This window comes from Aestuariivirga sp. (assembly GCF_047600585.1).
Taxonomy (GTDB): domain Bacteria; phylum Pseudomonadota; class Alphaproteobacteria; order Rhizobiales; family Aestuariivirgaceae; genus Aestuariivirga.
In genome coordinates this window covers 346030-403700 of record NZ_JASGKP010000001.1, presented here as the reverse complement: position 1 = coordinate 403700, position 57671 = coordinate 346030, and the positions used below count along the sequence as shown (strand labels likewise).

Here is a 57671-nt window from a genome sequence, read left to right as displayed (position 1 = left end):
CAGATGCCGCACTGGAGGGCGGCGTGATCGATGAACTGCTGCTGCAGCGGATGCAGCTTGTCGCCATCGGCCATGCCCTCGATCGTCTCGATGGTGCTGCCGCCCACTTCCGCGCCGAGAATGAGGCACGAGCAGGTGAGGCGGCCATCGACGATGACCGAACAGGCGCCGCAGTCGCCGGTGCCGCAGCCTTCCTTGGCGCCGGTGAGGCCAAGGCGGTTGCGCAGCACATCGAGCAGCGATTCATCAGGCTGGCAGGCGTATTCGACCGCATCCCCGTTGATGGTTGTCTTGACGAGTACGGCCATGATCACTTGCCTCCTGCGCGGGCGTAAGCAATTTCGGCGGCCCGGCGCGCAAGCACGCCGGCCACTTCGGTTCTGAATTCAACTGTGCCGCGCTTGTCGTCGATGGGACGGCAGGCGGCGGATGCGGCGGCGGCGAGCTTCGCCTTGGCGGCATCATCGAGCTTGGTGCCGATGATCGCCTTGGCAGCGTCCTTCACCAGCAGCACGGTGGTGGCGACCGCGCCGAGCGAGACGCGGGCGTCGGTGATGACGCCCTTGCCGTCGATCGTGAGGTTCACCGCGCACGAGACGACGGCGATGTCCATTTCGGAGCGCGGGATGAAGCGCAGATAGGCGTCACCCGACTTCGGCTTCTTGGCCGGAAGTTCGATCGCCTCGATGATCTCGCCCTTCTTGAGGACGGTGCGGCCGACACCGGCGGGCACGTCTTCAACGGCGAGCTTGCGCTTGCCCTTGGGGCTGGCGATCACGACCTTGGCGCCAGCGGCGACGAGGGCGGGCACCGAGTCGGCCGCGGGAGAGGCGTTGCAGAGATTGCCGGCCATGGTGGAACGGCCCTGCACCTGCTTCGAGCCGATGAGCTGGGCGGCTTCCACCACGCCAGGCCAGGCCTTGAGAAGGGCAGCATTCTCGGAGAGGGCGGCGTTCGGCGTTGCCGCGCCGATGACGAAGCCGCTTGCCGACTTCTTGATGTCGCGCATGCCCTTGATGCGCTTGATGTCAACCACAAGGTCGGGCTCGACCATGCCCGCTTTCATCTTGACCAGAAGGTCGGTTCCGCCTGCCAGGACGAAGGCTGTGCCTTTTTCCTTGGCCAAAAGAGTACACGCCTCTTTGGTCGTTGCCGGAGATTCGTATCGCATCGTTCACCTGTTTGGATTGGGACTGACAGTTTGGTCCATGCGGCGGGGGTAGGTCAACCTCCTGCGACACACGGAACAATCACGGGACCAATGTGGAATTTCACCATCTAAGCCTGTACGGGCGGGCGGGCAACATGGAGCTCCACCCCACTCTTTTCGAGGGCACCAGCCAGATCGGGAAACGGCATGTCATCGGTATAGATGCGGTTGATGTCGGAAAAGTCACAGACCTTGACCAGCGCGGTTTTTCCGAACTTGGTGGAATCTGTGAGAATGACCCTGTTGTCGGCCCGCGACAGCGCCATGCGGGCGAGTTCCGCTTCCTCGAAGGCCATGTCCATGGGGCCTTCCAGCGGATGCAGTGCTGCAATCGAGATGAAGGCATGGCGCACCCGGAAACGGGCAATGAATTCCACTGCCGTCGTTCCGAAGGAGGCGCCGTTGTCGGCCTTCAGTTCTCCACCCGCCATGTAGACGCGGTTGCCGTTCACGGTCGCAAGCGTGCGGGCGATGTCGGAGGAGTTGGTGACGATGGTGAGGCCGCGCCGGTTGCGCAGCTCCTGGGCGAAAATGCTGGTGGTGGTGCCGGTGTCGATGATCAGGCTGTCGCCATCGGCGACCAACTGAAGGGCGGAACGGGCGATGGCCCGCTTGGCTTCGGCATTCTCGCGCAGGCGGCGCTCGAATGGCGCCTCGCCCACGTGGTGCGGCAGGGCGAGCGCGCCGTGCAGCTTCAGAATGTCGCCGCGCTCCTCGAGGAGCCGGGCATCGCGGCGGACGGTTTCCTCCGAAACGGCGAGCTGCCGGGCAAGCTCGATGACGGTGATGCTGCCGCGCTGGGCGATGAGTCCCATGATCTGACCCAGCCGCACCGAGATTTTGTGGTTTTTTGCCGCCATTTTGTTTGTTTTTCTGTTTCCCAGCCCCGCAAGCCCACACTCAAACGCGCAAACCGCCTCCAAATCAACAAAAAAATTCATAGTTCCAACACGTGTGTTGACGACAATTCAAACTTCGCTAGCGTCCGCTCCCATGCCCGGACTCACCCGAGCCCAGGCAGACGGGAGCCACCCCTCCAACCGGGGGCGTCTCATGCATCTGACAACGCCCCCAGTCAGATGTGCGAGAAGGGCTGGAGCGATCCAGCGGTGGCGCACCCGCCGTTCTTCCCGTGCGTCTCCCGATCCCTGCAAAAAGCCAATGGGGGCTTTTTTCTTCATGCCGTCTCCCCGTCCCCTGCCCCAGCGTCTGCCCTGATGACCGAACTCCCTTCGCACAATCCGGACGACGTGGAAGCTGCCGTGCGCGCGCTTTCCCTCTGGCAGGGAATCCGGGGCCTGACGCCGCTCAAGGGCGGGGTCAGCAATGCCGCCTTCGTCGTCGATGACGAAAGCGGCCGCTTCGTCGCCCGCGTGGGCACGGACTATCCCTTTCATCAGGTGAGCCGGGCGCGAGAGGCGCAGGCCCATCGCGCCGCCTTCGAGGCAGGTCTCTCGCCCGAACTCATCTTCGCCCGCGATGGCGTGATGGTGGTGAGGTTCATCGAGGCCCGCACCTATGGCGAACCAGAGGTGCGCGGCAACTGGCAGGCCTGCCTGGACCTCGTGATGCGCACCCACCGCGACGTGGGCCACCTGATCCGCGGACAGGGGGCCATCTTCTGGGTGTTCCAGATCCTGCGCGACTATGCCGAGACGCTGCGCATCGCCAACCACCGCAGTACGCCGCATCTGGCCAAATGGATGGCGGTGACGGACGCGATGGAGGCGGCACAGGTGCCGCTGCCGGTGATCTTCGGCCACCATGACCTGCTGCCCACCAACTTCATGGATGACGGCAAGCGCCTCTGGCTGATCGACTGGGAATACGGCGCCTTCGGCACCGCCATGTTCGATCTTGCCAACATTGCCGCCGCCAACTCCTTCACCCGCGAGATGGAAGGCGAAATGCTGCGCGCCTATTTCGGCAAGGCGCCCGACCTTGCGCTCTCACGCGCCTACTACGCCATGAAGGTGGCGGCAGCGCTGCGCGAAGCCATGTGGGGTATGATCTCCGAACTCTTCCTCGCGGCACCGGGCGTCGATTACGTCGCCTATGCCGCCGAATATGTGGGCCGCTTCGAGGCCATACACGCCGCTTACACCAAGGACTTCCCCTGACATGACCAAAGACCTTCCAACCCATGCCGACGTCATCGTGATTGGCGGCGGGATCATCGGTTGCTCGACCGCCTATCACCTTGCCCGCGACCACAAGCTGAACGTCGTGCTGCTGGAACAGAACCGTCTCACCTCCGGCTCGACCTGGCATGCGGCGGGGCTCGTGGGCCAGTTGCGATCGTCTGCCTCGATCACCCAGGTGCTGAAGTATTCGGTCGATCTCTACAAGAAGCTGGAAGCGGAAACCGGATTGCAGACCGGCTGGAAGATGACGGGCTGCCTGCGCCTTGCCACCAACCAGGACCGCTGGACGGAGTTCAAGCGCCTCGCCACCACGGCGCAAAGCTTCGGCATGGAGATGCATCTGATCTCGCCTGCCGAAGTGAAGAAGATGTGGCCGCTGATGGAGGTCGACGATCTCGTGGGCGCAAGCTGGCTGCCGACCGACGGACAGGCCTCGCCCTCCGACATCACGCAGGCGCTGGCCAAGGGCGCGCGCATGCATGGCGCCACCATCGTGGAAGGCGCGCGTGTCGAAGGCTTCGAGATGAGCGGCAACCGCATCACCGCGGTGCGCACCGTGAAGGGCACGATCAAGGCCGAGAAGATCGTCAACTGCGGCGGCATGTGGGCCCGGCAACTGGGCGCCATGGCGGGCGTGACCGTGCCGCTGCAACCGGTGAAGCACCAGTATGTGATCACGGAAAAGATCGATGGACTTTCAGCCGATGCCGCGACGATCCGCGATCCCGACAAGCTCACCTACTTCAAGGAAGAGGTGGGCGGCCTTGTCTTCGGCGGCTATGAGCCGAACCCCATCGCATGGACGGAAGGCGACGTGCCTTCGACCTTCGAGTTCCAGCTCTTCGAGGATGACTTCGAGCATTTCGAGCAGCACATGGAAGCGGCCCTCTGGCGCGTGCCAGCCCTCGCGAAGACCGGCATCAAGCAGATGATCAACGGGCCCGAAAGCTTCACGCCTGACGGCAACTTCATCCTGGGCCAGGCGCCCGAATGCGCCAACATGTTCGTGGGCGCAGGTTTCAACGCCTTCGGCATTGCCTCGGGCGGTGGTGCGGGCTGGGTGCTGGCCGACTGGGTGGCGAAGGACGAAGCGCCGATGGATTTGTGGACGGTCGATATCCGCCGCTTCTCCGGCATGCACCGCGACCGCCGCTTCGTCTCCGACCGCACGCTCGAGGCCTATGGCAAGCACTACACCATCGGCTATCCGCACGAGGAATATCAGAGCGGCCGGCCGCTGCTCGTCTCGCCGCTCTATGAGCGCCTGAAGGCGCGCGGCGCCTGCTTCGGCTCCAAGCTCGGCTGGGAGCGCCCGAACTGGTTTGCGGGCACGGGCGAAACCCCGCGCGACGTCTATTCCATGGGACGGCAGAACTGGTTTGCTGCCGCTGGCCGCGAGCACAAGGCGGTGCGAGAGACGGCGGGACTGTTCGACCAGTCGTCCTTCGCAAAGTACGAAATGAAGGGCAAGGACGCCACCGCCGCGCTGGAATGGATTGCCGCCAACCGCATCGGCAAGGCGGTGGGGAGTGTGGTCTATACCCAGATGCTGAACACGAGGGGCGGCATCGAATGCGACCTGACAGTGACGCGGCTTGCCGAGGATCATTACTATATCGTCACCGGCACGGGCTTCCGCACCCACGACTTCCATTGGATCAAGGACCATATTCCGGCGGGTTCGGCCTGCGATCTCGTTGACGTGACCGAAGCCTGGGGCACGCTGGTGCTGATGGGTCCGAAGGCGCGCGACATTCTCTCGGTTATCTGCACGGACGACATCGCGAACGCCGCCTTCCCCTTCGCGCAGATGCGGGAGCTCACGATTGCGGGTCACAGGGTGCGGGCGCTGCGCGTCACCTATGTGGGTGAACTGGGCTGGGAACTGCACATGCCGATTGCGGCAACGGGCGATGTGTTCGATGCGCTGATGGAGGCGGGCGACGGAAAGGGCCTTGCGCTCGCCGGTTACCGCGCGCTGGAATCGCTCCGCCTTGAGAAGGGCTATCGCGCCTGGGGCAGCGACATCACACCCAACGACACGCCCTTCGAAGCGGGCCTCGGCTGGGCCGTGAAGCTGAAGGGCAACACGGATTTCCAGGGCCGCGCCGCGCTGGAGAAGAAGGCTGGCGAGCCGCTCAAGAAGATGCTGACCGGTTTCACCACCACGCGCGAGGACATCGTGCTGGTGGGCCGCGAGACGATCCTGCGGAACGGCCAGTTCGCAGGTTATCTTACGAGCGGCGGCTATGGCTACAGCGTGGGCCGCCCGGTGGGTTACGGCTACATCCGCAACCCGCAAGGGGTGACGCCGGACTACATCATGTCCGGAAGCTACGAGCTTGTGGTGGCGAAGGAAACGGTGAAGGCCGTGCCGCACCTGCAACCGCTGGTCGATCCCGCCAACGCCCGCATCAAGGCCTGAGGCCTATTTCATGCAGGCCTGATAGCGCCGGTCGACGCTTTCGGCGAAGATGCGCGTGGTCATCCTGCGGTGGATCTTGGGGCTCGCAAGCCCGATCTCCGGCACGATGGCGAAGGCCGGCTGCTTCCCTGTCTTGCGGGCAAAGGCATCTCGGAGCGCCGTGAAGGTCCGTGTGCTGACGAATTTCGCCGTCTTCTCCTCGAGGAGATCGCTACGGATGTCCTTGTCCGTGAGGCCCGGCGCAAAGAGCTTCACCGCCTTCCGAACGGCGGCCTCGCTGGTGGTGACCGTGGCATTGGCCTTGCCGGACTTGGCATAGCTCAGGAGATCGCCGTCGAGCGCGAGCTTGTCGCCCGACAGTGTGGCCACCACCTGCTGGAAGGCGGCGTTGCGGCTGGCGTAGCGCCCGGCATTGTAGTCGGCGAAGCGGAAGATCTTGCGGGAATAGCCGGTCTCGTAATCAAGAAGCTGCGGCACGCCGTAATAGAGCCCGCCATGGCGGGTGTAGAGCTGGTCGCGCACGGCATAGACATCGTCCAGCATCATCGGCAGCCAGCGCCGCCGCTTCGCCATTTCGAGCGAGAATTTGACCGAGACCTGCATGGAGCCTGCGGTGTCGATCTCGTTGCGGTCCTCGATCAGCTGGTTGAGGAAACCCAACTGCACGACTTCGCCGAGGCCGGATTTCTGCCCGGCGAACTCCACCAGTGAGCGGTAGACGAGATCGAGATCGCGCTCGGTGCGGGCCGCGCGGATGCGGGAAAGGAAGCTGTTTTCGGGCGTGGGCGTGCGTTCGAGCCAGCGGAGTGCAGCTTTCCCGGCAACGGGCACCTTGGCGAGCTTGTCGCGCAGCGCCTGCTCGGAAATCTTGCCCAGCCCCGGCACGGCGGGATCGGCAACGAAGCTCGATTCCTGGTCGACCACGGCGATGACGGCGCAGACGTTCTCGCGCGTGGTGGGAAGGTTGTGAAGCTGCAACACGTCGAGGAGATCGATGGCCCAGCCCTGGGCATCGGCGACGTTCTTTTCGGCACGAAGGATGAGCCGCACCGTCTCGCGCACGTCCATCGCCGCTTGCGCGCGGGCAGTCGTGGTGAGGAGCAGGCAGGCAAGGAGGGAGAGAAGGACGCGTCCCGGTGGCATGGGCGTTAAGTATCACAGGAAATGTGGTGGAGCGATGGCTTGTGTTTCCGCCTCCGTCATTCCGGACGCGTGCGTTTCCCCATCCCCGTCATTCCGGACGCGCGCCTCGATCGAGCGCAGCGAGATGTCGCGCGCGAGCCGGAATCCAGCTTTGGCGGATCGCGTGTGATTATCAACGAAGCTGGGCCCCCGCCTTCGCGGGGGTGACGGTTAGGTTGGAAGAAATGAAAAATTTCCTCCATGCCCGGCCTTGAGCCGGGCATCCAGACTGGATGGCCGGGTCAAGCCCGGCCATGGAGAGTGTGGAGACTAAAGCAACCGCACCCCGCCCTTCGCCTCAATCGCCCTTTCAAGCGCGGGAATGGCGTCGTAGTCGGCGACGGATGTAACCGTGAACCCGCCGATCATCAGCGCGTCCCGCACCTCAGCCAGCGCCGGATCGGTGGCGCAGGCGGAGACCGCCCTCTGCCAGCGCGCCACATCAGCATCGCGCGTCACATAAGGCAGGCCGGGCACGAGCGGCGTACGCCCCACCTCGTGCAGCCCCGCGAGCAACTGTGGCTGATGCCGCCGGGCATAGGCCACGCACACAGCATCGATGGCGCAGACATCCGCCTCGCCACGCTGCAGCATCGCCAGCGAGTTCAGGTGCCCGCCGGACAACACCGCGCGCCCGAAGAACACACCGTTTTCCGCCTCATCCGCAAAGAAGCTCTTGAGGGCGAGCATGCCGGACATAGAGTTGGGTGTGTTCACCGCCGCCGTCAACCCCCGATAGGCGGCCTTCTCCCGTCGCTCACGGGCGAAGACGAAGCTGGAATACCGGAAGCCCTCGCAGCCGGGCACGGTGAAATGAGGCGTACCAACGAGCCCCAGTTTGCCACGGAATTCGTGGGTAAACGGATAGCCACAGGTCTGGCTGAAGACGAGATCATCCCGTGACCAAGCACTCATGAAATCGTCCGGCCGGGAGAGCGTCACCGCCGCCCCTGCCGCCCTGACGATGGCCGCCGCCCACGCTTCGGTTGCAGGTCGAACCTCGGGGAAATCATACATGGGCAGGGTCATCAACATGGTCCGTACAGTGACCTTTCAGCCCGGCTGCGACAACTGGTGAAATTTGTTAAATTGCGGCGCGGCGGGAACCATCGCTAAAATGCCGCAATGTCCTATGCCGAAACCCGCACCGCCCGCATCGAATGGCCGACCATCGGATTGATCGCACTCGCCTACGGGGTGATTGCCCTGCTGGTCTGGAACCACGCCGTTCTGCCCTGGTGGTTCCTGCCCATCGGCGCCTATTTCGCCGCCCTCCATGCCTCGCTGCAACACGAGGTGCTGCACGGCCACCCCACCCGCAAGCGCTGGCTCAACGAGCTGCTGATCTTCGTGACGCCCACCTTCTGGCTGCCCTATGGCCGCTATCGCGACACCCACCTGCAGCATCATCACGACATCGACCTCACCGATCCGGTGCGCGATCCGGAATCCTATTACCTGCTGCCTGATGACTGGGCCGCGGCCGGCCCCGTGAAGCGCTTCTTCTTCAGCATCAACCACACCTTGGGCGGCCGCATGCTGATCGGGCCTGCGGTGAGCATCGTGCGCTTCTGGTCGGAGGAATGGTCGCTGATCCTCAAGGGTGACCGTTACCGCCTCAAGGAATGGATCCTGTTTGCGATCTCGGTGACGATCTCGGTGACGTTGATCACAGTGGTGGCGGGCATGCCCTTCTGGAAATACTATCTGCTCATCGCCTATCCCGGCCTGTCGCTGGCGCTCGTCCGCTCGTACTGCGAGCATCAGGCAGCGTCGCAATCGGAGCATCGCACCATCATCGTCGAGGCCTCGCCTTTCTGGTCGCTGCTCTTCCTCTTCAACAACCTGCACGTCGCCCACCACAGCAAGCCCGCGCTTCCGTGGTACAAGATTCCGGACTACTATGCCGCCGACCGTGACGAGATGATCGCACGCAACAACGGTTACACCATGAACGGCTACGGCGAGATTTTCCGGCGCTACTTCTTCAAGGCCAAGGAACCGATCGCCTATCCGGACACGGGGTGGCTCCGTCCCGCCGGCGAGAAGTGATGGCCTCAGCAACACCGTCTTTCGAACTCACCTACAGCGACCTGCCGCCCCTCTTCCACCGGGCCGTGGCGGCTGATCCCGTGGCCAATCCGGCTTTCGTGCTGCGCAACGAGGCGCTGGCGCAACAACTTGGCCTCGATGTGGAATGGCTGCGCTCCAACGATGCCTTGCAGGCGCTCGCCGGAAATGCGCCGCTTCCCGGAGCAACGCCTGTTGCCATGGCCTACAGCGGCCACCAGTTCGGCGGCTTCAATCCGCTGCTGGGTGACGGACGCGCACAACTGGCCGGGGAATGGCTGGCACCCGACGGCACGCGCTACGATCTTCACCTGAAAGGCTCGGGCGCGACACTTTTTGCCCGCAACGGCGACGGCCGCGCCACGCTCTCGGCGATGCTACGCGAATACATCGTGAGCGAGGCCTTTGCCGGACTCGGCATTCCATCGACGCGCTCACTTGCCGTGGTAGCGACGGGAGAACTCGTCTATCGCCAGCGCAAGGAGCCGGGTGCGGTTCTCACGCGGGTGGCGAAGAGCCATGTGCGTGTCGGCACCTTCCAGCTTGCTGCCGTGAACCGCGACCGCGAGGCGCTGGACGCATTGATGACGCGCGAGCTTGCCCGCAACTTCCCGCCCGCTCCCGAAGGTCTCGCGCCGGCGCGGCACTTCCTGCGGAGTGTCGCCGCGCGGCAGGCGAAGCTCATCGCCCAGTGGATGGGCGTGGGCTTCATCCATGGCGTGATGAACACCGACAACATGCAGGTGGCGGGCGAGACCATCGACTTTGGCCCCTGCGCCTTCATGGACAAGTTCCACCCCGAGAAGGTGTTCTCCTCCATCGACCACATGGGCCGCTATGCCTGGGACAAGCAGCCGGGCATTGCCTTGTGGAACCTGACGCGGCTTGCCGAGAGCCTTCTGCCGCTTCTGGCCGATGAGCAGGAGAAGGCCATCGAGATTGCCAAGGAGGAACTGGCGCTCTTCATGCCCGCCTTCGAGCAGCACTTCGAGGAAATCATGCGGGCGAAGCTCGGCTGGCGCGGCGCCGACGCGGATGACGGCGAACGCATCGCCAGCATCTTCCGCCTGATGATGGAGCGCGGTGACGACTTCACCCTGTTCTTCCGCCGCCTCACGCGCATCGCCGCGGGCGAAGCGCCGGAGGACGAGGCGCTGGCGGCATGGCGTGAGCGCGCCGGTGCCACGCCCGATGTGGAGGCCATGCGGCGGGCCAACCCCATCTTCACCGCGCGCAATCACCGGGTGGAGGAAGCGCTCGCGGCGGCAAATGACGGCGACCTCGCGCCCACCCAACGGCTTCTCAAGGTGCTGGCCCAGCCCTTCCGCGAAAGCCCTGATGATACCGACCTCGAAAGCCCGCCAGCGCCCGAGGAGGAAGTGCTGCAGACATTCTGCGGCACCTGAGCCCCCGCAACTGAGCAAGGATTAGGCACGTGCATCAGAACCGCCCTTTGTTCAAAGAGGGCGGTTTTTGCTTGCTCCGTGGGCGATGCAACCCTAAACGGTGCAGCCGGTTTTGAGGAGCGCACACAATATGAAATCCGTGGTCATGAACGTCCATTCCGAAAAGGCCCGGTCAGAGATTCTCGCCAAGCTGACCTATGCCATCGGCAAGGACCCGGTGGTGGCGAAGCGCCATGACTGGCTGCATGCCACCATCCTCGCCCTCCGTGACCGCATCATCGACCGCTGGATGGACTCGACCCGTCGCGCCTATCAGGCGGGCGCCAAGCGCGTTTATTATCTCTCGCTCGAATTCCTCATCGGCCGCCTGCTCCGCGATGCCCTGTCCAATCTCGAACTGACCGAGCCCTTCGATGCGGCGTTGAAGTCGCTTGATGTCGATCTCTCGCTCGTCGAAGAAATGGAGCCCGATGCGGCCCTCGGCAACGGCGGCCTCGGCCGTCTCGCCGCCTGCTTCATGGAAAGCCTCGCGAGCCTCGACATTCCCGCTTACGGCTATGGCATCCGGTATTCCCACGGCCTGTTCCGCCAGATCATCTCGGATGGCTGGCAGACCGAGCGCCCGGAAGACTGGCTGGAAGGCGGCAACCCCTGGGAATTCCCGCGCCGAGAGGCGGCTTATCGCGTCGCCTTCTATGGTCACGTGGCGGGCGAGGCGCTCGCTGACGTGCGCCAGCGCCATTTCTGGCATCACGGCGAAGCGCTCCTCGCCACCGCCTACGACACGCCCATGGTGGGCTGGCGTGGCAAGCGCGTGAACACGCTCCGCCTCTGGTCGGCGCGGCCGCTCGATCCCATCCATCTCGAAGCCTTCAACGTCGGCGACTATGCGGGCGCCCTTGCCGATCACAACCGCGCCGAGATCATCACCCGCGTGCTCTATCCGGCGGATTCAACGCCGCAGGGCCAGGAACTGCGCCTCCGCCAGGAATACTTCTTCACCTCGGCCTCGCTGCAGGACATCCTGCGCCGCCACCTGCAGAGCAACCCCAATCTCAAGAACCTGCCCGACAAGGTGGCGATCCAGCTCAACGACACGCATCCCGCGATTGCGGTCGCCGAAATGATGCGGCTCCTCGTCGACATGCACGGCATTCCCTGGGCGGAAGCCTGGAAGATCACCCAGGCCGTGACAGCCTATACCAACCATACCCTGCTGCCGGAGGCGCTGGAAAGCTGGCCGGTGAACCTGATGGAGCGGATGCTGCCCCGCCACATGCAGATCATCTACGCCATCAACGAGGACCTCCTGAAGATGGTGCGGGCACGCCCCGGTGTGACGGCGGAGTTCATCTCCTCCGTGTCGCTCATCGACGAACATGCCGGCCGCCGCGTGCGCATGGGCCAGCTCGCCTTCGTGGGCTCGCACAGCATCAACGGCGTCTCTGCACTGCACACGGGGCTGATGAAGGAAACCGTGTTCGCCAACCTGCACACGCTCTTCCCAGACCGCATCAACAACAAGACCAACGGCATCACGCCACGGCGCTGGCTGAAGGGCGCCAACCACGGCCTCACGGACCTGCTGAAGTCTGCCATCGGCGACGGCTTCCTGAGCGATGCCGATGAATTGCAGAAGGCCGAGCCTCTCGCCAAGGACAAGGCCTTCCGTCAGGCTTTCGCGGCGGTGAAGCGCGAGAACAAGGCGGAACTCTCCAACCTGATTGCGGCGCGGATGAGCATCGCCACCGATCCCACCGCCCTCTTCGACGTGCAGATCAAGCGCATCCACGAGTACAAGCGCCAGCTTCTCAACATCCTCGAGACGATCGCCCTCTACGAGGCGATGCGCGACGAGCCGTCGAAGAACTGGGTGCCGCGGGTGAAGATCTTCGCAGGCAAGGCGGCGGCGAGCTATGCCCAGGCCAAGCTCATCATCAAGCTCATCAACGATGTCGCCCATGTGGTGAACAACGACCACAGCCTGAAGGGCCGGCTGAAGGTCGCCTTCATCCCCAACTACAACGTGAGCCTGGCAGAGGCGATCGTTCCCGCGACCGATCTTTCCGAACAGATCTCCACCGCCGGCATGGAAGCCTCCGGCACCGGCAACATGAAGTTCGCTCTGAACGGCGCCCTCACCATCGGCACGCTGGATGGCGCCAACGTCGAAATCCGCGAGCATGTGGGGGCGGAGAACTTCTTCCTCTTCGGGCTCGAAGCCCATGAGGTGGAAGCCCGCCGCAAGGCCGGCATCGACGGCCGGGCGCTGCTCGAGAAGAGCCCTGCCCTCAAGCAGGTCTGCGAAGGACTTCTCGCCGGGCACTACTCCGACGGCGACACCATGCGCTTCCGCCCCATCGTCGACAGCATCCTGAACGGGGACTGGTTCCTCGTCGGCTCCGATTTCGACGCCTATGCGGCGGCGCAGGCCGATGTCGCTTCCCTCTGGACAAAGCCGGATGAATGGACGCAGTCTGCCATTCTGAACACGGTGCGCATGGGCTGGTTCTCGTCCGACAGGACGATCAGGGACTACGCCCGCGACATCTGGAATGTGCCCGTCAAATAAGGGCCGGAAATGGGGGAGTGAATGGCCGAACCGAAATGGAGGTTGTCCGCCGAGGAAATCGAGGCAATCGTCCAGGGGCGCCATTCCAACCCGTTTGAAGTTCTGGGCCTGCACCACTCCGGCAAGACATGGATTGCCCGCTGCTTCGTGCCGGGCGCATTGGGCGTGGAAGTGCTCGGCCTCGACGGCAGCAAGCTCGGTACGCTGGAACAGCGCCATTCCTATGGCTATTTCGAAGGGCCGGTGAAGGTCACGGGCCGCCAGCCGCTCCGCTACCAGTGCTCGAACGAGGGTGGCGTGTGGACCGTCACCGATGCCTACAGCTTCGGCCCGGTGCTGGGCCCGATGGACGACTACTACATCGGCGAGGGCAACCACCTCCGGCTCTACGACAAGCTGGGCGCGCATCCGCTGCACCACGAAGGCGCGGACGGCGTGCACTTCGCCGTCTGGGCGCCCAATGCCAGCCGCGTCTCGGTGATCGGCGACTTCAACAACTGGGACGGCCGCCTGCACGTGATGCGGAAACGCCTCGACACCGGCGTCTGGGAAACCTTCGTGCCCGGCGCCTTCGAAGGTCAGGGCTACAAGTATGAACTGCTCGATGCCACGGGCAATCTGCTGCCGCTGAAGGCCGACCCCTTCGGCTTCGCCGCCGAGCTGCGCCCCAACACCGCTTCGAAGGTCGCCCGCCTCGACTTCACCTGGAGCGACGGCGCCTACCTGCAGGCGCGCCAGACGGACCAGCGCCGCACGCCCATGTCGATCTACGAGGTCCATGCCGGCTCATGGCGGCGCGGGCCCGACAACCGCTTCCTTACCTACGACGAACTGGCCGACCAGCTCATCTCCTACGTGAAGGACATGGGCTTCACACACATCGAGTTGCTGCCAGTCTCGGAGCACCCTTTCGATCCCTCATGGGGCTATCAGCCGACGGGACTCTTCGCGCCCACCTCGCGCTTCGGCAGCCCGGATGGCTTTGCCCGCTTCGTCAACCGCGCCCATGAACAGGGGATCGGCATCATCCTCGACTGGGTGCCGGCGCATTTCCCGACCGATGAATTCGGCCTCGCCCGCTTCGACGGCACGGCGCTCTATGAGCACGCCGACCCGCGCCAGGGTTATCATCCCGACTGGAACACCGCGATCTACAACTTCGGCCGCCGCGAGGTGCTGAGCTTCCTCATCAACAACGCGCTGTTCTGGTGCGGCAAGTATCACATCGACGGCCTGCGCGTGGATGCGGTCGCCTCGATGCTCTACCTCGACTACTCCCGCAAGGAGGGCGAGTGGATCCCGAACAAGCACGGCGGGCGCGAGAACCTCGAAGCCATTTCCTTCCTGCAGCGGATGAACCACGAGGTCTACGGCCAGAACGCGGGCGTCGTCACCATCGCCGAGGAATCGACCGCCTTCCCCGGCGTCTCGAAGCCCACCAACACGGGCGGCCTCGGCTTCGGCTTCAAGTGGAACATGGGCTTCATGCACGACACCCTCGCCTACATGAAGCGCGAGGCGGTGCACCGCAAGTTCCACCACAACGACCTTACCTTCGGGCTGCTCTACGCCTTCTCGGAAAACTTCGTGCTGCCCCTCTCCCATGACGAGGTGGTGCATGGAAAGGGCTCGCTCCTCGCCAAGATGTCCGGTGACGACTGGCAGAAGTTCGCGACCTTGCGCGCCTACTACGCCTTCATGTGGGCCTACCCCGGCAAGAAGCTGCTTTTCATGGGTCAGGAATGGGCGCCTTGGCTGGAGTGGAGCGAGGCCCGCGGTCTCGACTGGCACCTCCTCAGCGGCGCACCCCACCAGGGGATGCAGTCCCTGGTCCGCGATCTTAACCATGCCTACACGTCCATGCCCGCCCTCCATGCCCGCGACTGCGAGCCCGAAGGCTTCGAATGGCTGATCACGGATGACCACGAAAACTCCGTGTTTGCTTGGGCCCGGCACGCCGGCGCGGCCCATACCCCCATCGTGGTTTGCGTGAGCAATTTCACGCCCGTAGCCCGCGACGGCTACACTCTGCCCTTGCCAAAAGCGGGGAACTGGCGTGAAGTCCTGAACACAGATGCCGAAGCCTACTGGGGCACCGGGCGCGGCAACCTCGGGGGAGTCGTGGCGGCTCACACGCCCTCCCACGGGAAGCCCGCCTCGGCGAAGGTCACCCTTCCGCCGCTCGCCACGGTCTACTTCGTCTCTGAACACTAAATAAGAATAACGTTCGTGGGGAGAGATCCGTGGCAATGAAGCAGACCGCACCACTTGCACGTGACGCGATGGCCTATGTCCTGGCCGGAGGGCGCGGCAGCCGCCTGATGGAACTCACCGACAAACGCGCCAAGCCGGCCGTGCCCTTCGGCGGCAAGTCGCGCATCATCGACTTCGCGCTGTCGAATGCGGTGAACTCCGGCATCCGCCGCATCGGTGTCGCCACGCAATACAAGGCGCACAGCCTGATCCGCCACCTGCAGCGCGGCTGGAACTTCCTCCGCCCCGAACGCAACGAAGGCTTCGACATCCTGCCCGCCTCGCAACGCGTGTCCGAAGACCAGTGGTATGCGGGCACGGCGGACGCCGTGTACCAGAACCTCGACATCATCCTCTCCTACCGGCCGAAGTACATCGTCATCCTCGCGGGCGACCACATCTACAAGATGGACTACGAGCTGATGCTGCAGCAGCACGTGGACACCAAGGCCGACGTGACCATCGGCTGCCTCGAAGTGCCGCGCGAGGAAGCGACCGGCTTCGGCGTCATGCATGTCGACACCAAGGACCGCATCACCGCCTTCATTGAAAAGCCGAAGGACCCGCCGGGCATTCCCGACAATCCGGACATGGCGCTTGCCTCCATGGGCATCTATGTCTTCGAGACGGACTTCCTTGCAGGCCTCCTCCGCCGCGATGCCGCCGACAAGAAATCGAGCCGCGACTTCGGCAAGGACATCATCCCCTACGTGGTGAAGAACGGGAAGGCCGTGGCCCACCGCTTCGCCAAGTCCTGCGTGCGCTCCGACCTCGAGGCCGGCGCCTACTGGCGCGACGTGGGAACCGTCGACGCCTATTGGGAAGCGAACGTCGACCTCACCGACACAGTGCCGGCACTCGACCTCTACGACCACAACTGGCCGATCTGGACCTACAGCGAAGTGACGCCGCCCGCCAAGTTCGTGCACGATCTCGATGGCCGCCGCGGCCTTGCCGTGGCCTCGCTCGTGTCGGGTGGCTGCGTGGTCTCGGGTGCCGGCATCCGCCGTTCCCTTCTTTTCACAAATGTCCGCGTCAACTCCTTCACGACATTGGAGGAAGCCGTGGTGCTGCCGCGTGCCGTGATCGGCCGCAATGCCCTTCTGAAGAAGGTGGTGATCGACAGCGACGTGGTGATCCCCGAGGGCCTCGTGGTGGGTGAAGACCCCGAGCTTGACGCCAAGCGCTTCCGCCGCACCGACAACGGCGTCTGCCTCATCACCAAGCCGATGATCGACCGTCTCGGCTGAGCACGATCACCGAACCGGAAAAGGCTGAGCCATCGATGAACGTCCTGTCTGTTGCCTCGGAAGTATTTCCGCTGATCAAGACCGGCGGCCTCGCCGACGTGGTGGGTGCGCTTCCATCCGCATTGAAGCAGCATGGTGTTGCCATGCGCGTGCTGGTGCCGGGCTATCCTGCCGTGATGAAGTGGCTGGCAACGGGAAAGACGCTGCACAATTATGCCGATCTCTTCGGCGGTCCGGCGCGGGTGATGTTCGCCGAGGTGGCGGGAATGGAACTGATGGCCGTCGATGCGCCCCACCTCTACGAGAGGCCGGGCAATCCCTATGTCGGCGCCGACGGCAAGGACTGGCCCGACAATGCGCTCCGCTTCGCCGCGCTGTCGACCGTGGCCGCCGACATCGGCCGCGGCGCGCTCAAGACGTGGACGCCGGATGTGCTGCATCTCCACGACTGGCAGGCGGCGCTTGCCGCCGTCGACGTGCGCCACAGGGGCGGACCCCGCACCGTCGTTACCGTGCACAACATCGCCTTCCAGGGACAGTTCCCCGCCTCCGTCTTCCCGCGCCTCGGGCTTCCCGCCGCGGCCTATGCGATGGAGGGCCTCGAGTATTACGGCAATGTCGGCTTCCTCAAGGGCGGGCTTGCGACAGCAGACATGATCACCACCGTCTCGCCCACCTACGCCCGCGAAATCTGCACGCCGGAATTCGGCATGGGACTGGACGGCCTGCTGCGCGCCCGCCGCCAGAACACCATCGGCATCGTCAACGGCATCGACACCGAGGTGTGGAACCCGGCGACCGACAAGGCGCTGGCCGCGCCCTACGGTGCAAAGACGATGGCCAAACGCAAGGACAACAAGCGCGAACTGGAGAAACGCTTCGGCCTCGAACCGGGCGACGGCATTCTCCACGGCGTCGTGAGCCGCCTCACCTGGCAGAAGGGTCTCGACATTCTCGCCAACCTGCTGGACTGGCTCGTCGCCAATGGCGGCCGTCTTGCCGTGGTGGGCACGGGCGAGCCGGGCATCGAGAATGCCTTCGCCGCCGCCGCCCAGCGCCACCCGGGCCGCATTGCCATCGTCGCCAAGTATGACGAAGCGCTGTCGCATCTTGTGCAGGGTGGCGCCGACACCATGCTGGTGCCCTCACGCTTCGAGCCCTGCGGCCTCACCCAGCTTTATGGCCTCCGCTATGGCTGCGTGCCCGTGGTGGCGCGCACCGGCGGCCTCGCCGACACGGTGATCGACGCCAACGAGGCGGCACTCTCGGCTGGTGTTGCCACCGGCTTCCAGTTCTCGCCGGTCGACGAGCCCTCGTTGCAGAATGCCCTGCAGCGCGCAGGCACGATGTTCACCACGGCGCCCGCCGAATGGACGAGGCTGCAAACGAACGGCATGGCGGCGGATGTCTCGTGGGAGCGGAGTGCCGCCCACTACGCCGATCTCTACAAGCAGATGAAGGGCTGAGCGAATGAGCGTGACGATTGCGACCAAGGCCTTTGCGGACCAGAAGCCCGGCACTTCGGGCCTGCGCAAGAAGGTGAAGGTCTACCAGCAGCCGCACTACGCCGAGAACTACATCCAGTCGATCTTCGACAGCCTCGAGGGCTTTGCCGGCGCGACCCTCGTGGTGGGCGGCGACGGCCGCTACTACAACAAGGAGGTCATTCAAACGGCCCTCCGCATGGCGGCGGCGAATGGCTTCGGCCGCGTCATCGTCGGCCAGAACGGCCTGCTCTCGACGCCCGCCGCCTCGCATCTCATCCGCCACAACAAGGCCTATGGCGGGCTGGTGCTCTCGGCCAGCCACAATCCAGGCGGACCCGACGGTGACTTCGGCATCAAGTACAACATCGGTAATGGCGGGCCTGCGCCCGAGAAGATCACCGATGCCGTCTTCGCCCGCAGCAAGGTGATCACGCACTACAAGACCACTGAGACGCCCGACATCGATCTCGGCAAGACCGGGCGCAGCATGATCGAGGGCATGACGGTGGAGGTGGTCGATCCCGTGGCCGACTACGCCAGCCTCATGCAGTCGCTCTTCGACTTCGATGCTATCCGCGCCCTCTTCAAGTCGGGCTTCCGCATGAAGTTCGACGGAATGGGCGCCATCACCGGCCCCTATGCCAAGACCATTCTCGAAGGCATGCTGGGTGCGGCCCAGGGCACCGTGATCAACGGCACGCCGCTCCCGGATTTTGGCGGGCACCATCCTGATCCCAATCTCGTCCATGCCAAGGAACTCGTCGACGACGTGATGATGGGACTGGCGTTCGATTTCGGCGCGGCCTCCGATGGTGACGGCGACCGCAACCTGATCGTGGGCCGCGGCATCTACGTGACGCCGTCCGATTCACTCGCGATCATCGCTGCCAACGCCACCCATGCACCGGGCTATGCCGGTGGCATTGCCGGCATCGCCCGCTCCATGCCGACAAGCTGCGCGCCTGATTGCGTGGCGGCGAAGAAGGGCATCCCGTGTTTTGAAACGCCCACGGGCTGGAAGTTCTTCGGCAACCTGCTCGATGCCGGCCTTGCAACCGTCTGCGGTGAAGAGAGTTTCGGCACCGGATCGAACCACGTCCGTGAGAAGGATGGTCTCTGGGCCGTGCTCATGTGGCTCAACATCCTTGCTGCCACGCGCCGCAGCGTCTCCGAGATCGTGACCTCGCACTGGGATCTCTATGGGCGCAATTTCTACTCGCGCCACGACTACGAGGAAGTGGATGCCGAGGCCGCCAACAAGCTGATGGATGGCTTGCGTGCCCGTCTCCCCGCCATCAAGGCGGAACATGGCCTCACCACCGCCGATGATTTCGCCTACGACGATCCGGTGGACAAGTCGCACACCGCAAAGCAGGGCATCCGCCTCATCTTCCCGGACGGCGCGCGCATCATCTACCGTCTGTCCGGCACCGGAACAGCGGGCGCCACGCTCCGTGTCTACATCGAGCGCTACGTCGCCGACCGCAGTCAGCACGGCACCGAAACGCAGGAGATGCTGAAGGACCTGATCGCGCTGTCGCGGTCGATCCCGGACATTCCGGGCATCACCGGGCGCAGCGCACCGACGGTGATCACCTGACACCGGTCCGGCTCGAACCCAAGGGCAGGCCAGCGCCGCTGGGCGTGACGCTGGTACAGGGCGGCGTCAACGTCGCCGTGCATGCGCCACAGGCCAGTGCGGTGTTCTTCTGCCTGTTCGATGCCAAGGGAAAGAAGAAGCTCGCCAAGCTCGAACTGCCGCAGCGGCAGAACGGCGTTCACTATGGGTTCGTGGCGGGGGTGAAGGAAAACGCCCGCTATGGGCTTCGCGCCGAGGGCCCATGGCAGCCGCAGGATGGCCTGCGCTTTGATGCTGCCAAGCTGCTGGTCGATCCCTTCGCCACGGCGCTGGACCGCCCCTACGCCTTCCATCCCGGCCTCTCCGAGAAAGACCGCGACACCGCCGACCTCGTGCCCAAGGGGATCGTGACGCGCCCGCTGCCGCAGGTGAAGCGCGCCCCGCCCCGCATGCCTGCGTGGGTCTACGAGGTGCCGGTGAAGGCCTTCTCCATGCGCCACCCCGGCATTGCAGCGCCCAAGCGCGGCACGGTGGCGGCCCTCGCCGAGCCTGCCGCGCTCGAACACTTCCGCCATCTCGGCGTCGACACCATCGAACTCATGCCGCTGATGGCGTGGATCGACGAGCGGCATCTTCATGCGCTCGGGCTTGCCAATGCCTGGGGTTACAACCCCGTGACCTTCTTCGCGCCCGATCCGCGCCTTGCGCCCGGTGGCTTTGCCGAGATCGCCCACACCATCTCCGTATTGCACGACCACGGCTTCCAGGTGCTGCTCGACGTGGTGCTGAACCACACGGGCGAAAGCGATGCGGCGGGCCCGACGCTCTCCTTCCGCGGCCTCGACAACACGCTCTGGTACCGCCACGTGAACGGCGCGCCCGTGAACGACACGGGTTGCGGCAACACGGTGGCACTCGATCAGCCCGCCGTTGCCGACTATGCGCTGGCCGCACTTCGCCACTGGGTGGATGTGACGGGCCTCGACGGTTTCCGCTTCGACCTCGCCACCGTGATGGGTCGCGGGCCGGACGGCTTCCACGCCGATTCACCGCTGATCCGCGCCATCAACGCCGATCCTGTCCTCTCGCATTCGATCCTCATTGCGGAGCCGTGGGATGTGGGGCCGGGCGGCTATCAGCTCGGCCAGTTTCCGCCGCGCTGGCTGGAATGGAACGACCGCTACCGCGACGACGTGCGCCGCTTCTGGCGGGGCGACAGCTTCTCCGCCAATGCCTTTGCCACGCGCCTTGCCGGATCTTCTGACGTGTTCCGCGGCAAGCACCCCTCTAACAGCGTCAACTTCATCTCGGCCCATGACGGCTTCACCCTCGCCGACGTCACCCGCTATGCCCAGAAGGACAACATGGCGAATGGCGAGGGCAACCGCGACGGCAAGTCCGACGAGGTGACCTGGCCCGGCGGGCAGGTGCGGGCACTGCTCGCCAGCCTCTTCCTCTCCCGCGGCACGCCCATGCTGACGGCGGGCGACGAGATGGGCCGCAGCCAGCACGGCAACAACAATGCCTATGCCCAGGACAATGCGCTCACTTGGCTGGACTGGGCCGGGGCCGACCGCACCCTCATCGACTTCACCCGCCGCCTGATCGACATCCGCAAGCGCCATCCCCTGCTGGCCGAAGACCGCTTCCTCACCGGCGAGGGCGATGCCGAGTGGTTCGGCAGCGACGGCCGGGCCCCGGACTGGTCCTCCCCCGCCATCCGCTTCTTGGGCCTCATCCTGCACGGCAGGCACGAAACTCTGGCAATCGCGGTCAACGGCACCGGCGAGGCCCTCGACCTGCCGCTTCCCGATGCCGCCAACCGCTGGCGGCGCCTCTTTTCCTCCGGCACGGGCGCGGGCTGCCCCGCATTTTCGCTTTCCCTGTTCAGCGCGATTTCCACATGACGGAAACCACCGGATTGGCTTAAATCCCCGGCGGGAGGAACAAGAACTATGTTTCAGACAAGCTATTACAACGAGCCGGAAGGAACCGGCTTCGAACACCTGGACAAGCGCTTCGGCAAGCTGCTGATCGGCCACGCCCGCGTCGAGCGCCTGTGGACCGGCGCCCGCTGGGCCGAGGGCCCCGCCTGGTTCGCGGCCGGCCGCTACCTCGTCTTCTCCGACATTCCCAACAACCGCATGATGCGCTTCGACGAGACCGACAGCAGCATGTCGGTGTTCCGCCACCCCTCCAACAATTCCAACGGCAACACCACCGACCGCGAGGGACGCCTCGTGACCTGCGAGCATCTCGGCCGCCGCGTCAGCCGCACCGAGCATGACGGCTCGATCACCGTGCTCGCCGACCGCTACAAGGGCAAGCGCTTCAACTCGCCCAACGACGTGATCGTGAAGTCGGACGGCTCGATCTGGTTCACCGACCCCACCTATGGCATCGACGCCGACTACGAGGGCGCGCGCGCCGAAAGCGAGATCGGCGCCAGCAATGTCTACCGCATCGATCCCTCGGGCGAGATCACCATCGTCGCCGACGACTTCGTCAAGCCGAACGGTCTTGCCTTCTCCCCCGACGAGAAGACGCTCTATGTCGCCGACACCGGCTGCACCCACGTGGAGAACGGCCCCAAGCACATCCGCGCGCTTGCGGTGAAGCCCGATGGCAAGTCGCTCGGCGCTTCCAAGATGTTCGCCGATTGCAACGCCGGCTTGTTCGACGGCTTCCGCGTCGACAAGGACGGCCGCATCTGGACCAGCGCCGGCGACGGCGTGCACTGCTTCCTGCCGAACGGCGACCTGATCGGCAAGATCCGCATTCCGGAACTCGTCGCCAACGTCTGCTTCGGCGGCGCGCAGCGGAACCGCCTGTTCATCTGCGGCTGCACCTCGCTCTACTCGGCCTATCTCGCCATCAACGGGTGACGCATGGTTGCAATGCCCTTGCCGGATGAAGGTGTGATGGCCAGGCGGTCCGAGATCGCCAGCGCCCTCCGCCGCATCCTGCCGGCGGCAAGCGTGATCGATGCGGCCCCCGCACTCCGCGCCTACGAAAGCGACGGGCTGGCGGCCTACCGCCAGCCGCCGCTGGTCGTCGCACTGCCGGAGACCACGGCCCAGGTCTCGGAGATCCTGACTTACGCCCACGCCAACGGCATCAAGGTAGTGCCGCGCGGTGCGGGCACCTCGCTTTCGGGCGGGGCGCTGCCTCTGGCCGACGGCATTCTCCTCGGCATGGCGAAGTTCAACCGCGTGCTGGAGGTGGACTATGCCAACCGCTGCGCCGTGGTGCAGCCCGGCGTCACCAACCTCGCCATCACTAAGGCGGTGGAGCACAAGGGCTTCTATTATGCGCCCGACCCCTCCTCGCAGATCGCCTGTACCATCGGCGGCAACGTGGCGGAGAACTCGGGCGGCGTGCACTGCCTCAAGTACGGCCTGACCACCAACAATATCCTCGGCCTCGAGATGGTGCTGGTGACGGGCGAGGTGATCCGCCTGGGCGGCAAGCATCTCGACAGCGAGGGCTATGATCTGCTCGGCCTGATGACAGGCTCGGAAGGCCTACTCGGCGTTGTCACGGAAGTGACGGTGCGCATCCTGCAGAAGCCGGAGACGGCGCGCGCCCTGCTCGTCGGCTTCGCCAGCAACGAGGATGGAGGACAATGCGTCGCCGACGTGATTGCCGCGGGCATCATTCCGGGCGGCATGGAAATGATGGACCGCCCCGCCATTCACGCCGCCGAGGACTTTGCCCGCTGCGGCTATCCCCGTGACGTGGAGGCGCTGCTCATCATCGAGCTCGATGGCCCGCAGGTGGAAGTGGATCACCTGATCGAGCGGGTGAAGGTGATCGCCGAGAAGAACAACGCCCGCACCCTCAAGGTCTCGACCAGCGAGGCCGAGCGGCTCGCTTTCTGGGCCGGCCGCAAGTCGGCCTTCCCTGCCGTGGGCCGCATCTCGCCCGACTACATCTGCATGGATGGCACGATCCCGCGCAAGGCGCTGCCGCAGGTGCTGCGCGGCATGGAGGAGTTGTCGCAGAAGCACGGGCTCCGCGTCGCCAATGTCTTCCATGCGGGCGACGGCAACCTGCATCCGCTCATCCTCTTCGATGCCAATGAGGACAACCAGTTCGACCGCGCCGAAGCCTTTGGCGCCGACATCCTCCGCCTCTGCGTCAAGGTGGGCGGCGTGCTCACCGGCGAGCATGGTGTGGGGATCGAGAAGCGCGACCTGATGCCCGAAATGTTCTCGGAAGACGACCTTGCCCAGCAGCAGCGGGTGAAGTGCGCCTTCGACGAGAAGGGCCTGCTCAACCCCGGCAAGGTTTTCCCCGTGCTGCACCGCTGCGCCGAACTGGGGCGCGTGCACGTCAGCAAGAACAACCTGCCTCATCCCGACCTGCCGCGCTTCTGATGACACGGATCCCAGCACCAAAGGACGAGGCAGAGCTTGCTGCCGTGGTGCGCGACAGCAGCGAACCGTTCCGTCTCGAAGGCCTCGGCACCAAGGGGGCGCTCGGCAATCCGGTGGCTGCATCGCAGGTGCTGTCGCTTCGGAATTTTGCGGGCGTCGTGGTCTATGAGCCGGATGAACTGATCCTTGAAGCTGGCAGCGCAACCCCATTGAAGCAGCTCGAGAAAACCCTGTCGCAAAAGGGCCAGATGCTGGCCTTCGAGCCACCGGATTTTTCGAGCCTGCTGGGTGCATCCACTTCGGGCAGCCTCGGCGGAATCGTCGCCTGCGGCCTCTCCGGACCGCGCCGCGTGCGCGCCGGTGCGGCCCGCGATCACGTGCTCGGCTTCTCCGGCGTGACGGGCGAAGGTGTCGCCATTCGCGCCGGCGCGCGCGTGGTCAAGAACGTGACCGGATACGATCTCGCCAAGCTTGCGACCGGCTCCTACGGCACGCTGGTGGCGATGACCTCCATCATCGTGAAGGTGCTGCCGAAGCCGGAGACGGAGGAGACGGTGTTCCTCCGCGGTGTGGATGATGCGACCGCCATGCGTCTCATGTCGGAGGCAATGCAGTCGCCGGCCGACGTCTCCGCGGCCGCGCACCTGCCGGGTGACGGAACCTACCTCCGCCTCGATGGCATTGCGCCCTCCGTTGCCGCACGTCGCGACCGGCTGGTGAAACTCATGAAGCGCGATGCGGGCGTGCTCGGCGAAAAGGAGTCGGCGAAACTCTGGACCGGCATCCGTGATGTAAAGCCCTTCTGGAGCCTCACCACCAGCAGCATCTGGCGGCTCTCGGTGGCGCCGACGGAAGGTGCAAGCATCGCCGCCGCCATCATGCAGAAACTCGATGCAGCACATTTCTATGACTGGGCCGGCGGTTTGATCTGGCTTGCGGTTGCCAACAGCGAAGATGGGGGCGAGTCCGTCATCCGCTCGTCGTTCACGTCGGGACACGCGACACTGGTGCGGGCCCCCGAGGCGATCCGCGCCAGGGTGAGCGCCTTCACGCCACAGCCGGCTGCACTCGCCGCCCTCGCCGCGCGGGTGAAGCACTCCTTCGATGCGCGCAACCGCTTCAACCCCGGCATCATGGTGAGGGGCTGAGATGCAGACACACTTCTCGCTTGAGCAATTGCAGGACCCGGTGCTGGCCGATGCCAACGGCATTCTCCGGGCCTGCGTCCATTGCGGCTTCTGCACCGCCACCTGCCCGACCTATGTGCTGCTCGGCGACGAACTCGACAGCCCACGCGGCCGCATCTACCTCATCAAGCAGATGCTGGAGGAAAACCGCCCGGCCACCGAGAGCGACGCCAAGCACATCGACCGCTGCCTCTCCTGCCTCTCCTGCATGACCACCTGCCCGTCCGGCGTGAACTACATGCACCTGATCGACACGGCGCGGGTTCACGTGGAAGAGACCTTCGACCGCCCCGGCCCTGAGCGGATGCTGCGCAACCTGCTCGCCGCCGTGATGCCGCGCCCCGGCCTCTTCCGCCATCTCATGTCGGCCGCCGGCCTCGCAAAGCCCTTCGCGCCGCTGTTCGAACGCCTCGGCCTCAAACGCATCGCCGCCGCCCTTGCGCTCACGCCGCTGTCACTGCCGCGCGAGATGACCGGCCGCCCCGGCCACTATCCGGCAGAAGGCGTTGAGAAGGGCAAGGCGGTGCTGCTGCGCGGCTGCGTGCAGTCGGTGCTCGATCCCGGCATCAATGCCGCCACCATCCGGCTCCTCAACCGCTTCGGCTGGAGCGTCACGGTCACGGAAGGCGAAAGCTGCTGCGGCTCGCTGCCCCACCACATGGGGAAGGAAGATGCCGCCCTTGCCTATGCCCGCCGCACCATCGACCAGTGGACAGCGGAAAACCCCGACGTGATCGTCATCACCTCGTCCGGCTGCGGCACCACCATCAAGGACTACGGCCACATGTTCCGCCTCGATCCCGTCTATGCGGAGAAGGCAAAGGCGGTGGCGGCAAAGGCCCGCGACATCAGCGAACTTTTGGCCATGCTGGACTTGCCCGAGGGCAAGGGCGGTTTGCGCGTCACCTATCATTCCGCCTGCTCGCTGCAGCACGGACAGCAACTGAAGACGGGGCCGCAGGCGCTGCTCCGCCGCGCCGGATTCGAGGTGACGGATGTGCCCGAAGCCCAAATCTGCTGCGGTTCGGCCGGCACCTACAACATCCTGCAACCGGACATTTCACAACGCCTGCGCGACCGGAAGCTCGCCAACATCGCCAGCACCGATCCGCAGGTGATCGCCGCCGGGAACCTTGGCTGCATGACGCAACTCGCGCAAAAGAGCGGCGTTCCCGTTGTCCACACCGTTGAACTTCTCGACTGGGCCTATGGAGGCCCGCCGCCCCCACAGCTTGATCAGGCAAAGACAAATGCACATTGACCGCCACGGATTGAAGGTTGACCAGCTCCTCGAGCGCTTCATCGAGAACGAGGTGCTGCCCGGCACCGGCCTTGCGCCCGACCACTTCTGGAAGGGCTTCTCGGCGCTTGTTCATGATCTCGCACCCAGGAACCGCGCCTTGCTGCAGAAGCGCGATGCCCTGCAGGCGAAGATCGATGCCTGGCACCGCGCCCACCCCGGCGCGGGCATTGCCGCGCAGAAGGATTTCCTCGAGGAGATCGGCTATCTGCTGCCGGAAGGGCCGGACTTCACCATCGACACCACAAACGTGGATCCCGAAATCGCCAGCGTGGCGGGCCCGCAGCTTGTGGTGCCCGTCACCAATGCGCGCTACGCCCTCAACGCCGCCAATGCCCGCTGGGGTTCGCTCTACGACTGCCTCTACGGCACCGATGCCATGGGCAGCCTGCCGCCCGCAGGCGGCTATGAGCGGGGCCGCGGTGCGCGCGTCGTGGCGCGGGTGCGCGTCTTTCTCGATGACGTCTTCCCGGTGCAGGGCACCAGCCATGCGGATGCGCGGCGCTATCACGTGAAGGATGGCGCGCTGCTGGTGGACGACATGCCGCTCATCCATCCCGAGAAGTTCGCGGGCTACCGCGGCAATCCCAAGGCGCCCGACTCCGTTCTCCTCCGCAACAACGGACTTCACGTAGAACTGGTCTTTGACCGGGCCCATTTCATCGGCAGCAAGGACCAGGCGCTGCTGGCCGACGTGGTGATCGAAAGCGCGCTCTCCGCCATCATGGACTGCGAGGACTCGGTCGCCTGCGTCGATGCCGAGGACAAGGTGCTCGCCTATTCCAACTGGCTGGGCCTGATGAAGGGCGACCTTGAAGCCAAACTCGAAAAGGGCGGCAAGACCTTCATGCGCCGCCTGAACCCCGACCGCGAGTTCACTGCGCCGGACGGCAAGCCCCTGCTGCTGAAGGGCCAGGCGCTGCTCTGGGTGCGCAATGTCGGCCACCTCATGACCACACCCGCCATCCTCGACAAGGGCGGGGCCGAAATTCCCGAAGGCCTGATGGATGCGGTGATCACCACAACCATCGCGCTCCACGACCTCAGGAAGACTCAGGGCCCGCGCAATTCGCATCTCGGCTCCGTCTATGTGGTGAAGCCCAAGATGCACGGGCCGGAGGAAGTGGCCTTCACCGACGAGATATTCACTTCCGTCGAAAAGCTGCTGGGACTGCCGCAGTACACCGTGAAGATCGGCATCATGGACGAGGAGCGCCGCACCACGGTCAACCTCAAGGAATGCATCCGCGCCGCGCGCCACCGCGTGGCCTTCATCAATACGGGCTTCCTTGACCGCACCGGCGACGAGATCCACACCTCGATGGAGGCTGGCCCCTTCAGCCGCAAGGACTTCATCAAGCGCAAGGGCTGGATCACGGCCTACGAAAACCTCAATGTCGACATCGGCCTCGAATGCGGGCTCTCGGGCAAGGCGCAGATCGGCAAGGGCATGTGGGCCGCGCCAGACATGATGGCGGCGATGCTGGAGCAGAAGGTCGATCATCCCAAGGCGGGCGCAAACTGCGCCTGGGTGCCCTCGCCCACAGCGGCGACGCTGCATGCCCTCCACTATCATCGCATCGACGTCTTCGCCGTGCAGAAGCGGCTGGCGAAGGGTGGGCGCCGCGCCCATGTGGAAGCCCTTCTCGATATTCCGGTTGCCGCCTTCCGCATGTGGAGCGAAGACCAGATCCTCCGCGAGATCGAGAACAATGCGCAGGGCATCCTCGGCTACGTGGTCCGCTGGATCGACCAGGGCATCGGCTGTTCCAAGGTGCCGGACATCAACAACGTCGGCCTGATGGAAGACCGCGCCACGCTGCGCATCTCCTCCCAGCACATCGCCAACTGGCTGCACCACAAGGTGTGCAGCAAGGAACAGGTGACGGAGGTGATGAAGCGCATGGCGGCAGTGGTGGACAAGCAGAATGCCGGCGACACCGCCTACAAGCCCATGGCGCCGGACTTCGAGCTGTCAACCGCCTTCCAGACGGCCTGCGATCTGGTGTTCAAGGGCCGGGAACAGCCGAACGGCTACACCGAGCCCCTGCTCCATGCGGCACGCCTCAAGGTGAAGGCGCGGAACTAGCGCAACAGGATTGAGGCGATCAGGCCGCTTCGCCGCGTTCGGCGAGGCGGGCGTTTTCCTTCATGCGCTCGGCGGCGGCGTCCTCGCGGCGCTTCAGCACCTCGTAGATGAGCGCGCCCAGCAGCGAGAGCCCGATGATGATCACCGCCAGCGCCGAGAGCACCGGCGTTGTGCCCTGCCGCGCTTCGCCCGCCAGCACCGTCACCAGCGTCTTGTCGGCGAGGATGGCGAAGGTGGTGGTGTTGAAGTTCTCGAATGACGAGAGGAAGGCGATGACCGAGGCCGAGAGAAGCGCCGGCTTCAGGAAGGGCAGCAGCACGTGCCAGAACACCTGCGGATAGGAGGCGCCGAGATCGAGGGCCGCTTCCTCCTGCGCGCGGTCGAAGCGGGTGAGACGCGCCATGATGATGAGCAGGCAATAGGCAGCGACGAAGCTCGACTGGCCGAGGATCGACAGCACGATGCCCTTGTAGAAGGTGGCCTTGGTGAAGTCGGTGAGGCCGAGCGCGTCCTTCCAGAAGATCACCGTGGAAATGCCGATGATGACGCCCGGCGTGAGCAGCGGCGACACCGTGACCAGATAGAAGAGGCCGCGGGCGCGGTGATAGATCTGGTTCATGATGATCGAGGCGGCAAGGCCGATGGGCACCGAAATCACCACCACGCCGATGCCGATGATGATGGAGTTCTGCAGGCCTTCCATCATCAGGCGGTGCTCCCACAGCTTGCCGAACCACTCGAGGGTGAAGCCCTCGAAGGGAAGCGCCTGGGGATAGTTGGGCGTGTTGAAGGCGGTGATGCTCATCACCATCAGCGGCCCGAAGAGATAGAGAAGGAAAAGCGCGATGTAGAAGCCCAGCATCGCGCGCGCGACTTTGCTCGAGCTCATCGGATGGCCTCCCCGAGCTTCACCTTGAAGAGGCGGAGCATGACCATGACGAAGGTGATGCAGGCGGCCAGCAGGATGAAGGCGTAGGCCGAGCCGCGCGGCCAGTTGAAGGCTTGGAAGAAGAAGTCATAGACCGTCATGGTGAACCAGCGCTGCTGCGGGCCCGAAAGGAAGAGCGGTGCAGCAAGCGAGCCTGCCGCCAGCATGAACACCATGGTGCAGCCCGAGGCGATGCCGGGCTTGGCATAGGGGATCACCACGTCGCGGTGGATCTTCCACCACGGGGCGCCAAGATCGCGCGCCGCCTCGATCTGGTTCTTGTCGAGGCTTTCGATGGCATTGTAGAGCGGGAAGATCATGATCAGCAGGTTGGCGTAGCTGAGGCCGATCCACATGCCGGTGTTGGCGCTGAGGAAATCGATGGGGCCGTCAGTGAGGCCGATACCCATCAGGCCCTGGTTGATCAGGCCCTTGGAGGCGAGCAGCAGGCGGACCGCGAAGGCGCGCAGGATTTCATTGATCCAGTAGGGCACGATCAGCGCCAGCATGAGCAGGCGCACCTTCTGCGCCGTGCCGGCCTGGGCCATGTAGTAGGCCAGCGGATAGCAGATGCAGAGGTTGAAGAAGGCGATGATGGCCGAGACGATGATCGAATAGACGAAATTCGACATGTGCAGCCAGTTCCACTCGTTGTCGGTGGGCGACACGAAGAAGGACTTGTACTGCGCCAGCGTCAGGAAGTCGTTGGGTCCGCCGCGCTGGGTGGGCGGCAGCTTGGGATGGAAGCTTTCCACCACCATGTAGAGATAGGGCAGCGTGACGAGGAACAGCGTCCAGAAGGCGACGAGGCCGACGAAGGTCAGGCCCAGCACCATGCCGTTCCGCTCCCAGTAGCTCTTGTGGGTGGGATCGTGGCCGAGCTTCGATTCATAGCGTGACAGCAGCCAGAAGCCGACGATCACCAGAAACGGAATGAGGAGGACGAAGCTGCGGCTAGTCACGGGCCATCTTCCCTTCCGGGAGGACAAGGCCGTAGGCCTCGTCGTAATGCACCGTGGCCTTCTCGCCCTGGGCCGGAATCTTTGCACCGCCATGGCGGCCCACCGTGACGGTGATGTCCTTCTTGCCCGCCCCCTTGAGGAAGACGTGGGTCATGTTGCCTTCGAAGGCGACGCTCTCCACCGTGGAGGAGAAGCTGGTCGCGGCATCGCCCTTGCCGATCTTCAGGGACTCGGGCCGGACGAAGAGAATGGCCTTGTCGCCGGCCTTCAGGCCCTTGGGATTCTTGCCCGCAAGCGCGCCGAAGGGCGTGTCGACGACGGCCGCGCCATCGGCCACCTTGCTCACGGTGCCGGAGAAGGCGTTGTTCTCGCCCACGAAGGAGGCGACGAAGGGCGTCTGCGGCAGGTCATAGACCTGCTTGCCGTCGGCCACCTGCTCGATCACGCCGTCGCTCATTACGGCGATGCGGTCGGACATGGTGAGGGCTTCGCCCTGGTCGTGGGTGATGTAGATGAAGGTGATGCCGACCCGCTGCTGGATGGCGCGGAGCTCGGTGCGCATGTGCTGGCGGAGCTTGAGGTCGAGGGCCGAGAGCGGCTCGTCGAGCAGCAGCACCTTGGGTTCGACGGCAAGCGCGCGGGCAATCGCCACGCGCTGCTTCTGGCCGCCGGAGAGTTCGCTCACCAGCTTGTCGCCCTGGCCCTTGAGGGCGATGAGGTCGAGAAGCTCGTCCGCCTTCTTGCGGCGGGTGGTCCTGTCGATGCCGCGCACACGGAGGCCGTAGGCGATGTTCTCCGCCACGGTCATCAGCGGGAAGAGCGCGAGGTTCTGGAAGATGAGCGCGGTGGGGCGCTTGTTGGGGCCGATCCCCTGCATGTCCTGCCCGCCGATCTTCACGTGGCCGGCAGTGGGATCAAGAAAGCCCGAGACGGTGCGGAGGATGGTGGTCTTGCCGCAGCCCGAGGGACCGAGGAATGAGAAAAATTCACCGCCCTTGATGTCGAGCGTGGCATCACTCACGGCCGTGAAGTTTCCGAATTTCACCGTGACGTGGTCAAGCTCGACGCCCGCACTCATGTAGTCTTCCCCTGCGTGATCTTCTTGTGATTTGGCCGACTCATTCCACAGAACGCCATGCCAGATCAAGTGATACCAATGTGACCAGTTCTCAATCGACGTCTCAGAAAAGCAGAAGAGCCAGCCCCCGCGGGGACTGGCTCCAATTGTGCGGCACGATGCCGAAACACCGGGCGCGGTCTGCCTGAAATCAGGCGGCCTTGAACTTCTCGGTGTACTGGTTGCGGATTTCCGCATACCACGACGGTTCCGCCGGCCAGGGCCAGAGGTTCTTGAGGGAGTCGCCCGGATAGGCGTCCTGGAAGTTCTTCTTGAAGGCATCCGAAGTGAGCGCGTCGGCGCCCTGGACAACCGGGTTGTAGTTCGAGCCGTCGGCCACCTTCGCCGAGACTTCCGGCGTGTGCAGGTAGTTGAGGAACTCGTACACCTGGTCGAGGTTCTTGGCGGCCTTCACCAGCGTGATGCCGTCGATCCAGACGATGGCGCCTTCCTTCGGAGCCTGGTAGCTCACGGGCTTGCCTTCCTTCTTCAGGGTGAGCGGCGGGCCGTCCCAGGTCTGGCCGATCCACACGTCGTTCTCCATCAGGCCCGACTTGGTGTTGTCGGCGGAATCCCAGAACTGCTTCACCCAGCTCTTGTGCTCGATGGCGAAGGCAAGGATCGGGTCCCAGACCTTCTTGAAGCTGTCTTCGTCCTTGTAGCCGTCAAGCATGCGGTTCGAGGCCTGCTTGCCTTCGGCATCCCACCACAGACCGATGGCGAGGAGGAAGGAGTGGCCGCGGCCCTGCGTGTGGCCCTTGACGTCATCCTGCCAGAGCGAGCCGTAGGAGAGCTTCGCGAGGTCGCCCTTGTAGAGGTCGGTGCGGAAGGAGATGGCTTCCGAGCCCCAGCAATGCGGCAGGTGGTGGAGACCGTCGTCCCACTTCCACAGGTCTTCCGAAGCCTTCACCATCGACGGCAGGAGCTGGCCGACGTTCTTGAGCTTGTTCATGTCGAACGGAGCGGTGACGTCGATGTCCTTGAACTGCGGCGCGCGGTTCACGGTGGGCTGGCAGAGGTCGAAGCCTTCACCGCCGGTGGCCTGCAGCTTGTTGATCTGTTCTTCGTTCTGCGAGAACGGCGTCTGGTTCACCTTGATGCCGGTGGCCTTTTCGAAGTTCGGAATCACGTCGCCGGGGAATTCGTCCGACCACATGAGAAGGTTGAGCTCGCCCGAGGACGACAGCGCGTTGCGCGTCACGAGCGGGGCCGACAGACCGACTGCGCCAACTGCAGCGGCCGCCTTCATCACGGTGCGGCGAGACAGCTTGGCAGCGTTCAGCAGCTCCTTCGTTGACTGGATCTTGTTCATACTATTCCTCCAATGAAAGGTGGCCCTATGCCACCCGAAACTCCCATATGCCCGGTTTGCCCGGTTTCTGGCTGAGTTATTGTCACACTGTGACACTGATGTGGCGATACAGCAATGGGGGTATGCGACCTGGTCCAAGCCCGCCAGCCGGGCTGGCACTGACGCACTTTCAGCTTCGCCTGCTCATTTCCACATAAAGAAGCCCATAAAGACTGGCGGCAATCACCAGCATGGCCACCACCTGATAGGCAGCGACCGACTGGCCGAGCAACAGCACCGCAGCCAGCATGGTGAGAGCGGGCGCCGGAACGGTGATCGAGCTGGCCAGCGACACCGGAATGTGGCGCATCGCCAGAAACCAGAACAGCAGCTCGAGATAGTAGACGGCGCCGAACACCGCCGCTGGAACCTGAACGTTCAACTGCTTGAACTCGCCAAGAAATTGTTGCCCCTCCCCGCTTGCCACCACGGCTGCTGCGAGGAACACGCCCGAGATGACGAGGCGGGAAAGTGTCACCTGGTTGGCGGTCATGCGGGCCTTCACCAGCAGGCGGCGCAGCATCATGTGGGCTGCGCTCCACAACACCGGGATGGCCAGCACCATCAGCGACCAGAGGGAGATGTTGCCGAGGCTGAAGGTGCCGCCACTCACCAGGTAGGTAATGGCAAGGATCATGACCACGGTCAGCCCCAACTCGGCCCGGCCCCGCCTGTGCCCCAGAACGACGAATTCCATGAGTGCGGCGATAAGCGGGTAGGATTGCAGCAGGATAATAAAATTCACCGGCCCGACCTTGGCGGCCCCCAGCACATAGGCCCAGGTCGACAGGCCGAACATGGCGCCTGTCAGCAGCGCCACGCCCCACTCCCGGGCCGAGAGCGCCGCCGAGGACAGCAGGCGGAGCTCACCGCGCCGCCATTCCAGCAAGGTCAGCGGCAGAGCGGCCGCCACCTGCCAGATCGTGATGATGAGGGTGAACGTCAGGGCCGGGACATCAGCAGGCCGCGCGACGGCCAGAAGCGGCATGGCCCCGAGCAACAGCAGGCAGACGAGCGCGTGTCCGGCCCCGGTCTTCTTGGACATGCGGAACTCCGGAGCGAGCCACATCATGACCGGGTGCAGGATCACCGGACAGGGCCAGTCCGGCCTTAAATCAGGGCTCCACGTAAAGCGGGATCAGGACTTGTTCTTGAAATAGACGTCGAGGAACACGGCGAGCATCAGCACCACGCCCTTGATGACCTGCTGCCAGTCGATGCCGATGCCGAGGATGCCCATGCCGTTGTTCATGACGCCCATGATGAAGGCACCGATGACCACTCCGGTGATCTTGCCGACGCCGCCCGTGACGGCGGCCCCGCCGATGAAGCAGGCGGCAATCACGTCCAGTTCAAGGCCGGCGCCCGCCTTGGGCTGGGCCGAATTGAGGCGCGCCGCATAGACGAGACCCGCAAGTGCAGCGAGCGCCCCCATGATCGCGAAGATCATGATGGTGATGCGCTCGGTGTTGAGGCCGGAGAGGCGCGCCGCCTTTTCGTTGCCGCCCATGGCGTAGACGCGGCGGCCGAAGGTGGTGCGGGTGGTGATGAACATGAAGAGTGCGACCAACGCGAACATGGTGATCAGCACGTTGGGCAGGCCGCGGTGGTTGGCCATCGTCCACGAGAAGGCGAGGAAGGCGAGCGCGATGAGGACATTGCGGCCATAGAAGAGCTCGATCGGCTCTTCCGCCATGCCGTGGGCCTGTTCGAGCTGGCGGGCCCGCCAGTTCGACCAGATGATGAGGAAGGTGACGACGGCGCCGACCACGAGGGCGAACATGTTGATGCCGGCAGGCGCCATGAAAGAGAGGATGTCCGGCACGTAGCCGTTCGACAGGGCCTGGAAGCTTTCCGGGAACGGCCCGAGGTTGCGGCCCGAGAGCATGGCGATCATCAGGCCGCGATAGACGAGCATGCCGGCAAGGGTCACGATGAAGGCCGGGATGCGGAAGCGCGCCACGAACCAGCCCTGGAAGGCGCCGATCGCCGTTCCCACCGCAAGGCAGATGATGACGGCAGGCACCGTGCCCATCTTGAGATCGGACGGCCAAAGCGGATTGGTGACCATGAGCACGCCGGCGATGGCACCGATGAAGCCGGACAGGAAGCCCACCGACAGGTCGATGTGGCCCGCCACGATGATCAGCAGCATGCCCAGCGCCATGATGACGATATAGCTGTTCTGCAGGATGATGTTGGTCATGTTCAGGGGCGTGAACAGGATGCCCTTGGTGGTGATCTGGAAGAACACCATGATGGCGGCGAGCGAGAGCAGGAGCGCGTAGTCGCGGATGTTCGCCTTGACGAACGTCATGATGGAGGGGCGGTCTGCCTTTGCGGCGATGTCGGTCATGTCAGGTTCCCCATGATTTCATGATGGCGCGCATGATCTTTTCCTGCGTCGCCTCCTTGGCCGGCATTTCGGCCACGAATTTTCCTTCGTTCATCACGTAGATGCGGTCGGAGATGCCGAGGAGTTCGGGCATTTCCGACGAGATCACGATCACCGCTTTGCCTTCCGCGGCCAGCTGGTTGATGATGCCGTAGATTTCATACTTCGCGCCGACGTCGATGCCGCGCGTGGGCTCGTCGAGGATCAGCACCTCGGGTCCGGAGAAGAGCCACTTCGAGAGCACCACCTTCTGCTGGTTGCCACCCGAGAGGTTCACCGTCGTCTGGTAGATGCTGGAGGAGCGGATGCCGAGGTCCTTGCGATACTTCGAGGCAACGCCGATTTCCTTGATGTCGTTCACCACGCCGCGGTCGGACACGCCATTGAGGTTGGCGAGCGTCACGTTGTGCTTGATGTGGTCGATGAGCACGAGGCCGAAGGTCTTGCGGTCCTCCGTGACATAGGCAAGCCCGGCCTCCTTGGCCTTCGGGATGGTCGAGACGTCGACCGGCTTGCCGTGCATCAGCACCTCGCCCGAAATCTTCGTGCCATAGGCGCGGCCGAAGAGCGACATGGCGAATTCGGTGCGCCCTGCCCCCATGAGGCCGGCGATGCCCACAACTTCGCCCGCCCTGACGGTGAGGTTGAGGCCCTTGATCACCTGCCGCTCGGAATGCTGCGGGTGGTAGACGCTCCAGTTCTTCACCTCGAGCAGCGTGTCGCCGATCTGCGGGATGCGCGGCGGAAAGCGCTCGGAGAGATCGCGGCCCACCATGGCCTTGATGATGCGGTCCTCGTTCACTTCGCCGGAATGCACGTCCATGGTGTCGATGGTCTTGCCGTCGCGGATCACGGTGATGCGGTCTGCAACCTTCATCACCTCGTTCAGCTTGTGGGTGATGAGGATCGAGGTGATGCCCTGCGCCTTGAAACCCTTGAGCAGTTCGAGAAGCGCGTTCGAATCCTTTTCGTTGAGCGACGAGGTGGGCTCATCGAGGATGAGCAGCTTCACCTTCTTGTTGAGCGCCTTGGCGATCTCGACAAGCTGCTGCTTGCCGGTGCCGATGTTGGTGATGAGGGTGTTGGGGTGCTCGTCCAGTCCCACCTTCTTCAACAGCGCGCGGGTGCGGGTGAAGGCCTCGAACCAGTTGATGATGCCGTTCTTAGCCGTCTCGTGGCCGAGGAAGATGTTCTCGGCGATCGACAGGAGCGGCACCAGCGCCAGCTCCTGGTGGATGATGATGATGCCGATGTCCTCGGAATCGGAAATCTTGCGGAACTGCCGCTCCTGCCCCTCGAAGTTGATGGCGCCGTCATAGGTGCCGGCGGGATAGACGCCGGAGAGCACTTTCATGAGTGTCGACTTGCCGGCGCCGTTCTCACCCACGACGGCGTGGATCTCGGCCGGCATCACCGTCAGGTTCACGTCCGTCAGCGCCTTCACGCCGGGAAATGTCTTGGTAATGCCCCGCATGTCGAGAATGGGCTGCACGTGCTGCTGCATCGCCGTCTGGTTCGCTCCCATGTGGATTATCCGGCGGTTTTTCCGCTCTTCATCTTGTCTGTCATGATGTCCTGAAAAGAAAGGCCCCGCAAGTCTCCCTGCGGGGCCTCCAGATCACGAAGGCCTTACTGGAGGTCTTCGGCCTTGATGTAGCCGGAGTCGACCAGCAGCTTCTGGATGTCGTCCTTGCCGACCGAGTGCGGCACGAGGAGGTTCGAGGGAACCACCTTCTTGCCGTTGTCGTAGGTCTTGGTGTCGTTCACTTCGGGTTCCTTGCCCTGCATGACGGCGTCCACCATGGTGGCGGTCGTCTTGGCGAGGTCACGGGTGTCCTTGAACACGGTCGAGTACTGTTCGCCGGCGATCATGGCCTTGACCGAAGCGACTTCGGCGTCCTGGCCGGTGACGATCGGCATTTCAGGTCCCGGCGCATAGCCCACGCCCTTCAGCGAGGAGATGATGCCGCGCGACAGGCCGTCGTAGGGCGACAGCACGCCGTGCACCTTCTTGTCGGTGTAGTTGGCGGAGAGCAGGTTGTCCATGCGGGCCTGCGCAACGGCGCCGTCCCAACGGAGCGTACCCACCTTGTCCATGCCCATCTGGCCGGAGACAACAGCGATCTCGCCCTTGTCGATCATCGGCTGCAGCACGCTCATGGCGCCGTCGTAGAAGAAGAAGGCGTTGTTGTCGTCGGGCGAGCCGCCGAAGAGTTCGACGTTCCACGGCTTCACGGAGCCGAAGCGCTCCTTGAGGCCGGCGACGAGCGATTCAGCCTGCAGCACGCCCACCTTAAAGTTGTCGAAGGTGGTGTAATAGTCGACGTTCTCCGAGCCGCGGATGAGGCGGTCATAGGCGAACACCTTGGCGCCTGCGTCATGGGCCTTCTGCAGCACGTCGGTGAGCGTGGTGCCGTCGATCGAGGCGATGATGAGCACCTTGGCGCCCTTCGTCAGCATGTTCTCGATCTGCGAGAGCTGGGTCGGAATGTCGTCTTCGGCGAACTGGAGATCGACGTCGTAGCCGAGGCCGGTGAATTCCTTGGCCATCGATTCACCGTCGGAGATCCAGCGGGTCGACGACTTGTTCGGCATGGCGAGACCGACGAGGCCCTTGCCTTCGGCATGTGCGACGCCAGCGGTGGCAGCAGCAGCGGCGGCAACAACCGACGCCAGGAAAAGTCTGCGGTTAATCACTTGGTATCCTCCCTGATAAGCAGACTGCGCCGCCGGCACCATGCCGGTCTTGCGCTGTCATGGCCGCGGACCATAATGTGCGCGCCGAAAGCGATCAAGATTTTTGTATGACAAATAAGCCGTTCCTTGTATGACAAAAGCCCGGAGAAAATTGCGGCAGCGCAACATGGCGAGAACGGCTTTTGGCAGAAGCGAACGGATGTCGCCGTCCCGCAACCTGCACGACAAGATCGAGCGGGCGATCGGCGAACGCATCCTCAGCGGGGAATTCATGCCCGGCACGGTTCTTCCCAACGAGGCCGAATGGGGCAAGGTTTACGGCGCCAGCCGCACCGCCATCCGGGAAGCGATCAAGAGCCTGACCGCCAAGGGGCTGATCCAGTCCCGCCCCAAGGTCGGCACCCGAGTGGAACCGCGCAGCCGCTGGAACATGCTGGACCGCAACGTGCTGGAATGGCACCGCTCCGCCATGGACCGGAAGGCCTTCCTCACCTCCACCCAGGAGGCCCGCCGCCTGGTCGAACCGGGGATCGCCGAACTCGCCGCCCGCAAGCATTCCCCGCAGCAGGTCGAACGCCTCGTCGCGGCCTATCATGCCATGGCGGAAGCCACCGAGCCCACCAGCATGGTGGCGACCGACGTGGAATTCCACGAGGCCCTGCTCGCCTGCGCCAACAACGAACTGCTGGTGCCCTTTTCCATCATCATCGAGCAGGCGCTGACCAACCTCTTCGACTACACCACCAACAAGAATCCCCACTATTCCCGGGCCTTGAAGCTGCACCAGAACATCGTCCGGGCGGTGGTGGCGGCCGACGGGCCGGGCGCCCGGGAGGCCATGCTGCAGCTCCTCGCCGACACCGACAACGTCATCAGCGCCTCGCCGGCCATGCGGAAGAAGCGTTAACCCGCCCCCTTTCCGAGGGGTGACGGGAGCGGGGGCTTCTGCTATCCCGCACCTGCGAAAAAGCGGGATTAACCATGCGTACAGCCACCATCAACCGCAAGACCACCGAAACCGCGATCACCTGCACGGTGAACCTGGACGGCAACGGCACCTTCTCCATCAGGACCGGGGTCGGTTTCTTCGACCACATGATGGAGCTGTTCTCGCGCCATTCCCTGATCGACATCGACCTCAAGGCCGAGGGCGACCTGCACATCGATTTCCACCACACGGTCGAGGACTGCGGCATTGCGCTCGGACAGGCCGTGAGCCAGGCACTGGGCGACCGCCGCGGCATCCGCCGCTATGCCTCCTGCGACCTGCCCATGGACGAGACCCTGACCCGCGTTGCGATCGACGTCTCGGGCCGTCCCTTTCTCGTCTTCAACTGCGACTACCCGCGCGACAAGATCGGTGACTTCGACACCGAGCTGGTGCGCGAATGGTTCCAGGCCTTCGCCATGAACTCCGGCATTACGCTGCATCTCGAAAACACGATTGGCGGCAACGCCCACCACATCGCGGAGTCGAGCTTCAAGGCGCTGGCCCGTTCCTTGCGTGACGCGCTCGAGATCGATCCGCGCCAGAAGGACCGCATTCCCTCCACCAAGGGCTCGCTCAAGGGATGATGAAGACCGTCATCATCGACTACGGTTCGGGCAATCTCCACTCCGCCCACAAGGCCTTCGAGCGTGCCGCCGCAGACCACGGCATCAAGACGAAGATCAGCGTGACGGGAAAGGCCGACGAAGTTGCCAAGGCCGACTACATCGTGCTGCCCGGCGTCGGCGCCTTCAAGGATTGCCGCGACGGTCTCAACGCCGTGCCGGGCATGCGCGAGGCGCTGCAGCAGCAGGTGATCGCCCATGGCCGCCCCTTCCTCGGCATCTGCGTCGGCATGCAGTTGATGGCGACGCGCGGCCGCGAGCACCAGACCACGCAAGGGCTGGGCTGGGTGGCAGGCGACGTGGTCAAGATCACGCCCACCGATCCTGCCCTCAAGATTCCGCACATGGGCTGGAACACCCTCAAGGTGCATTCCAGCCACGCCGTGCTGCAGGACATTGAGACCGGCGAACAGGGCCTGCACGCCTATTTCGTCCACTCCTATCATCTTGAACCGACGCTGCCTGAAGACCTCATCGCCACCACCGATTACGGCGGCGCGGTCACGGCCATCGTCGGCTATGAAAATCTGGTGGGCACGCAGTTCCACCCGGAGAAGAGCCAGGAGCTTGGCCTTCGCCTCATCGCCAACTTCCTGAGGTGGCGGCCGTGATCCTCTTTCCCGCCATCGACCTGAAGGATGGCCGCTGCGTGCGCCTCAAGCTTGGCGACATGGCGCAAGCCACCGTCTACAACGAGGACCCGGCAGCACAGGCCCGCGACTTCGAACGTCAGGGCTTCCGCTGGCTGCACGTGGTTGACCTCAACGGCGCCTTTGCAGGCGCGTCCGTGAACGGTGCGGCCGTCGAGGCCATTCTGAAAGCCACGAAGAACCCGGTGCAGCTGGGCGGCGGCATCCGCAGCCTTGATCACATCGAACACTGGCTATCGAAGGGCCTTGCCCGCGTCATCCTCGGCACCATTGCGGTGCGTGACCCTGCCCTCGTGAAGGAAGCCTGCAGGCGCTTCCCCGGCAAGATCGCAGTGGGCATCGATGCCAAGGGCGGCAAGGTGGCAGTCGAAGGCTGGGCCGAAGCCTCGTCGCTTGGCGTCATCGAACTGGCGAAGAAGTTCGAAGGGGCCGGCGTCTCCGCCATCATCTACACCGACATCGACCGCGACGGCATTCTCGCAGGCATCAACTGGGAGAGCACGATTGCGCTCTCCAATGCCGTGTCGATCCCCGTCATCGCCTCAGGCGGCCTCGCCTCCCTCGCCGACATCCGCCGCATGCTGCAGCCGGATGCGCAGAAGCTGGAAGGCGCGATCACGGGCCGCGCACTTTATGATGGCCGCATCGACGCGGCCGAAGCCCTCAAACTGATCGCGGAGGCCGCATGACAACAAGCAAGACAGGCAAGGTCATGCTGATCACCGGCGGCAGCCGGGGCATCGGTGCGTCGACCGCACGGCTTGCCGCACAGCGCGGTTATCGCGTCGTCGTGAATTATGTATCCGACCGTGCTGCAGCGGAGGTGCTCTGCGAAGACATCCGCATCGACGGCGGCATGGCGCTCGCCTTTCAGGGCGACATGGGCAAGCTCGAGGACATCGAGCGCCTGTTCAAGCAGACGATCCTGAGCTTCGGCACCATCGATGTTGTCGTGAACAATGCCGGCGTCACCGGCAAGTCGAGCCGCCTCGATCAGGCCGACCCGCAGGTGATAGCCGATGTGATCGCCATCAACACCACGGGCGCCATCTACGTGGCGCGCGAGGCGGTGAAGCACATGTCGACGAAGAACGGCGGCAAGGGCGGCGTCATCGTCAACATCTCCTCTGCCGCGGCACTGCTCGGCAGCCCAGGAGAATATGTGTGGTATGCCGCCAGCAAGGGCGCCATCGACTCGCTGACCACCGGGCTTGCCAAGGAAGTGGCGATGGAAGGCGTGCGCGTCGTCTCGGTGACGCCGGGCATGACCGAAACAGAGATCCACGAGAAATCCACGGGCGACGTGGCCCGCGTCGAGCGCATCCGGCCGACGATCCCAATGCAGCGGATCGGCAAGCCGGAGGAGATCGCCGAAGCCGTGCTCTTCCTCGCCAGCGATGCGGCCAGCTACATCACCGGCACCACCATCCGCGTGGCGGGAGGCCGCTGATGCTGAAGATGCGCGTCATTCCCTGCCTCGACGTCAAGGACGGCCGCGTGGTGAAGGGCGTCAATTTCGTCAACCTCGTGGATGCCGGTGATCCGGTCGAAGCCGCCAAGGCCTATGACGCGGCGGGCGCGGACGAACTCTGCTTCCTCGACATCACCGCCACCCACGAGAACCGCGGCATCATGCGCGACGTGGTGCAGCGCACGGCGGAAGCCTGCTTCATGCCCCTGACCGTGGGCGGCGGCGTGCGCACGCTTGATGACATCCGCGCCCTGCTGCTTGCCGGCGCCGACAAGGTCTCGATCAATTCCGCTGCGGTTGCCAACCGCCAGTTCGTGAAGGAGGCGGCCGAGAAATTCGGCAGCCAGTGCATCGTCGTCGCCATCGACGCCAAGGAAGTCTCGCCCGGCAAATACGAGATCTTCACCCATGGTGGGCGCGAGGAGACGGGGATCGACGCCGTCCAGTTCGCCCGCGAGGTGGAAACGCTGGGTGCTGGCGAAATCCTGCTCACCTCCATGGACCGTGACGGCACCGGCAAGGGCTTCAACATCCCCTTGACCCGCGCCATCGCGGATGCGGTCTCGATCCCGGTCATCGCCTCGGGCGGCGTGGGCACGCTCGAGCATTTGGTCGAAGGTATTAGGGACGGGCACGCCACGGCGGTTCTTGCCGCCTCGATTTTCCATTTCGGAACCTTTACGATCGGCCAGGCAAAGGATGCCATGGCGAAGGCGGGAATACTCGTGCGCCCGGCGCCTGCCTCAGGGGGAGCGTGATGGCCGATTTCAGCCAGCTCGAAAAACTTGTCCGCGAGATCGACGCCAAGGCTTCGGCTGCGCCGGAGTCATCCTACACCGCCAAGCTTCTCGCCAAGGGCGTGGAGAAATGCGCCAAGAAGCTGGGCGAGGAAGCGGTCGAACTGGCGCTCGCCGCGGTGCAGAACAACCGCACCGAGACGGCCAAGGAGGCTGCCGACGTTCTCTATCACCTGCTCGTTCTCCTCAAGGCCGCCGGCGTTTCGCCGGATGAGGTGATGGCGGAACTGAAACGGCGCGAGGGCACCTCGGGCCTGGCGGAGAAGGCGAGCCGCAAAGATGATTGATCTGGCCGAAGACTTCGCCCGCGAAGTCTCTCCCTTCCGGCGCTTCGCCAAGCAGGAATGGGCAGACTTGAGGGCCGATACGCCCATGACGCTGACCAGCGCCGACCTCGAGGAAGTGCGCTCGCTCAACGACCGCATCGACCTTGCGGAAGTGGAGGCGGTGTATCTCCCCATGTCGCGCCTGCTCAATCTCTATGTGCAGGCAAGCCAGAAGCTGTTCCACGCCTCGAACCAGTTCCTGCACATCACCGACCTGAAGGTGCCTTACGTGATCGGCATCGCCGGCAGCGTGGCAAGCGGCAAGAGCACCACGGCGCGCATCCTGCGCCGCCTGCTGTCGCGCTGGCCGTCGCATCCGAAGGTCGACCTCGTCACCACCGACGGCTTCCTCCTGCCCAACGCCGTGCTGGAGCGCGAAGGGCTGATGCAGCGCAAGGGTTTCCCGGAATCCTACGACCTGCCGCGCATCCTGCGCTTCATGTCCGACATCAAGTCGGGCGAGCGTGACGTCGAAGCGCCGCTTTATTCACACCTGACTTACGACGTGCTGAAGGACGAGACGCAGGTCGTTGACCAGCCGGACATCCTGATCGTCGAGGGCATCAACGTGCTGCAGACGGGCCGCCCGCCCCGCGACGGGCGCGGCATTCCCAACACCTCCGACTTCTTCGACTTCTCGATCTTCATCGATGCCGACGAGCACGATCTCCGCACCTGGTACATCGAGCGCTTCTTCTCGCTCCGGAACGGCGCCTTCAAGGACCCCAAGTCCTACTTCCACCGCTATGCCAGCCTCTCGGACAAGGAGGCGGAAGCCACCGCCACCCGCATCTGGAACAGCATCAACCTGGTGAACCTGAAGGAAAACATCCTGCCCACCCGGCCGCGCGCCGACCTCGTGCTGCGCAAGGGCTCCGACCACCGGGTGCGCAGCGTCTTCCTGCGGCGGCTGTGAGATGATCCGCCGCCACATCCGCCGTTGATTGTGCCATCACGCGCTTTGCAATCCCCGCCAGCGCCGTGCTAGTTTATGAAAAAGGGGCTCAAACAGAACATGCCAATCGGACAACCTTCCTACACCTACGAAGAACTTCTGCAGTGCGGCCGGGGTGAACTCTTCGGCCCGGGCAATGCGCAATTGCCGCTGCCGCCCATGCTGATGTTCGACCGCATCAGCCACATCAGCAAGGATGGCGGTAGTGCCGGTCTGGGCAAGGTTGTGGCCGAGTTCGACATCAAGCCCGACCTCTGGTTCTTCCCCTGCCACTTCCACGGCGACCCGGTGATGCCGGGCTGTCTCGGCCTCGATGCGCTGTGGCAGCTGACGGGCTTCTTCCTCGGCTGGCTGGGCGAGCCCGGAAAGGGCCGCGCGCTCGGCGTGGGCGAAGTGAAGTTCACCGGCATGGTGACGCCCAAGACCAAGCTCGTGACCTATGAGGTCGATGTCACCCGCCTCATCCTCCGCAAGCTCAAGCTCGCGGTGGCCAACGGCGTGATGAAGGCGGACGGCGAAACCGTCTACCAGATCACCGACATGAAGGTCGGCCTGTTCGAGCCTGAAAAGGCCTGATATTCCGGAAATTCAGGGTTGTGCACGAGGGCTGTCTAACTCGTAGCCCTGCCCCCGCCATCCTGCTAGAACCGGGCCCAGGGAACTATCGCTCCAAGGAGTTTGAAGAGAATGCGGCGTGTGGTCGTCACAGGCATGGGGATCGTCTCCTCGATCGGCAACAATGTGCAGGAGGTGACCGCCTCCCTGCGCGAGGCAAAGTCGGGCATCGTCGCGGCGGAGAAGTACAAGGAACTGGGCTTCCGTTGCCAGGTGCACGGTGCGCCCAATTATGACCTCGACACGGTGGACCGCCGGGTGCGCCGCTTCATGGGCGATGGCGCGGCGTGGAACTTTGTCGCCATGCAGCAGGCGATCGCCGACTCCGGCCTTGAAGAGAAGGACGTGAAGAACGACCGCAGCGGCATCATCATGGGCTCGGGCGGACCTTCGACCCGCACCCTCGTCGCCGCCGCCGACACCACCCGCGAGAAGGGTCCGAAGCGCGTCGGCCCCTTCGCCGTGCCGGCCACCATGTCGTCGACCAATTCGGCAACGCTCGCCACGCCCTTCGGCATCCGTGGCGTCAACTATTCCATCTCGTCGGCCTGCGCCACCTCGGCCCACTGCATCGGCAACGGCGCCGAACTCATCCAGTGGGGCAAGCAGGACATCGTCTTTGCAGGCGGCGGCGAGGAACTGGACTGGACCCTCTCGGTGCTCTTCGACGCCATGGGCGCCATGTCGTCCAAGTACAACGACCGCCCGGCCACCGCGTCGCGGGCCTATGACAAGAACCGCGACGGCTTCGTGATCGCGGGTGGCGCCGGTGTCGTCGTCCTCGAGGAACTCGAACACGCCAAGGCCCGCGGCGCCAAGATCTATGGCGAGCTCGTCGGCTATGGCGCCACCTCTGACGGCTACGACATGGTCGCGCCCTCCGGCGAGGGTGCGATGCGCTGCATGCGCATGGCGATGAAGAACGTGAAGGGCGAGATCGACTACATCAACCCGCACGGCACCTCGACGCCGGTGGGCGATGCCAAGGAGATCGAGGCGATCCGCGCGGTCTTCGGCGACAAGATCCCGCCCATCTCCTCCACCAAGTCCCTGACCGGTCACTCGCTTGGCGCCACCGGCGTGCAGGAAGCCATCTACTCGCTTCTCATGATGAAGAACGGCTTCCTCTGCGAAAGCGCCAACATCGAAGAACTCGATCCCGCCTTTGAGGGTGTTCCGATCCTGCGCCAGCGGGTGGACAACGCCAAGGTCGACACCGTGATGTCGAACTCCTTCGGCTTTGGCGGCACCAACGCCACCCTCGTGTTCCAACGCTACAACGGATAAGCAGCAGATGACCGAAGGACTGATGAGGGGCCGCCGCGGCCTCGTGATGGGTGTGGCGAACGACCACTCCATCGCCTGGGGCATCGCCCAGAACCTGGCGAAGCATGGGGCGGAGCTTGCCTTCACCTATCAGGGCGAGGCCTTCGGCAAGCGCCTTGCGCCGCTCGCCGCCAGCGTCGGCTCCAAGATCCTCATCAACTGCGATGTAGAAGACCTTTCCAGCGTCGATGCCACCTTCGATGAACTGAAGAAGCAGTGGGGCACGATCGATTTCCTCGTCCACTCCATCGGCTTCTCCGACAAGAACGAGCTGAAGGGCAAGTATGCCGACACCACGCGGGCGAATTTCTCGCGCACCATGGTGATCTCCTGCTTCTCCTTCACCGAGATCACCAAGCGCGCCGCGGCCCTCATGCCCAATGGCGGCTCGATCATCACCCTCACCTACGGCGGCTCGCAGCGGGTGATGCCGAACTACAACGTCATGGGTGTCGCCAAGGCCGCACTGGAGGCCAGCGTGCGTTACCTCGCCGCCGACTATGGCCCCAACGCGATCCGCGTGAATGCGATTTCCGCAGGCCCCATGCGCACGCTCGCCGGCGCCGGCGTGGGCGATGCCCGCGCCATGTTCAACTATCAGCAGGCGCATGCACCGCTCCGCCGCACGGTGACGCTGGATGAGGTGGGTGGTGCCGCCGTCTACCTGCTCTCACCGCTCTCGGGCGGTGTCACGGGCGAAATCCACTACGTGGACTCGGGCTACAACATCATCTCGATGCCGCGGCCCGAAGACCTCTCGAAAACCTAAGTCAGAATCCTTCCAGCGCCAGCTTGCCGAGCATGCGCCCCTCCTCCAGCAGGCGGTGCGCCTCGAGGAGATTGGCCGCATTGATCGTGCCGAGCCGGCGCGTCAGCGTGGTGTGCAGTTTGCCTGCATCGATGAGTCGTGACGTTTCGTTGAGCAGCTTCGCCTGTTCCGAAATGTCCGGCGTTCCCTCCACGGGCCGCGTGAACATGAACTCCCAATGGATGGAGACGCTCTTGTTCTTGAGGGGCGCAATGTCGGCCGTATCCGCAATGAGGCCGAGGCGGCCCTGTGGCGCGATGAGCGCGCCGATATCGGCCATGTAAGGCCCGGCATTGCTGGTACAGAAGACGAAGCCCGGCTGACCCAGTCTCAGCGCCTCGATCTGCGGGGCGAGCGGCTTGGCATGATCGACGACATGATGCGCGCCCATGGCCCGGCACCAGGCCTCACTTTCGGGCCGCGAGGCGGTGGCGATCACCGTGAGCGGTGTCAACTGGCGGGCGAGCTGGATGGCGATCGAGCCCACACCGCCGGCCCCGCCGATGATCAGCACGGCAGGCGCTGCACCGGGCACGGGCTTCGCCACGTCGAGGCGGTCGAAGAGCATTTCCCAGGCGGTAATGGTGGTGAGCGGCAGCACCGCAGCCTCGGCCCAGTCGAGCGAGGCGGGCTTCTTCCCGACGATCCGGGCATCGACGGCCTGACGTTCGGCATTGGAGCCCTGCCGGTTGATGGCCCCGGCGTAATAGACCTCGTCACCGGGCCGGAACAGGCCTGCCGCCTCCCTCCCCACTGAACGCACCACGCCCGCCGCGTCGAAGCCGATCACCTTGGGGCCCTGCCCCTGCGGCGCGCTCCGCATCCTGACCTTGTAATCGACCGGATTGACCGACACCGCCTTCACATCGACGATGATGTCGAAGGGCCCGCCCGCAGGCTCCGGCACGTTCACATCCTGCAGGGCCCCGGGCTCGCTCAGGGGGCCGTTCTTGAAATAGCCGACGGCACGCATGGTAACGACCTCTCAATCAAAGCTTTCCCTAATCTTTGCAGCCCATTGCGCCGGGCTGCAACAGCGGCGATAACGGACGGGCAAATCCGACCCCTCAATAAGTCCTGATCATGAGCCAGAACCACGACCACCTTCTCGACAAATATGCCGAACTGATCATCCGCGCCGGCCTCAACATCCGCAAGGGCCAGCAGCTCGTCATGACGGCGCCACTCGAGGCAGTGGAGCTTGTCCGCCGCGTCACCCATCATGCCTACCGGGCCGGCGCCTCGCTGGTGACCACGCTCTACAGCGACGAGCAGACCTCGCTGATGCGCTTCCGCGACGGCCACCCCGATGTCTTCGAGACGGCCCCCGCCTGGCTCTTTGCCGGCATGGCGGAGGTCTTCAAGGACGGCTCTGCCGCGCGCCTTGCCATCATCGGCGAGAACCCGGCGCTTCTTGCCCAGGAAAATCCCGATCACGTGGCCCGCGCCAACCGTGCCCGCAGCCGCGCCTACAAGCCGGTGATCGAGCAGATCACCGCCTTCAACACCAACTGGTGCGTGGTCTCGGCGGCAACGCCGTCGCACGCGCGCAATGTCTTCTCCGATCTTCCCGAGGAACAGGCGCTCGCCGCCCTGTGGCACGCCATCTTCAAGTGCACGCGCGCCGACCTGCCCGATCCCGTAGCGGCCTGGGCCGAGCACAACGCAGCACTCCACGCCCGGGTGAAGATGCTGAACGCGAAGCGCTACGCCGCCCTCAAGTACAAGGGACCGGGCACCGACTTCACCCTCGGCCTCGTCGACAACCATGTCTGGGCGGGTGGCGCCTCGATGGCGCGGAACGGTATCCTCTGCAATCCGAACATCCCGTCCGAGGAAGTCTTCACCATGCCGCACCGCGAGCGCGTGGACGGCATCGTGCGCTCGACCAAGCCGCTCTCCTATCAGGGCTCGCTGATCGACGGCATCTCCTGCCGCTTCGAGGCAGGCCGCATCACCGAGGGCTGGTCGGAAAAGGGCAACGACGTCTTCCGCAAGATGATCGAGACCGATGAAGGTGCGGCACGCCTCGGCGAGGTGGCGCTGGTGCCCCATTCCTCGCCGATCTCGGCCTCGGGCATCGTCTTCAACGAGACGCTCTATGACGAGAACGCCGCCTCGCACATCGCCGTGGGCCAAGCCTACTCCCAGAACATGGAGAATACGGCCACCATGTCCGCCGAGGAAAAGCTCGCCGCCGGCATGAACACCTCGCTCATCCACGTGGACTGGATGATCGGTTCGGGCGAACTCGACGTGGACGGCATCGGCCGCGACGGCAAGGCCGAAGCGCTGATGCGCCAGGGCGAGTGGGTGGCCTGAGCGGCCCAATAGAGGATTTCCGGATGTCGATGCTGTTTTCACCCTTCCGCCAGCGTGAGGTGACGCTGCGCAACCGCACCGTCGTGGCGCCCATGTGCCAGTACAGCGCCCGCCACGGCGTGGTGAATGACTGGCACTTCGTCCATCTCGGGCGCTTTGCGCTGGGCGGCTTCGGTCTCGTGATGGTGGAGGCCACCGGCGTCTCGCCCGAGGGCCGCATCTCCTATGCCGATGTGGGCCTGTGGAACGCCGAACAGGAACAGGCCCTCGCCCGCATCGCCAAGTTCCTGAAGGAGCATGGCGCGGTGCCGGCGATCCAGATTGCCCATGCGGGCCGCAAGGCGTCATCGCCGGTGGGCTGGCGGCGCGGCTTCGACGAACGCGAGGACGAGAAGGCAAGTGTGGCCTTCGAACACTGGACGCCGGTTGCGCCCTCCGCCGTTCCGCACACCGATGCACCCGAATACCAGACGCCGATCGCGCTTGATGCGGCAGGCCTCCGCAAGGTGGTCGATGATTTCGGCGCCGCCTTTGCCCGCGCCCACCGCGCCGGCTTCGAGGTGGCGGAGGTGCACGCCGCACACGGCTATCTGCTCAACCAGTTCCTCTCGGAGTATTCGAACAAGCGCGGCGATGCCTATGGCGGCAGCCGCCAGAACCGCATGCGCCTGCTCCTCGAAGTGACGGAAGCCGCCCGCGCCAACTGGCCGGCGGAGAAGCCGCTCTGGGTGCGCATCTCGGTCGTCGACGGCAAGGGCGGCTGGACGGTGGAAGACAGCGTGGCGCTGGTGCCCGAACTGAAGGCGCGCGGCGTCGACGTGATCGATTGCACCACGGGCGGCTTCGACGGCACCTCGGTGAAGCCCGGCCCGCAGTATCAGGTGCCGATGGCGGCCGCACTCCGCAAGGCGGGGATCGCGACGTCGGCAGTGGGCCTCATCACCGATCCGCATGCGGCAGAGGCGGTGTTGCAGGCGGGAGACGCCGATCTCATTGCGCTGGCCCGCGGTGCGCTCGATGATCCGAACTGGCCGCTTCACGCGCAGCACGTGCTCGATGACGGCGATGCCGCCTACGCCCTCTGGCCCATCCAGGCCGCCGCCCGCATCCGCGACAAGGACCGTGTGCTGGGCGAGCGGGGATTCCGGAAGGGGTGAGGTCATATATCTTTGATCGTCACCCCCGCGAAGGCGGGGGCCCAGCTTCCTTCGTTCACGAGCGCGCTCACCCAAAGCTGGATTCCGGCTCGCGCGCGACATCTCGCTCCGCTCGATCAAGGCGCGCGTCCGGAATGACGGTGTTGGGGAATGGGCCTTAATTTTCGCCTTCTCCCGCTGGCGGGAGAAGGTGCCCGAAGGGCGGATGAGGGTGGCCCGAATAGCTGAGCGAGGATCAACCCGCCGACTTCACCTTCTCCACGTGCAGCGTGGTGCCCGTGACCCGCGTCACGATGACGGCGGTGCCCTGCGGCAGGTCCTCTCCCGTTGCATCCCACACCGTGTCGTCGATCTTCACCTTGCCTGCACCATTGCTGATCGCCTGCAGCAGCGAGGTGCGGCGGCCGACATAGCCCGTCTGGCGCTGGTTGAGATCGGGCTGGTCGCTCACCGGACGGTGTTGCCCGCGCACGAAGCGCCACGAGGCAATGACCAGCGCCACCGCGAGGATCGCGAAGACGGCAAGCTCGCCCTGCCAGTCCAGCGGGAAGAAGGCATTGGCAATGCCGGTGAGTGCCGCCGCAAAGGCGAGCCAGAGCAGGAAGATGCCGGGCGCAAGCAGTTCGCCGATGAGCAGCACCACGCCGACGATGAACCAGAACCAGACATCACCGATGAAGGGGAATATCTCTCCCATGGCGTCCTCTCAGATCAGGGCGTGCTGCGGGGCGGGCGGCGCGGCGCTTCGGGCGCAGAGCTGCCGCCGAAGGCTTCCTTGGCGATTTCGGCAATGCCGCCGATCGAGCCCAGCACCGAACTCGTGTCGAGCGGCATCATCAGCACCTTCTGGTTGGGTGAGCGCGCCAGCGACTCCAGCGCCTTCACGTAGTTGTTGGCGACGAAGTAGTTGATCGCCTGGACATTGCCCTTGGCGATGGCCTCGCTCACCATCGTGGTGGCCTTGGCTTCGGCTTCGGCAGCGCGTTCGCGCGCTTCGGCTTCGCGGAAGGCGGCCTCGCGGCGGCCTTCGGCTTCCAGCACCACCGACTGCTTCTCGCCTTCGGCCTTGAGAATGGCGGCGTTGCGCAGGCCCTCTGCTTCGAGGATGGCGGCCCGCTTGTCACGCTCGGCCTTCATCTGGCGGGCCATGGAGTCCACAAGGTCGCGTGGTGGATTGATGTCCTTAATCTCGATGCGGGTCATCTTCACACCCCAGGGCTGGGTCGCCTGATCGACGACACCGAGGAGCGCGTGGTTGATCTGGTCACGCTGCGACAGCAGGCTGTCCAGTTCCATCGAGCCCATCACGGTGCGGATGTTGGTCATCACCATGTTGACGATGGCATTCTCCACGTCGTGCACTTCGTAAGCGGCGCGCGCCGCGTTCAGCACCTGGAAGAAGGCGACACCATCCACCGTCACCATGGCGTTGTCGCGGGTGATCACCTCCTGCGACGGCACGGGCATCACCCGCTCCATCATGTTCACCTTGTGGCCGATGCGGTCAATGAAGGGAACGATGAGGCCGAGGCCCGGCTCCAGCGTGTGGACGTATTTGCCGAAACGCTCGACGGTGTAGTGGAAGCCCTGCGGCACCATGCGGATGGCCCGCAAGAGATAGAACACCACCACCGCAAGCAGGATGATGACGAAAATGCCTGCACCTTCTGGCATGGAAAACTCCCCTGTGGCACCGGTTTGAGGCCCGGGCCTTCAACCGCCCTATATGGGGGCCGCCTTGAGTCGGCGCAAGGAAGGGGCCAGGGAGTTACACCCAGCCGGCCAGTTCTTCCTCGGCGATGGTTTTCAGCATGTGAATGGAACGGGGAGAATCGTTCAGGCAGGAGACAACGGAAAATTCCTCTCCGCCCTTCTCGGTGAAGGTTTCCTTGAGGCCGATCGCCAGCTCTTCCAGCGTTTCCACGCAGTCGGAGGCAAAGCCCGGCGAGACGATGAGCAGCTTCTTCACGCCCTGCGAGGGCAACTCTTCCACCGTGTCCTGGGCATAGGGCTTCAGCCACTCCGCCTTGCCGAAGCGCGACTGGAAGACGACCTGCAGCTTGTCCTCGGAAAGACCAAGCTTGCTGCGCAGCAGGCGCGCAGACTTCTGGCACTGGCAGTGGTAGGGATCGCCCTTGTCGAGATATTCCCGCGGCAGGCCGTGGAAGGCGACAAGGATGCGGTCCGGCGTCCAGCTCAGGCCCTGCATGTGCTCGTTGATGCTTTCGGCCACGGCAGCGATATAGGCGGGGTGTTCGTAGTAGGGTGGCACCACGCGGATCATCGGCTGCCAGCGCATGGTGAGCAGTTTCTCGTAGGCCTTGTCGAGGGCGGTTGCCGTGGTGGCGGCGGAATACTGCGGATAGAGCGGGAAGAGCACGACGCGGTCACAGCCCTGGTCCTTCAGTGCCTGCAGGCGCTCGGCCACGGGCGGCAGGCCATAGCGCATGGCCCAGTCGACGATCAGCTTGCCGCCGCGGGCGAGAGCCGCCGTGAGCTTCTCGGCCTGGCCGCGGGTGTAGGTCTTGAGGGGCGATTCGTTCTTCTCGCGATTCCAGATCTGCTCGTAGGCATGGCCCGAGCGGAAGGGGCGCGTGGTGAGGATGATGCCGTTCAGGATGAACCACCAGAGCACGCGGTTCGCCTCGATCACGCGCGGGTCGGAGAGGAATTCCTTCAGGTAGGTGCGCATCGACCAGTAGTCGGTTGCCTCGGGAGTGCCGAGGTTCAGCAGGAGCAGGCCCGTCTTGCGGGAGGGAATGGGCGGATGACCCGGCGGCAGGTGGGGATAACTGTCAGACATGCTCACTTGAACGGCCCGGTCGATGGGCCGGATTGCCCCTCCCATAGTCCACAGCCGCGGTGGAGGGAAACGCTTTCGGAGGGGCCTTTTGCCCGCCTCTGCCTGAAGTTTGCGCAAGGGCCGCACCAGCCCCGGCGATCAGGCTATGATCAGGTGATTCGCGCCTGTCTCCGGACGGGCGCAGGGACGGGGCAACATGCTGAACGGCACACTCGCGAAAGCGGTGAGAACCGAGGCAGAACGGGGCAAGTGGCGGCAATGGCTTGCGGCCACCCTGCTGCTCATGAGCGGGCTTGTCTTCGCGGCCGTGGCCTGGACCCTCAACACCCATCTGCCGGACTGGATGTGGCTGTCGCTTGTGGCGGTGGCGAGCCTCGCTCTCGCCGCCCATGCCAGCGAGGAGCAGGCCCCCGCCGCGAAGGCCAGCTTGCCTGAGGTGAAAGACGAGACGCCTGCCGCCGCCCCCGGGCCGCAGCAGACGCAGGTCATCCTCGCCGCAGCGGCGCATGAATTCCGCACGCCACTCACCGCCATCATCGGTTTTGCCGAACTTCTCGCCGATCCGGAGTCGAAGGAGCCCAGCAAGGCCGAGCGCATCGAATTCGCCACCACCATCCGCGAGAATGCCCAGCAGCTGCAGCAGCGCCTCAACGACGTGGTTGATGCCAACCGCCTGGCACAGAACGCCATGACGCTCTCGGAACAGCCCTGTGACGTCGCCGAGATCATCGAAGCCGTGTGCCGCGAGCACCAGGGCCGCGCCACCCAGAAGGGCGTCACCATCGTCGCCCGCATCGCCGGTGGCATCACCTGCACCGCCGACCTGCGGCGCATGCGCCAGGCCATTGCCTGCGTCATCGACAACGCCATTGCCTTCTCACCCGCCGACGGCATCATCAACGTCAACATGATGCGGGGTGCCGCAGGCGGCCTCGTGGTCAGCATCACCGATGGCGGTCCGGGCCTGCCGCCTGAGGAGATCGCGCGCGCCTTCGAACCCTTCCGCCAGATCGAGGAGGGTCTGAACCGCCCGCACAACGGACTGGGTCTGGGTCTCTACCTTGCCCGCGGCATACTGCGGTTGCACGGCGGCGAGGTGAAGCTGGTGAGCCTTGCGGGTGCCGGCACCGAGGCCAGGCTCATTCTTCCCGCCGAGCGCGTGAACTGGAAGGCGCCCTTCGCGCCGCATGATTTCACCCATGTGCAGAACGTTGCCTGACAGGTGATTCTGCGGCACACTTTGCCCATGGCAAAGAAACCTCCCGCGAAAAAGAACCCGGCGAAAAAGTCACCTTCCAGGAAAGCCGCGCGCAGTGCGAACGCCATCGCGGCGGTGCGGCGTGGGCCCGCCATGATGGGCACCGCCTTCGCCAAGTCGCCGGAGGGCGCGCAAGTGGCCTTCTTCGGTGCGCCCCACGGCACGCCCTACAAGACCATCGACAACCGCCCGCATGCCGGATCGAACGATGCCATCCGCGAAGCGCTGAAGGGCGACGCGCTGTGGATCGATCACTGGGATTTCGATTTCGGCAGCCGCGTGCTGCCCGACGAAGGCTTCACCGCCGTCGATCTCGGCAATCTTCAGACGAGTCCGAAGGACGGCAAGGGCAACCGCCGCAAGATCGAGAGCTGCACCAAGGCGATCCTCGATGCAGGAGCCGTGCCGATCATGATCGGCGGCGATGACAGCGTGCCCATTCCCTTCCTCGCCGGATTTGCCGGCGGCCCGCCCATCACCATCGTGCAGATCGATGCCCACATCGACTGGCGCGAGGAGCGCGAAGGCGAGCCCATGGGCTTTTCCTCCACCATGAGGCGCGCCTCCGAAATGTCCCACGTCTGGCGCATCGTGCAGGCGGGTGCGCGCGGCATCGGCAGCGCAAGGCAGGGTGAAGTCGATACGGCAATCGGCTGGGGTGCGCGCATCGTGCCGGGCACGGTCTTCCACCGCGAAGGGATCGACAGCGTGCTCCGCCACATCGAACCGGAATCGACCTGCGTCATCAGCCTCGATCTCGACGTGCTCGATTCCTCCGTGATGCCGGCGGTGGCCTACCCCTCGCCCGGCGGCATGACCTTCCTGCAATTGACGAGCCTGATCGCCGGCATTGCCGCCAAGGCGCGCATCGGCGGTTTCGCCATGGTGGAATTCGTGGCCAAGAAGGACCTCACCGGAACCGCAGCACTCACTGCGGGCCGCGTGGCCATGCACGTGCTCCACCACGTCGCCCGCCAGACGAAAAAGTGAAAGAGCTTTTCGCAGTCTTCTTGCGGATCGGACTTCTCTCCTTCGGCGGACCCGCCGGACAGATCGCGCTTCTCCACAAGGAACTGGTGGAAGAGCGGCAGTGGCTGTCCGAAAAGGAATTTCTCGCCGCCCTCAATTTCTGCATGCTGCTGCCGGGCCCGGAGGCGATGCAGCTTGCCACCTATTCCGGCTGGAAACGGGGCGGCGTTGCGGGCGGTCTGATCGCAGGCCTGCTCTTTGTGCTCCCGGGCGCGGCAGTAATCCTCGCGCTCTCGGTGCTCTATCATCTCCTCGGCAACGTGCCGGTCATCACCGCCATGTTCTGGGGCCTGAAGGCCGCGGTGCTGGCGATCGTACTGGAGGCGCTGGTGAAGGTGGCACGCCGCGCGCTGCACAGCACTGCCGATTGGCTGACGGCGGCGATTGCCTTTCTGGCGCTCTTCGTCTTCGCCCTACCCTTTCCCCTGGTCATTGCCGTGGCGGCGATCGTGGGCTACCTGCAGGGTGGCGCGGCCAGCGGCAGCGCAGACAATGTTACCCGCCCGTCGCTTGCAGCAACGCTGCGCACCATCGGTGTGTGGCTCGCGATCTGGCTCGTGCCGCTGGCGCTGCTCCATCTGGCATGCGGCCCCGACGACATTCTCTCGCAGCTGGGCCGGATGTTCTCGCTCCTTGCCGTCGTCACCTTCGGCGGCGCCTATGCGGTGCTGACCTCGCTTGGCCAGACCGTGGTGGAACAGATGCACTGGCTCACCACGCGCGAGATGATGGATGCCCTGGCGCTGGCCGAGACCACGCCGGGTCCGCTCATTCTGGTGGGGCAGTTCGTGGGCTTCACGGCGGCAGCCAAATCCGACGGGATGCTGATGGGCGGGGTGGCGAGCCTCGTTTTCCTCTGGACCACCTTTGCCCCCTGTTTCCTCTGGATCTTCGCCGGTGCCCCCTGGATCAGCTACCTGCAGTCGCGCCCGCGGCTGGCCACGGCCCTGCACCGCATATCCGCCGCCGTGGTGGGGGTGATCCTGAACCTCAGCCTGTGGTTCGGTTTCCACGTCATCTTTGCCGAGGCGAGCCGCCTACCCGGCCCCATCCCGGTGTGGTGGCCCAAGCTTTCCACCTTCGATGCGGCGGCGCTGATCCTGGCCGCGGCAGCCGCCGCTGCCCTGCTCTGGCTGAAGCTGGGTATTCCCAAAACGCTGGCCTTGGCCGCGGCAGCGGGGCTATTATGGCGCCTCGTGTTCGCGTGAACGGACTGAACCCCAACAGCTCTTGTGGAGATCATGGTCAAATCCCGCCCGCTCGTCGGCCTTCCCGCCGACACCTATGAAAAAGACGGTTTCCTCTTCCATTCGCTCGGCGACAAATATGTCCGTGCACTGACGGATGTGGCCGATGTCGATGCCGTGATGATCCCGTCGCAACTCGATCACGCCAACTTGGACGGCATGCTCGCCCATTTCGACGGGCTGCTGATGACGGGGGCCGTCTCCAACGTGCATCCGCCGCACTATGGCGAAGACCCGACCGCCGACCACGAGCCCTATGACCACCGTCGCGATGCCACGACGCTGCAGCTGATCCGCGCCGTGATCGCGCGCGGCATGCCGCTCTTCTGCATCTGCCGCGGCTTCCAGGAGCTGAACGTCGCCATGGGCGGCTCGCTCGAAACGGAACTGCAGCGCGGCGAAGGCCGCCTCGACCATCGCGCGCCGAAGTCGGATGACGTGGACGTGCGCTATGCGCCCCGCCATTCCGTTGCCATCACGCCCAACGGCTTCCTGCACCGCGTGCTTGGCAAGAGCGAGACGATGGTCAACACCATCCACCGCCAAGGCATCAAGCGCCTGGGCGAGGGCTTGACGGTGGAAGCAACTGCGCCCGACGGCATCATCGAGGCCGTCTCGGTGAAGGGCGCCAAGGCCTTCGCCTTCGGCACGCAATGGCACCCTGAGTTCAAGGCGGCGCAGAACCCGGATTCGGTTAAGTTGTTTTCGGCCTTCGGCGATGCCGTCCGCGCCCACGCCCGCTCCCGCGGCGAAACGCACTACGTCGGCCGCGTGGCGTAGGAACCAAGGCGGAATTTTCCAATGGCGTCACCCCCTCTGAGGCGGGGGCCCAGCTTCTTCTTTTGGGAATGTGATCGTCCAAAGCTGGATTCCGGCTCGCGCGCGACATCTCGCTATCGCTCGATCAAGGCGCGCGTCCGGAATGACGGGGATTGGGGGACGTGGCTCTTTTTATGCCGTCACCCCCGCGAAGGCGGGGGCCCAGCTTCTTCTAGGAATGTGATCGTCCAAAGCTGGATTCCGGCTCGCGCGCGACATCTCGCTGTCGCTCGATCAAGGCGCGCGTCCGGAATGACGGTCATAGAAAGACCTGCGCGTGCCCCCTCAATGAAAATCCCGGCTTTTCGGCAGCACGCGGATGTTGCGGGGGTGGCGGGTGGAGCTTTGCTGGTACATGGCAGGATCGGGGCCGGGGCGCTTCACCTCGTCGGCGCGGGCGAGCGTGCCCCGCATGGTGAGGCCGTCTTCCGCCAGCGTCGAGAGCCAGAAGGTCTTGTCCTCGATGCGGCTGGCGACCACGTGGATGATGT

Annotated in this window: 50 protein-coding genes (2 of these 50 only partly in view); 32 read left to right on the top strand and 18 right to left on the bottom strand. The window is 64.5% G+C overall.

Features of this window, described 5'->3' with window-relative positions; genetic code table 11:
* From QM801_RS01765 to QM801_RS01755, 3 genes are all read right to left on the bottom strand, one after another.
* A protein-coding gene (locus QM801_RS01765) for a (2Fe-2S)-binding protein (RefSeq protein WP_415017493.1) crosses the window boundary here: on the bottom strand, nucleotides 1-308 show its 5' portion. It extends 166 nt beyond the left edge of the window; the window shows 308 of its 474 coding nt (coding positions 1-308); the start codon lies at nucleotides 306-308; its stop codon lies off the left edge, out of view.
* A 2-nt stretch (nucleotides 309-310) separates the two neighbouring features.
* On the bottom strand, nucleotides 311-1171 hold the full coding sequence (locus QM801_RS01760; RefSeq protein ID WP_415017492.1) for an FAD binding domain-containing protein: 861 nt from the start codon (nucleotides 1169-1171) through the stop codon (nucleotides 311-313).
* A 107-nt stretch (nucleotides 1172-1278) separates the two neighbouring features.
* On the bottom strand, nucleotides 1279-2070 hold the full coding sequence (locus tag QM801_RS01755) for a DeoR/GlpR family DNA-binding transcription regulator (protein ID WP_415017491.1): 792 nt from the start codon (nucleotides 2068-2070) through the stop codon (nucleotides 1279-1281).
* 357 nt (nucleotides 2071-2427) lie between these two features.
* On the opposite strand from QM801_RS01755, the gene QM801_RS01750 reads away from it, so the two are divergent.
* Nucleotides 2428-3330, top strand: coding sequence for a phosphotransferase (locus tag QM801_RS01750; RefSeq protein WP_415017490.1), 903 nt, complete (start codon nucleotides 2428-2430; stop codon nucleotides 3328-3330).
* A 1-nt stretch (nucleotide 3331) separates the two neighbouring features.
* On the top strand, nucleotides 3332-5779 hold the full coding sequence (locus tag QM801_RS01745; RefSeq protein WP_415017489.1) for a GcvT family protein: 2448 nt from the start codon (nucleotides 3332-3334) through the stop codon (nucleotides 5777-5779).
* 3 nt (nucleotides 5780-5782) lie between these two features.
* On the opposite strand, the gene QM801_RS01740 is transcribed toward QM801_RS01745, so the two are convergent.
* Both QM801_RS01740 and QM801_RS01735 read right to left on the bottom strand, forming a co-directional pair.
* Nucleotides 5783-6922, bottom strand: coding sequence for a DUF1615 family protein (locus tag QM801_RS01740; protein WP_415017488.1), 1140 nt, complete (start codon nucleotides 6920-6922; stop codon nucleotides 5783-5785).
* Nucleotides 6923-7231: 309 nt separating this feature from the next.
* Nucleotides 7232-7990 carry a phosphate/phosphite/phosphonate ABC transporter substrate-binding protein gene (locus QM801_RS01735; RefSeq protein WP_415017487.1) on the bottom strand — a complete coding sequence of 253 codons (759 nt, stop codon included), beginning with the start codon at nucleotides 7988-7990 and terminating at the stop codon, nucleotides 7232-7234.
* A gap of 96 nt (nucleotides 7991-8086) precedes the next feature.
* Between QM801_RS01735 and QM801_RS01730 the strand changes: the two genes are divergently transcribed.
* From QM801_RS01730 to QM801_RS01670, 13 genes are all read left to right on the top strand, one after another.
* Nucleotides 8087-9013, top strand: a complete 927-nt coding sequence (locus tag QM801_RS01730) for a fatty acid desaturase (RefSeq protein ID WP_415017486.1) — start codon at nucleotides 8087-8089, stop codon at nucleotides 9011-9013.
* Nucleotides 9013-10437: a protein adenylyltransferase SelO gene (locus QM801_RS01725; RefSeq protein WP_415017485.1), complete on the top strand. Its 1425-nt coding sequence runs from the start codon at nucleotides 9013-9015 to the stop codon at nucleotides 10435-10437. The genes QM801_RS01730 and QM801_RS01725 overlap by 1 nt, the downstream gene beginning before the upstream one ends.
* Nucleotides 10438-10567: 130 nt before the next feature.
* The gene (locus tag QM801_RS01720; RefSeq protein WP_415017484.1) at nucleotides 10568-13009 is read left to right on the top strand and encodes a glycogen/starch/alpha-glucan phosphorylase; all 2442 of its coding nucleotides are present in this window, start codon (nucleotides 10568-10570) and stop codon (nucleotides 13007-13009) included.
* Between the two features lie 21 nt (nucleotides 13010-13030).
* Nucleotides 13031-15223 (top strand): 1,4-alpha-glucan branching protein GlgB, encoded by a 2193-nt coding sequence (gene glgB / locus QM801_RS01715; RefSeq protein ID WP_415017483.1) that lies wholly within the window; start codon nucleotides 13031-13033, stop codon nucleotides 15221-15223.
* Between the two features lie 35 nt (nucleotides 15224-15258).
* Nucleotides 15259-16512 carry a glucose-1-phosphate adenylyltransferase gene (gene glgC, locus QM801_RS01710; RefSeq protein ID WP_415020878.1) on the top strand — a complete coding sequence of 418 codons (1254 nt, stop codon included), beginning with the start codon at nucleotides 15259-15261 and terminating at the stop codon, nucleotides 16510-16512.
* Nucleotides 16513-16547: 35 nt separating this feature from the next.
* The gene (glgA, locus tag QM801_RS01705; protein WP_415017482.1) at nucleotides 16548-17978 is read left to right on the top strand and encodes a glycogen synthase GlgA; all 1431 of its coding nucleotides are present in this window, start codon (nucleotides 16548-16550) and stop codon (nucleotides 17976-17978) included.
* Nucleotides 17979-17982: 4 nt separating this feature from the next.
* A complete protein-coding gene (locus QM801_RS01700) occupies nucleotides 17983-19599 on the top strand; it encodes an alpha-D-glucose phosphate-specific phosphoglucomutase (protein WP_415017481.1) in 1617 nt (538 codons plus the stop codon).
* Nucleotides 19596-21485, top strand: a complete 1890-nt coding sequence (gene glgX / locus QM801_RS01695; protein ID WP_415020877.1) for a glycogen debranching protein GlgX — start codon at nucleotides 19596-19598, stop codon at nucleotides 21483-21485. The genes QM801_RS01700 and glgX overlap by 4 nt, the downstream gene beginning before the upstream one ends.
* 48 nt (nucleotides 21486-21533) lie before the next feature.
* The gene (locus QM801_RS01690) at nucleotides 21534-22463 is read left to right on the top strand and encodes an SMP-30/gluconolactonase/LRE family protein (RefSeq protein WP_415017480.1); all 930 of its coding nucleotides are present in this window, start codon (nucleotides 21534-21536) and stop codon (nucleotides 22461-22463) included.
* A gap of 3 nt (nucleotides 22464-22466) precedes the next feature.
* Entirely contained in the window at nucleotides 22467-23957 is a 1491-nt protein-coding gene (locus QM801_RS01685; protein ID WP_415017479.1) for an FAD-linked oxidase C-terminal domain-containing protein, read from the top strand.
* Entirely contained in the window at nucleotides 23957-25105 is a 1149-nt protein-coding gene (locus tag QM801_RS01680) for an FAD-binding protein (RefSeq protein WP_415017478.1), read from the top strand. Before QM801_RS01685 ends, QM801_RS01680 begins: the two co-directional genes overlap by 1 nt.
* Before the next feature lies 1 nt (nucleotide 25106).
* The gene (gene glcF, locus QM801_RS01675) at nucleotides 25107-26405 is read left to right on the top strand and encodes a glycolate oxidase subunit GlcF (protein WP_415017477.1); all 1299 of its coding nucleotides are present in this window, start codon (nucleotides 25107-25109) and stop codon (nucleotides 26403-26405) included.
* Nucleotides 26395-28533, top strand: a complete 2139-nt coding sequence (locus tag QM801_RS01670; RefSeq protein ID WP_415017476.1) for a malate synthase G — start codon at nucleotides 26395-26397, stop codon at nucleotides 28531-28533. The genes glcF and QM801_RS01670 overlap by 11 nt, the downstream gene beginning before the upstream one ends.
* A gap of 19 nt (nucleotides 28534-28552) precedes the next feature.
* On the opposite strand, the gene QM801_RS01665 is transcribed toward QM801_RS01670, so the two are convergent.
* From QM801_RS01665 to chvE, 8 genes are all read right to left on the bottom strand, one after another.
* On the bottom strand, nucleotides 28553-29422 hold the full coding sequence (locus QM801_RS01665; RefSeq protein WP_415017475.1) for an ABC transporter permease: 870 nt from the start codon (nucleotides 29420-29422) through the stop codon (nucleotides 28553-28555).
* Nucleotides 29419-30423: an ABC transporter permease gene (locus QM801_RS01660; protein WP_415017474.1), complete on the bottom strand. Its 1005-nt coding sequence runs from the start codon at nucleotides 30421-30423 to the stop codon at nucleotides 29419-29421. The genes QM801_RS01665 and QM801_RS01660 overlap by 4 nt, the downstream gene beginning before the upstream one ends.
* Nucleotides 30416-31501: an ABC transporter ATP-binding protein gene (locus QM801_RS01655; protein WP_415017473.1), complete on the bottom strand. Its 1086-nt coding sequence runs from the start codon at nucleotides 31499-31501 to the stop codon at nucleotides 30416-30418. The genes QM801_RS01660 and QM801_RS01655 overlap by 8 nt, the downstream gene beginning before the upstream one ends.
* 190 nt (nucleotides 31502-31691) lie before the next feature.
* Nucleotides 31692-32852, bottom strand: a complete 1161-nt coding sequence (locus QM801_RS01650; RefSeq protein WP_415017472.1) for an extracellular solute-binding protein — start codon at nucleotides 32850-32852, stop codon at nucleotides 31692-31694.
* 169 nt (nucleotides 32853-33021) lie between these two features.
* Complete coding sequence (locus tag QM801_RS01645; protein ID WP_415017471.1) at nucleotides 33022-33936, bottom strand: EamA family transporter; 915 nt, start codon at nucleotides 33934-33936, stop codon at nucleotides 33022-33024.
* Nucleotides 33937-34029: 93 nt separating this feature from the next.
* On the bottom strand, nucleotides 34030-35247 hold the full coding sequence (mmsB, locus tag QM801_RS01640) for a multiple monosaccharide ABC transporter permease (protein ID WP_415017470.1): 1218 nt from the start codon (nucleotides 35245-35247) through the stop codon (nucleotides 34030-34032).
* Between the two features lies 1 nt (nucleotide 35248).
* Nucleotides 35249-36811 carry a multiple monosaccharide ABC transporter ATP-binding protein gene (mmsA, locus tag QM801_RS01635; protein WP_415017469.1) on the bottom strand — a complete coding sequence of 521 codons (1563 nt, stop codon included), beginning with the start codon at nucleotides 36809-36811 and terminating at the stop codon, nucleotides 35249-35251.
* A gap of 104 nt (nucleotides 36812-36915) precedes the next feature.
* Entirely contained in the window at nucleotides 36916-37962 is a 1047-nt protein-coding gene (gene chvE, locus QM801_RS01630; protein WP_415020876.1) for a multiple monosaccharide ABC transporter substrate-binding protein, read from the bottom strand.
* Nucleotides 37963-38182: 220 nt separating this feature from the next.
* Between chvE and QM801_RS01625 the strand changes: the two genes are divergently transcribed.
* The 11 genes from QM801_RS01625 to fabI all read left to right on the top strand — a co-directional run bounded on the left by QM801_RS01625 (nucleotide 38183) and on the right by fabI (nucleotide 46506).
* The gene (locus QM801_RS01625) at nucleotides 38183-38890 is read left to right on the top strand and encodes a FadR/GntR family transcriptional regulator (protein WP_415017468.1); all 708 of its coding nucleotides are present in this window, start codon (nucleotides 38183-38185) and stop codon (nucleotides 38888-38890) included.
* A gap of 74 nt (nucleotides 38891-38964) precedes the next feature.
* Nucleotides 38965-39558: an imidazoleglycerol-phosphate dehydratase HisB gene (gene hisB, locus QM801_RS01620; RefSeq protein WP_415017467.1), complete on the top strand. Its 594-nt coding sequence runs from the start codon at nucleotides 38965-38967 to the stop codon at nucleotides 39556-39558.
* Complete coding sequence (hisH, locus tag QM801_RS01615) at nucleotides 39558-40208, top strand: imidazole glycerol phosphate synthase subunit HisH (protein ID WP_415020875.1); 651 nt, start codon at nucleotides 39558-39560, stop codon at nucleotides 40206-40208. The genes hisB and hisH overlap by 1 nt, the downstream gene beginning before the upstream one ends.
* Complete coding sequence (hisA, locus tag QM801_RS01610; protein WP_415017466.1) at nucleotides 40205-40936, top strand: 1-(5-phosphoribosyl)-5-[(5-phosphoribosylamino)methylideneamino]imidazole-4-carboxamide isomerase; 732 nt, start codon at nucleotides 40205-40207, stop codon at nucleotides 40934-40936. The genes hisH and hisA overlap by 4 nt, the downstream gene beginning before the upstream one ends.
* Complete coding sequence (locus QM801_RS01605; protein WP_415017465.1) at nucleotides 40933-41697, top strand: glucose 1-dehydrogenase; 765 nt, start codon at nucleotides 40933-40935, stop codon at nucleotides 41695-41697. The genes hisA and QM801_RS01605 overlap by 4 nt, the downstream gene beginning before the upstream one ends.
* Nucleotides 41697-42476: an imidazole glycerol phosphate synthase subunit HisF gene (gene hisF / locus QM801_RS01600; protein WP_415017464.1), complete on the top strand. Its 780-nt coding sequence runs from the start codon at nucleotides 41697-41699 to the stop codon at nucleotides 42474-42476. The genes QM801_RS01605 and hisF overlap by 1 nt, the downstream gene beginning before the upstream one ends.
* A complete protein-coding gene (locus tag QM801_RS01595) occupies nucleotides 42476-42802 on the top strand; it encodes a phosphoribosyl-ATP diphosphatase (protein WP_415017463.1) in 327 nt (108 codons plus the stop codon). Before hisF ends, QM801_RS01595 begins: the two co-directional genes overlap by 1 nt.
* Nucleotides 42795-43757 carry a type I pantothenate kinase gene (coaA, locus tag QM801_RS01590; protein ID WP_415017462.1) on the top strand — a complete coding sequence of 321 codons (963 nt, stop codon included), beginning with the start codon at nucleotides 42795-42797 and terminating at the stop codon, nucleotides 43755-43757. The genes QM801_RS01595 and coaA overlap by 8 nt, the downstream gene beginning before the upstream one ends.
* Before the next feature lie 99 nt (nucleotides 43758-43856).
* Complete coding sequence (gene fabA / locus QM801_RS01585; RefSeq protein WP_415017461.1) at nucleotides 43857-44372, top strand: 3-hydroxyacyl-[acyl-carrier-protein] dehydratase FabA; 516 nt, start codon at nucleotides 43857-43859, stop codon at nucleotides 44370-44372.
* A gap of 111 nt (nucleotides 44373-44483) precedes the next feature.
* The gene (gene fabB / locus QM801_RS01580; protein ID WP_415017460.1) at nucleotides 44484-45698 is read left to right on the top strand and encodes a beta-ketoacyl-ACP synthase I; all 1215 of its coding nucleotides are present in this window, start codon (nucleotides 44484-44486) and stop codon (nucleotides 45696-45698) included.
* A gap of 7 nt (nucleotides 45699-45705) precedes the next feature.
* Nucleotides 45706-46506, top strand: a complete 801-nt coding sequence (fabI, locus tag QM801_RS01575; protein WP_415017459.1) for an enoyl-ACP reductase FabI — start codon at nucleotides 45706-45708, stop codon at nucleotides 46504-46506.
* A gap of 1 nt (nucleotide 46507) precedes the next feature.
* Here the strand turns inward: fabI and QM801_RS01570 are convergent, their stop codons facing one another.
* Nucleotides 46508-47518: a zinc-binding alcohol dehydrogenase family protein gene (locus tag QM801_RS01570; protein ID WP_415017458.1), complete on the bottom strand. Its 1011-nt coding sequence runs from the start codon at nucleotides 47516-47518 to the stop codon at nucleotides 46508-46510.
* Between the two features lie 110 nt (nucleotides 47519-47628).
* Between QM801_RS01570 and QM801_RS01565 the strand changes: the two genes are divergently transcribed.
* Both QM801_RS01565 and QM801_RS01560 read left to right on the top strand, forming a co-directional pair.
* Nucleotides 47629-48867: an aminopeptidase gene (locus QM801_RS01565; protein ID WP_415017457.1), complete on the top strand. Its 1239-nt coding sequence runs from the start codon at nucleotides 47629-47631 to the stop codon at nucleotides 48865-48867.
* 23 nt (nucleotides 48868-48890) lie between these two features.
* Complete coding sequence (locus QM801_RS01560; protein WP_415017456.1) at nucleotides 48891-50024, top strand: NADH:flavin oxidoreductase/NADH oxidase; 1134 nt, start codon at nucleotides 48891-48893, stop codon at nucleotides 50022-50024.
* A 235-nt stretch (nucleotides 50025-50259) separates the two neighbouring features.
* On the opposite strand, the gene QM801_RS01555 is transcribed toward QM801_RS01560, so the two are convergent.
* The 3 genes from QM801_RS01555 to hemH form a co-directional block, all read right to left on the bottom strand.
* A complete protein-coding gene (locus QM801_RS01555) occupies nucleotides 50260-50721 on the bottom strand; it encodes an NfeD family protein (protein ID WP_415017455.1) in 462 nt (153 codons plus the stop codon).
* A 14-nt stretch (nucleotides 50722-50735) separates the two neighbouring features.
* Nucleotides 50736-51698 carry an SPFH domain-containing protein gene (locus QM801_RS01550; protein ID WP_415017454.1) on the bottom strand — a complete coding sequence of 321 codons (963 nt, stop codon included), beginning with the start codon at nucleotides 51696-51698 and terminating at the stop codon, nucleotides 50736-50738.
* A 94-nt stretch (nucleotides 51699-51792) separates the two neighbouring features.
* A complete protein-coding gene (gene hemH / locus QM801_RS01545; protein WP_415017453.1) occupies nucleotides 51793-52827 on the bottom strand; it encodes a ferrochelatase in 1035 nt (344 codons plus the stop codon).
* Between the two features lie 196 nt (nucleotides 52828-53023).
* On the opposite strand from hemH, the gene QM801_RS01540 reads away from it, so the two are divergent.
* The 4 genes from QM801_RS01540 to QM801_RS01525 are packed head-to-tail and all read left to right on the top strand — an operon-like array spanning nucleotide 53024 to nucleotide 57141.
* Nucleotides 53024-54046, top strand: a complete 1023-nt coding sequence (locus QM801_RS01540) for a sensor histidine kinase (protein WP_415017452.1) — start codon at nucleotides 53024-53026, stop codon at nucleotides 54044-54046.
* A gap of 27 nt (nucleotides 54047-54073) precedes the next feature.
* Nucleotides 54074-55075, top strand: coding sequence for an arginase family protein (locus QM801_RS01535; protein ID WP_415017451.1), 1002 nt, complete (start codon nucleotides 54074-54076; stop codon nucleotides 55073-55075).
* Nucleotides 55072-56322, top strand: coding sequence for a chromate efflux transporter (gene chrA, locus QM801_RS01530; protein WP_415017450.1), 1251 nt, complete (start codon nucleotides 55072-55074; stop codon nucleotides 56320-56322). The genes QM801_RS01535 and chrA overlap by 4 nt, the downstream gene beginning before the upstream one ends.
* A 33-nt stretch (nucleotides 56323-56355) precedes the next feature.
* A complete protein-coding gene (locus tag QM801_RS01525) occupies nucleotides 56356-57141 on the top strand; it encodes a gamma-glutamyl-gamma-aminobutyrate hydrolase family protein (RefSeq protein ID WP_415017449.1) in 786 nt (261 codons plus the stop codon).
* Nucleotides 57142-57465: 324 nt separating this feature from the next.
* Here the strand turns inward: QM801_RS01525 and QM801_RS01520 are convergent, their stop codons facing one another.
* On the bottom strand, nucleotides 57466-57671 hold the 3' end of the coding sequence (locus QM801_RS01520; protein ID WP_415017448.1) for an error-prone DNA polymerase. The gene runs 3004 nt beyond the window's last position; 206 of the gene's 3210 nt are visible here — the last part of the coding sequence; the start codon falls outside the window, past its right edge; it ends in the stop codon at nucleotides 57466-57468.

What these genes read in the sequence shown, in the direction of transcription:
- QM801_RS01760 (WP_415017492.1), bottom strand. Translation starts at nt 1,171, where the DNA reads ATGCGATACGAATCTCCGGCAACGACCAAAGAGGCGTGTACTCTTTTG.
- QM801_RS01755 (WP_415017491.1), bottom strand. Translation starts at nt 2,070, where the DNA reads ATGGCGGCAAAAAACCACAAAATCTCGGTGCGGCTGGGTCAGATCATG.
- QM801_RS01750 (WP_415017490.1), top strand. Translation starts at nt 2,428, where the DNA reads ATGACCGAACTCCCTTCGCACAATCCGGACGACGTGGAAGCTGCCGTG.
- QM801_RS01745 (WP_415017489.1), top strand. Translation starts at nt 3,332, where the DNA reads ATGACCAAAGACCTTCCAACCCATGCCGACGTCATCGTGATTGGCGGC.
- QM801_RS01740 (WP_415017488.1), bottom strand. Translation starts at nt 6,922, where the DNA reads ATGCCACCGGGACGCGTCCTTCTCTCCCTCCTTGCCTGCCTGCTCCTC.
- QM801_RS01735 (WP_415017487.1), bottom strand. Translation starts at nt 7,990, where the DNA reads ATGACCCTGCCCATGTATGATTTCCCCGAGGTTCGACCTGCAACCGAA.
- QM801_RS01730 (WP_415017486.1), top strand. Translation starts at nt 8,087, where the DNA reads ATGTCCTATGCCGAAACCCGCACCGCCCGCATCGAATGGCCGACCATC.
- QM801_RS01725 (WP_415017485.1), top strand. Translation starts at nt 9,013, where the DNA reads ATGGCCTCAGCAACACCGTCTTTCGAACTCACCTACAGCGACCTGCCG.
- QM801_RS01720 (WP_415017484.1), top strand. Translation starts at nt 10,568, where the DNA reads ATGAAATCCGTGGTCATGAACGTCCATTCCGAAAAGGCCCGGTCAGAG.
- glgB (WP_415017483.1), top strand. Translation starts at nt 13,031, where the DNA reads ATGGCCGAACCGAAATGGAGGTTGTCCGCCGAGGAAATCGAGGCAATC.
- glgC (WP_415020878.1), top strand. Translation starts at nt 15,259, where the DNA reads ATGAAGCAGACCGCACCACTTGCACGTGACGCGATGGCCTATGTCCTG.
- glgA (WP_415017482.1), top strand. Translation starts at nt 16,548, where the DNA reads ATGAACGTCCTGTCTGTTGCCTCGGAAGTATTTCCGCTGATCAAGACC.
- QM801_RS01700 (WP_415017481.1), top strand. Translation starts at nt 17,983, where the DNA reads ATGAGCGTGACGATTGCGACCAAGGCCTTTGCGGACCAGAAGCCCGGC.
- QM801_RS01690 (WP_415017480.1), top strand. Translation starts at nt 21,534, where the DNA reads ATGTTTCAGACAAGCTATTACAACGAGCCGGAAGGAACCGGCTTCGAA.
- QM801_RS01685 (WP_415017479.1), top strand. Translation starts at nt 22,467, where the DNA reads ATGGTTGCAATGCCCTTGCCGGATGAAGGTGTGATGGCCAGGCGGTCC.
- QM801_RS01680 (WP_415017478.1), top strand. Translation starts at nt 23,957, where the DNA reads ATGACACGGATCCCAGCACCAAAGGACGAGGCAGAGCTTGCTGCCGTG.
- glcF (WP_415017477.1), top strand. Translation starts at nt 25,107, where the DNA reads ATGCAGACACACTTCTCGCTTGAGCAATTGCAGGACCCGGTGCTGGCC.
- QM801_RS01670 (WP_415017476.1), top strand. Translation starts at nt 26,395, where the DNA reads ATGCACATTGACCGCCACGGATTGAAGGTTGACCAGCTCCTCGAGCGC.
- QM801_RS01665 (WP_415017475.1), bottom strand. Translation starts at nt 29,422, where the DNA reads ATGAGCTCGAGCAAAGTCGCGCGCGCGATGCTGGGCTTCTACATCGCG.
- QM801_RS01655 (WP_415017473.1), bottom strand. Translation starts at nt 31,501, where the DNA reads ATGAGTGCGGGCGTCGAGCTTGACCACGTCACGGTGAAATTCGGAAAC.
- QM801_RS01650 (WP_415017472.1), bottom strand. Translation starts at nt 32,852, where the DNA reads ATGAACAAGATCCAGTCAACGAAGGAGCTGCTGAACGCTGCCAAGCTG.
- QM801_RS01645 (WP_415017471.1), bottom strand. Translation starts at nt 33,936, where the DNA reads ATGTCCAAGAAGACCGGGGCCGGACACGCGCTCGTCTGCCTGCTGTTG.
- mmsB (WP_415017470.1), bottom strand. Translation starts at nt 35,247, where the DNA reads ATGACCGACATCGCCGCAAAGGCAGACCGCCCCTCCATCATGACGTTC.
- mmsA (WP_415017469.1), bottom strand. Translation starts at nt 36,811, where the DNA reads ATGGGAGCGAACCAGACGGCGATGCAGCAGCACGTGCAGCCCATTCTC.
- QM801_RS01625 (WP_415017468.1), top strand. Translation starts at nt 38,183, where the DNA reads ATGTCGCCGTCCCGCAACCTGCACGACAAGATCGAGCGGGCGATCGGC.
- hisB (WP_415017467.1), top strand. Translation starts at nt 38,965, where the DNA reads ATGCGTACAGCCACCATCAACCGCAAGACCACCGAAACCGCGATCACC.
- hisH (WP_415020875.1), top strand. Translation starts at nt 39,558, where the DNA reads ATGAAGACCGTCATCATCGACTACGGTTCGGGCAATCTCCACTCCGCC.
- QM801_RS01605 (WP_415017465.1), top strand. Translation starts at nt 40,933, where the DNA reads ATGACAACAAGCAAGACAGGCAAGGTCATGCTGATCACCGGCGGCAGC.
- hisF (WP_415017464.1), top strand. Translation starts at nt 41,697, where the DNA reads ATGCTGAAGATGCGCGTCATTCCCTGCCTCGACGTCAAGGACGGCCGC.
- QM801_RS01595 (WP_415017463.1), top strand. Translation starts at nt 42,476, where the DNA reads ATGGCCGATTTCAGCCAGCTCGAAAAACTTGTCCGCGAGATCGACGCC.
- coaA (WP_415017462.1), top strand. Translation starts at nt 42,795, where the DNA reads ATGATTGATCTGGCCGAAGACTTCGCCCGCGAAGTCTCTCCCTTCCGG.
- fabA (WP_415017461.1), top strand. Translation starts at nt 43,857, where the DNA reads ATGCCAATCGGACAACCTTCCTACACCTACGAAGAACTTCTGCAGTGC.
- fabB (WP_415017460.1), top strand. Translation starts at nt 44,484, where the DNA reads ATGCGGCGTGTGGTCGTCACAGGCATGGGGATCGTCTCCTCGATCGGC.
- fabI (WP_415017459.1), top strand. Translation starts at nt 45,706, where the DNA reads ATGACCGAAGGACTGATGAGGGGCCGCCGCGGCCTCGTGATGGGTGTG.
- QM801_RS01570 (WP_415017458.1), bottom strand. Translation starts at nt 47,518, where the DNA reads ATGCGTGCCGTCGGCTATTTCAAGAACGGCCCCCTGAGCGAGCCCGGG.
- QM801_RS01565 (WP_415017457.1), top strand. Translation starts at nt 47,629, where the DNA reads ATGAGCCAGAACCACGACCACCTTCTCGACAAATATGCCGAACTGATC.
- QM801_RS01560 (WP_415017456.1), top strand. Translation starts at nt 48,891, where the DNA reads ATGTCGATGCTGTTTTCACCCTTCCGCCAGCGTGAGGTGACGCTGCGC.
- QM801_RS01555 (WP_415017455.1), bottom strand. Translation starts at nt 50,721, where the DNA reads ATGGGAGAGATATTCCCCTTCATCGGTGATGTCTGGTTCTGGTTCATC.
- QM801_RS01550 (WP_415017454.1), bottom strand. Translation starts at nt 51,698, where the DNA reads ATGCCAGAAGGTGCAGGCATTTTCGTCATCATCCTGCTTGCGGTGGTG.
- hemH (WP_415017453.1), bottom strand. Translation starts at nt 52,827, where the DNA reads ATGTCTGACAGTTATCCCCACCTGCCGCCGGGTCATCCGCCCATTCCC.
- QM801_RS01540 (WP_415017452.1), top strand. Translation starts at nt 53,024, where the DNA reads ATGCTGAACGGCACACTCGCGAAAGCGGTGAGAACCGAGGCAGAACGG.
- QM801_RS01535 (WP_415017451.1), top strand. Translation starts at nt 54,074, where the DNA reads ATGGCAAAGAAACCTCCCGCGAAAAAGAACCCGGCGAAAAAGTCACCT.
- QM801_RS01525 (WP_415017449.1), top strand. Translation starts at nt 56,356, where the DNA reads ATGGTCAAATCCCGCCCGCTCGTCGGCCTTCCCGCCGACACCTATGAA.